The 57,671-nt window shown below is 35.9% G+C and carries 61 protein-coding genes and 1 riboswitch (2 of these 62 cut by a window edge); of the genes, 44 read left to right on the top strand and 17 right to left on the bottom strand.

Features of this window, described 5'->3' with window-relative positions:
- Nucleotides 1-613, bottom strand: partial view of an AEC family transporter gene (locus AC3RV6_RS13565; RefSeq protein WP_489746564.1) — the 5' portion only. 293 nt of this gene lie to the left of the window's left edge; 613 of the gene's 906 nt are visible here — the first part of the coding sequence; its start codon is at nucleotides 611-613; the stop codon falls past the left edge of the window.
- A gap of 236 nt (nucleotides 614-849) precedes the next feature.
- Nucleotides 850-1,362, bottom strand: a complete 513-nt coding sequence (locus AC3RV6_RS13560; RefSeq protein ID WP_489746563.1) for a gamma carbonic anhydrase — start codon at nucleotides 1,360-1,362, stop codon at nucleotides 850-852.
- Nucleotides 1,363-1,468: 106 nt separating this feature from the next.
- Here AC3RV6_RS13560 and AC3RV6_RS13555 point away from each other — a divergent pair, with 106 nt between their 5' ends.
- Complete coding sequence (locus AC3RV6_RS13555; RefSeq protein ID WP_489746562.1) at nucleotides 1,469-2,257, top strand: alpha/beta hydrolase; 789 nt, start codon at nucleotides 1,469-1,471, stop codon at nucleotides 2,255-2,257.
- An 805-nt stretch (nucleotides 2,258-3,062) separates the two neighbouring features.
- Here the strand turns inward: AC3RV6_RS13555 and AC3RV6_RS13550 are convergent.
- On the bottom strand, nucleotides 3,063-3,386 hold the full coding sequence (locus AC3RV6_RS13550; RefSeq protein WP_489746561.1) for a transposase: 324 nt from the start codon (nucleotides 3,384-3,386) through the stop codon (nucleotides 3,063-3,065).
- A gap of 331 nt (nucleotides 3,387-3,717) precedes the next feature.
- On the opposite strand from AC3RV6_RS13550, the gene AC3RV6_RS13545 reads away from it, so the two are divergent.
- The 11 genes from AC3RV6_RS13545 to AC3RV6_RS13495 all read left to right on the top strand — a co-directional run bounded on the left by AC3RV6_RS13545 (nucleotide 3,718) and on the right by AC3RV6_RS13495 (nucleotide 14,918).
- Nucleotides 3,718-5,871: an ATP-dependent helicase gene (locus AC3RV6_RS13545; RefSeq protein WP_489746560.1), complete on the top strand. Its 2,154-nt coding sequence runs from the start codon at nucleotides 3,718-3,720 to the stop codon at nucleotides 5,869-5,871.
- A complete protein-coding gene (locus AC3RV6_RS13540) occupies nucleotides 5,868-6,248 on the top strand; it encodes a fluoride efflux transporter FluC (RefSeq protein WP_489746559.1) in 381 nt (126 codons plus the stop codon). The genes AC3RV6_RS13545 and AC3RV6_RS13540 overlap by 4 nt, the downstream gene beginning before the upstream one ends.
- On the top strand, nucleotides 6,245-6,601 hold the full coding sequence (locus AC3RV6_RS13535; RefSeq protein WP_489746558.1) for a fluoride efflux transporter FluC: 357 nt from the start codon (nucleotides 6,245-6,247) through the stop codon (nucleotides 6,599-6,601). The genes AC3RV6_RS13540 and AC3RV6_RS13535 overlap by 4 nt, the downstream gene beginning before the upstream one ends.
- A gap of 12 nt (nucleotides 6,602-6,613) precedes the next feature.
- Nucleotides 6,614-7,162 carry a thermonuclease family protein gene (locus tag AC3RV6_RS13530; RefSeq protein ID WP_489746557.1) on the top strand — a complete coding sequence of 183 codons (549 nt, stop codon included), beginning with the start codon at nucleotides 6,614-6,616 and terminating at the stop codon, nucleotides 7,160-7,162.
- Nucleotides 7,163-7,763: 601 nt separating this feature from the next.
- Entirely contained in the window at nucleotides 7,764-8,780 is a 1,017-nt protein-coding gene (locus tag AC3RV6_RS13525; protein WP_489746556.1) for an ABC transporter permease, read from the top strand.
- Nucleotides 8,750-9,655 (top strand): ABC transporter permease, encoded by a 906-nt coding sequence (locus AC3RV6_RS13520; RefSeq protein WP_489746555.1) that lies wholly within the window; start codon nucleotides 8,750-8,752, stop codon nucleotides 9,653-9,655. Before AC3RV6_RS13525 ends, AC3RV6_RS13520 begins: the two co-directional genes overlap by 31 nt.
- Before the next feature lie 54 nt (nucleotides 9,656-9,709).
- Entirely contained in the window at nucleotides 9,710-11,320 is a 1,611-nt protein-coding gene (locus AC3RV6_RS13515) for an ABC transporter substrate-binding protein (RefSeq protein WP_489746554.1), read from the top strand.
- Nucleotides 11,321-11,402: 82 nt separating this feature from the next.
- Nucleotides 11,403-12,410 carry an ABC transporter ATP-binding protein gene (locus AC3RV6_RS13510; RefSeq protein ID WP_489749259.1) on the top strand — a complete coding sequence of 336 codons (1,008 nt, stop codon included), beginning with the start codon at nucleotides 11,403-11,405 and terminating at the stop codon, nucleotides 12,408-12,410.
- A gap of 7 nt (nucleotides 12,411-12,417) precedes the next feature.
- The gene (locus tag AC3RV6_RS13505; RefSeq protein ID WP_489746553.1) at nucleotides 12,418-13,326 is read left to right on the top strand and encodes an ATP-binding cassette domain-containing protein; all 909 of its coding nucleotides are present in this window, start codon (nucleotides 12,418-12,420) and stop codon (nucleotides 13,324-13,326) included.
- An 81-nt stretch (nucleotides 13,327-13,407) separates the two neighbouring features.
- Nucleotides 13,408-13,827 (top strand): nickel-responsive transcriptional regulator NikR, encoded by a 420-nt coding sequence (gene nikR / locus AC3RV6_RS13500; RefSeq protein ID WP_489746552.1) that lies wholly within the window; start codon nucleotides 13,408-13,410, stop codon nucleotides 13,825-13,827.
- 191 nt (nucleotides 13,828-14,018) lie between these two features.
- Nucleotides 14,019-14,918, top strand: coding sequence for a cation diffusion facilitator family transporter (locus tag AC3RV6_RS13495; RefSeq protein ID WP_489746551.1), 900 nt, complete (start codon nucleotides 14,019-14,021; stop codon nucleotides 14,916-14,918).
- 70 nt (nucleotides 14,919-14,988) lie between these two features.
- On the opposite strand, the gene AC3RV6_RS13490 is transcribed toward AC3RV6_RS13495, so the two are convergent.
- Both AC3RV6_RS13490 and AC3RV6_RS13485 read right to left on the bottom strand, forming a co-directional pair.
- Nucleotides 14,989-15,519 carry an isoprenylcysteine carboxyl methyltransferase family protein gene (locus AC3RV6_RS13490; RefSeq protein ID WP_489746550.1) on the bottom strand — a complete coding sequence of 177 codons (531 nt, stop codon included), beginning with the start codon at nucleotides 15,517-15,519 and terminating at the stop codon, nucleotides 14,989-14,991.
- Nucleotides 15,519-16,601 carry a type III polyketide synthase gene (locus AC3RV6_RS13485; protein ID WP_489746549.1) on the bottom strand — a complete coding sequence of 361 codons (1,083 nt, stop codon included), beginning with the start codon at nucleotides 16,599-16,601 and terminating at the stop codon, nucleotides 15,519-15,521. Before AC3RV6_RS13485 ends, AC3RV6_RS13490 begins: the two co-directional genes overlap by 1 nt.
- 137 nt (nucleotides 16,602-16,738) lie before the next feature.
- Here AC3RV6_RS13485 and AC3RV6_RS13480 point away from each other — a divergent pair, with 137 nt between their 5' ends.
- On the top strand, nucleotides 16,739-17,038 hold the full coding sequence (locus tag AC3RV6_RS13480) for a cupin domain-containing protein (protein WP_489746548.1): 300 nt from the start codon (nucleotides 16,739-16,741) through the stop codon (nucleotides 17,036-17,038).
- Nucleotides 17,039-17,088: 50 nt separating this feature from the next.
- Here the strand turns inward: AC3RV6_RS13480 and AC3RV6_RS13475 are convergent, their stop codons facing one another.
- Nucleotides 17,089-17,538 carry a YaiI/YqxD family protein gene (locus AC3RV6_RS13475; protein ID WP_489746547.1) on the bottom strand — a complete coding sequence of 150 codons (450 nt, stop codon included), beginning with the start codon at nucleotides 17,536-17,538 and terminating at the stop codon, nucleotides 17,089-17,091.
- 169 nt (nucleotides 17,539-17,707) lie between these two features.
- Here AC3RV6_RS13475 and AC3RV6_RS13470 point away from each other — a divergent pair, with 169 nt between their 5' ends.
- Together AC3RV6_RS13470 and AC3RV6_RS13465 are read left to right on the top strand one after the other, a co-directional pair.
- Nucleotides 17,708-18,223: a hypothetical protein gene (locus AC3RV6_RS13470; RefSeq protein ID WP_489746546.1), complete on the top strand. Its 516-nt coding sequence runs from the start codon at nucleotides 17,708-17,710 to the stop codon at nucleotides 18,221-18,223.
- Between the two features lie 463 nt (nucleotides 18,224-18,686).
- Complete coding sequence (locus AC3RV6_RS13465; RefSeq protein WP_489746545.1) at nucleotides 18,687-20,072, top strand: leucyl aminopeptidase family protein; 1,386 nt, start codon at nucleotides 18,687-18,689, stop codon at nucleotides 20,070-20,072.
- Between the two features lie 517 nt (nucleotides 20,073-20,589).
- Here AC3RV6_RS13465 and AC3RV6_RS13460 read toward each other — a convergent pair.
- From AC3RV6_RS13460 to AC3RV6_RS13440, 5 genes are read right to left on the bottom strand one after another with little or no spacing between them, the layout of a single operon-like run.
- Nucleotides 20,590-21,543: a TRM11 family SAM-dependent methyltransferase gene (locus AC3RV6_RS13460; RefSeq protein ID WP_489746544.1), complete on the bottom strand. Its 954-nt coding sequence runs from the start codon at nucleotides 21,541-21,543 to the stop codon at nucleotides 20,590-20,592.
- Entirely contained in the window at nucleotides 21,540-22,139 is a 600-nt protein-coding gene (locus AC3RV6_RS13455; protein WP_489746543.1) for a branched-chain amino acid aminotransferase, read from the bottom strand. Before AC3RV6_RS13455 ends, AC3RV6_RS13460 begins: the two co-directional genes overlap by 4 nt.
- 54 nt (nucleotides 22,140-22,193) lie before the next feature.
- The gene (locus AC3RV6_RS13450; RefSeq protein ID WP_489746542.1) at nucleotides 22,194-23,801 is read right to left on the bottom strand and encodes a YndJ family protein; all 1,608 of its coding nucleotides are present in this window, start codon (nucleotides 23,799-23,801) and stop codon (nucleotides 22,194-22,196) included.
- A complete protein-coding gene (locus tag AC3RV6_RS13445; protein WP_489746541.1) occupies nucleotides 23,794-24,402 on the bottom strand; it encodes a DUF4166 domain-containing protein in 609 nt (202 codons plus the stop codon). Before AC3RV6_RS13445 ends, AC3RV6_RS13450 begins: the two co-directional genes overlap by 8 nt.
- Before the next feature lie 9 nt (nucleotides 24,403-24,411).
- The gene (locus AC3RV6_RS13440; RefSeq protein ID WP_489746540.1) at nucleotides 24,412-25,314 is read right to left on the bottom strand and encodes a DoxX-like family protein; all 903 of its coding nucleotides are present in this window, start codon (nucleotides 25,312-25,314) and stop codon (nucleotides 24,412-24,414) included.
- Between the two features lie 124 nt (nucleotides 25,315-25,438).
- On the opposite strand from AC3RV6_RS13440, the gene argH reads away from it, so the two are divergent.
- The 6 genes from argH (at nucleotide 25,439) to AC3RV6_RS13410 (ending at nucleotide 32,181) form a co-directional block, all read left to right on the top strand.
- Entirely contained in the window at nucleotides 25,439-26,767 is a 1,329-nt protein-coding gene (gene argH, locus AC3RV6_RS13435; protein WP_489746539.1) for an argininosuccinate lyase, read from the top strand.
- A gap of 623 nt (nucleotides 26,768-27,390) precedes the next feature.
- The gene (gene ytaF, locus AC3RV6_RS13430; protein ID WP_489746538.1) at nucleotides 27,391-28,011 is read left to right on the top strand and encodes a sporulation membrane protein YtaF; all 621 of its coding nucleotides are present in this window, start codon (nucleotides 27,391-27,393) and stop codon (nucleotides 28,009-28,011) included.
- A 130-nt stretch (nucleotides 28,012-28,141) separates the two neighbouring features.
- Nucleotides 28,142-28,804: a DUF1232 domain-containing protein gene (locus AC3RV6_RS13425; protein ID WP_489746537.1), complete on the top strand. Its 663-nt coding sequence runs from the start codon at nucleotides 28,142-28,144 to the stop codon at nucleotides 28,802-28,804.
- Nucleotides 28,805-28,833: 29 nt separating this feature from the next.
- Nucleotides 28,834-29,808 (top strand): LCP family protein, encoded by a 975-nt coding sequence (locus tag AC3RV6_RS13420; RefSeq protein ID WP_489746536.1) that lies wholly within the window; start codon nucleotides 28,834-28,836, stop codon nucleotides 29,806-29,808.
- A gap of 369 nt (nucleotides 29,809-30,177) precedes the next feature.
- The gene (locus AC3RV6_RS13415; RefSeq protein WP_489746535.1) at nucleotides 30,178-31,443 is read left to right on the top strand and encodes a serine hydrolase domain-containing protein; all 1,266 of its coding nucleotides are present in this window, start codon (nucleotides 30,178-30,180) and stop codon (nucleotides 31,441-31,443) included.
- 12 nt (nucleotides 31,444-31,455) lie between these two features.
- Nucleotides 31,456-32,181 (top strand): gamma-glutamyl-gamma-aminobutyrate hydrolase family protein, encoded by a 726-nt coding sequence (locus tag AC3RV6_RS13410; protein ID WP_489746534.1) that lies wholly within the window; start codon nucleotides 31,456-31,458, stop codon nucleotides 32,179-32,181.
- 48 nt (nucleotides 32,182-32,229) lie between these two features.
- On the opposite strand, the gene AC3RV6_RS13405 is transcribed toward AC3RV6_RS13410, so the two are convergent.
- Both AC3RV6_RS13405 and AC3RV6_RS13400 read right to left on the bottom strand, forming a co-directional pair.
- On the bottom strand, nucleotides 32,230-32,493 hold the full coding sequence (locus tag AC3RV6_RS13405; protein WP_489746533.1) for a DUF3006 domain-containing protein: 264 nt from the start codon (nucleotides 32,491-32,493) through the stop codon (nucleotides 32,230-32,232).
- 3 nt (nucleotides 32,494-32,496) lie between these two features.
- The gene (locus AC3RV6_RS13400) at nucleotides 32,497-33,753 is read right to left on the bottom strand and encodes an MBL fold metallo-hydrolase (RefSeq protein ID WP_489746532.1); all 1,257 of its coding nucleotides are present in this window, start codon (nucleotides 33,751-33,753) and stop codon (nucleotides 32,497-32,499) included.
- A 214-nt stretch (nucleotides 33,754-33,967) separates the two neighbouring features.
- Nucleotides 33,968-34,069, top strand: a riboswitch (purine riboswitch).
- 160 nt (nucleotides 34,070-34,229) lie between these two features.
- Between AC3RV6_RS13400 and AC3RV6_RS13395 the strand changes: the two genes are divergently transcribed.
- Both AC3RV6_RS13395 and AC3RV6_RS13390 read left to right on the top strand, forming a co-directional pair.
- Nucleotides 34,230-34,817, top strand: coding sequence for a xanthine phosphoribosyltransferase (locus tag AC3RV6_RS13395; protein ID WP_489746531.1), 588 nt, complete (start codon nucleotides 34,230-34,232; stop codon nucleotides 34,815-34,817).
- 8 nt (nucleotides 34,818-34,825) lie between these two features.
- The gene (locus AC3RV6_RS13390) at nucleotides 34,826-36,115 is read left to right on the top strand and encodes a nucleobase:cation symporter-2 family protein (RefSeq protein WP_489749258.1); all 1,290 of its coding nucleotides are present in this window, start codon (nucleotides 34,826-34,828) and stop codon (nucleotides 36,113-36,115) included.
- A gap of 42 nt (nucleotides 36,116-36,157) precedes the next feature.
- Here AC3RV6_RS13390 and AC3RV6_RS13385 read toward each other — a convergent pair whose 3' ends face one another.
- The gene (locus AC3RV6_RS13385; protein WP_489746530.1) at nucleotides 36,158-37,147 is read right to left on the bottom strand and encodes a M23 family metallopeptidase; all 990 of its coding nucleotides are present in this window, start codon (nucleotides 37,145-37,147) and stop codon (nucleotides 36,158-36,160) included.
- Nucleotides 37,148-37,281: 134 nt separating this feature from the next.
- Here AC3RV6_RS13385 and AC3RV6_RS13380 point away from each other — a divergent pair, with 134 nt between their 5' ends.
- Nucleotides 37,282-37,809, top strand: a complete 528-nt coding sequence (locus AC3RV6_RS13380; protein WP_489746529.1) for a YhcN/YlaJ family sporulation lipoprotein — start codon at nucleotides 37,282-37,284, stop codon at nucleotides 37,807-37,809.
- A gap of 48 nt (nucleotides 37,810-37,857) precedes the next feature.
- Here the strand turns inward: AC3RV6_RS13380 and AC3RV6_RS13375 are convergent, their stop codons facing one another.
- The 3 genes from AC3RV6_RS13375 to modA are packed head-to-tail and all read right to left on the bottom strand — an operon-like array spanning nucleotide 37,858 to nucleotide 40,083.
- Entirely contained in the window at nucleotides 37,858-38,514 is a 657-nt protein-coding gene (locus AC3RV6_RS13375) for an ATP-binding cassette domain-containing protein (protein WP_489746528.1), read from the bottom strand.
- Nucleotides 38,515-38,531: 17 nt separating this feature from the next.
- Nucleotides 38,532-39,224 carry a molybdate ABC transporter permease subunit gene (gene modB, locus AC3RV6_RS13370; protein ID WP_489746527.1) on the bottom strand — a complete coding sequence of 231 codons (693 nt, stop codon included), beginning with the start codon at nucleotides 39,222-39,224 and terminating at the stop codon, nucleotides 38,532-38,534.
- Between the two features lie 16 nt (nucleotides 39,225-39,240).
- Nucleotides 39,241-40,083 (bottom strand): molybdate ABC transporter substrate-binding protein, encoded by an 843-nt coding sequence (modA, locus tag AC3RV6_RS13365; RefSeq protein WP_489746526.1) that lies wholly within the window; start codon nucleotides 40,081-40,083, stop codon nucleotides 39,241-39,243.
- A gap of 127 nt (nucleotides 40,084-40,210) precedes the next feature.
- Between modA and AC3RV6_RS13360 the strand changes: the two genes are divergently transcribed.
- From AC3RV6_RS13360 to AC3RV6_RS13265, 20 genes are all read left to right on the top strand, one after another.
- Nucleotides 40,211-41,137, top strand: a complete 927-nt coding sequence (locus AC3RV6_RS13360; protein ID WP_489746525.1) for a substrate-binding domain-containing protein — start codon at nucleotides 40,211-40,213, stop codon at nucleotides 41,135-41,137.
- 469 nt (nucleotides 41,138-41,606) lie between these two features.
- Nucleotides 41,607-42,419 carry an adenosylmethionine decarboxylase gene (gene speD, locus AC3RV6_RS13355; RefSeq protein ID WP_489746524.1) on the top strand — a complete coding sequence of 271 codons (813 nt, stop codon included), beginning with the start codon at nucleotides 41,607-41,609 and terminating at the stop codon, nucleotides 42,417-42,419.
- Nucleotides 42,420-42,433: 14 nt separating this feature from the next.
- On the top strand, nucleotides 42,434-43,891 hold the full coding sequence (locus AC3RV6_RS13350; RefSeq protein WP_489749257.1) for an aminotransferase class I/II-fold pyridoxal phosphate-dependent enzyme: 1,458 nt from the start codon (nucleotides 42,434-42,436) through the stop codon (nucleotides 43,889-43,891).
- Nucleotides 43,888-44,739, top strand: a complete 852-nt coding sequence (gene speE, locus AC3RV6_RS13345) for a polyamine aminopropyltransferase (protein ID WP_489746523.1) — start codon at nucleotides 43,888-43,890, stop codon at nucleotides 44,737-44,739. Before AC3RV6_RS13350 ends, speE begins: the two co-directional genes overlap by 4 nt.
- Nucleotides 44,729-45,586: an agmatinase gene (speB, locus tag AC3RV6_RS13340; RefSeq protein WP_489746522.1), complete on the top strand. Its 858-nt coding sequence runs from the start codon at nucleotides 44,729-44,731 to the stop codon at nucleotides 45,584-45,586. Before speE ends, speB begins: the two co-directional genes overlap by 11 nt.
- A 63-nt stretch (nucleotides 45,587-45,649) precedes the next feature.
- Complete coding sequence (locus tag AC3RV6_RS13335) at nucleotides 45,650-46,849, top strand: saccharopine dehydrogenase family protein (protein WP_489746521.1); 1,200 nt, start codon at nucleotides 45,650-45,652, stop codon at nucleotides 46,847-46,849.
- Nucleotides 46,850-46,861: 12 nt separating this feature from the next.
- On the top strand, nucleotides 46,862-47,998 hold the full coding sequence (nspC, locus tag AC3RV6_RS13330; RefSeq protein WP_489746520.1) for a carboxynorspermidine decarboxylase: 1,137 nt from the start codon (nucleotides 46,862-46,864) through the stop codon (nucleotides 47,996-47,998).
- A gap of 263 nt (nucleotides 47,999-48,261) precedes the next feature.
- Nucleotides 48,262-49,047, top strand: coding sequence for a tryptophan-rich sensory protein (locus AC3RV6_RS13325; RefSeq protein WP_489746519.1), 786 nt, complete (start codon nucleotides 48,262-48,264; stop codon nucleotides 49,045-49,047).
- 91 nt (nucleotides 49,048-49,138) lie between these two features.
- Nucleotides 49,139-49,594, top strand: a complete 456-nt coding sequence (locus tag AC3RV6_RS13320; protein WP_489746518.1) for a hypothetical protein — start codon at nucleotides 49,139-49,141, stop codon at nucleotides 49,592-49,594.
- A 234-nt stretch (nucleotides 49,595-49,828) separates the two neighbouring features.
- A complete protein-coding gene (locus AC3RV6_RS13315) occupies nucleotides 49,829-50,485 on the top strand; it encodes an ankyrin repeat domain-containing protein (protein ID WP_489749256.1) in 657 nt (218 codons plus the stop codon).
- A 130-nt stretch (nucleotides 50,486-50,615) separates the two neighbouring features.
- Nucleotides 50,616-51,104, top strand: a complete 489-nt coding sequence (locus AC3RV6_RS13310) for a hypothetical protein (RefSeq protein WP_489746517.1) — start codon at nucleotides 50,616-50,618, stop codon at nucleotides 51,102-51,104.
- A gap of 722 nt (nucleotides 51,105-51,826) precedes the next feature.
- Nucleotides 51,827-52,525 carry a SurA N-terminal domain-containing protein gene (locus AC3RV6_RS13305; protein WP_489746516.1) on the top strand — a complete coding sequence of 233 codons (699 nt, stop codon included), beginning with the start codon at nucleotides 51,827-51,829 and terminating at the stop codon, nucleotides 52,523-52,525.
- 136 nt (nucleotides 52,526-52,661) lie between these two features.
- Nucleotides 52,662-53,675, top strand: coding sequence for an acyltransferase family protein (locus AC3RV6_RS13300; protein WP_489746515.1), 1,014 nt, complete (start codon nucleotides 52,662-52,664; stop codon nucleotides 53,673-53,675).
- 66 nt (nucleotides 53,676-53,741) lie between these two features.
- The gene (locus tag AC3RV6_RS13295) at nucleotides 53,742-54,077 is read left to right on the top strand and encodes a GRAM domain-containing protein (protein ID WP_489746514.1); all 336 of its coding nucleotides are present in this window, start codon (nucleotides 53,742-53,744) and stop codon (nucleotides 54,075-54,077) included.
- Between the two features lie 340 nt (nucleotides 54,078-54,417).
- Nucleotides 54,418-54,654, top strand: coding sequence for a hypothetical protein (locus AC3RV6_RS13290; protein WP_489746513.1), 237 nt, complete (start codon nucleotides 54,418-54,420; stop codon nucleotides 54,652-54,654).
- A 105-nt stretch (nucleotides 54,655-54,759) separates the two neighbouring features.
- Nucleotides 54,760-55,473: a hypothetical protein gene (locus AC3RV6_RS13285; RefSeq protein ID WP_489746512.1), complete on the top strand. Its 714-nt coding sequence runs from the start codon at nucleotides 54,760-54,762 to the stop codon at nucleotides 55,471-55,473.
- A 376-nt stretch (nucleotides 55,474-55,849) separates the two neighbouring features.
- Complete coding sequence (locus tag AC3RV6_RS13280) at nucleotides 55,850-56,050, top strand: DUF6366 family protein (protein WP_489746511.1); 201 nt, start codon at nucleotides 55,850-55,852, stop codon at nucleotides 56,048-56,050.
- A 109-nt stretch (nucleotides 56,051-56,159) separates the two neighbouring features.
- The gene (locus AC3RV6_RS13275; protein WP_489746510.1) at nucleotides 56,160-56,327 is read left to right on the top strand and encodes a hypothetical protein; all 168 of its coding nucleotides are present in this window, start codon (nucleotides 56,160-56,162) and stop codon (nucleotides 56,325-56,327) included.
- A gap of 350 nt (nucleotides 56,328-56,677) precedes the next feature.
- Nucleotides 56,678-57,187 (top strand): MepB family protein, encoded by a 510-nt coding sequence (locus tag AC3RV6_RS13270; RefSeq protein WP_489746509.1) that lies wholly within the window; start codon nucleotides 56,678-56,680, stop codon nucleotides 57,185-57,187.
- 208 nt (nucleotides 57,188-57,395) lie between these two features.
- Nucleotides 57,396-57,671, top strand: the 5' portion of a protein-coding gene (locus AC3RV6_RS13265) for a hypothetical protein (RefSeq protein WP_489746508.1). 36 nt of this gene lie beyond the right edge of the window; 276 of the gene's 312 nt are visible here — the first part of the coding sequence; it begins with the start codon at nucleotides 57,396-57,398; its stop codon lies beyond the right edge, outside the window.

Genomic DNA, 57,671 nt, shown 5'->3' with positions numbered 1-57,671 from the left:
GCATGCCGAGAACGAGCATGACAGTCGGTATAGATGCATCTGCTATCAAGCTAATGCCCTCCGTTAACGTTTTCGGTACTGTAACACCTATTAATTGAAGTATGACTCCAAGAACTGCTGCATGAATGAGGGGCATTCGAATAACGCGTTGAAGTGACTCGCGAAGTGTAGCGTTTTGCTCGCCTCCCATAGAAGCGAAAAAGATTCCAACTGTATTCATTAACAAGGATTGAAAGACCATCATAACAACCGCATAATCAAACCCGATTGAACCAAATGCGAAGAGGACAACCGGTGCACCGTAATTGCCACTATTCATAAAAACGCCACCTAGAATCATAGCTGATCGTTCCGATTTGGTAGCTTTCATAAAGTGTGATGTAATCCAAACAATAATGAGTAGAATAAGTGTAAGTGCTAAACTGAAAAGGACGATATAAAAATAATCCATTGTCAATTCGTTTGAATAAAATGTTCTAAATGCTAAAAAAGGAGACATCAAATAAAGGGCTGCAGTTGAAATAGATTTGATGTCAAAACTAAATATTTTTTGTCCTATGTAACCAATAAAAAAGATTAGGAAAACGGGTAAAATAATCATTATTAAGTCCAAAATGAAATCATCTCCAACTAACTTATCTTTTAATATCATAGCAGAAATCGTAAAGATGAAAACAACAATCTAGAAATGAGATACTTAGCTAAATTGTTGTTTCGGTATTTGTGAATTATAAATAGTAATTATTACTTGTTTCAGCATATTCCATAGCTAAGTCTAGCAATTTTGAAGTGTAAGTAAAAATGATTGAATAGACAACTAATTTTATGAAAGGAACATATAACAATAGATTATTTTTGTAAACTTTTATAGTATTGACCCTTTTCTGCATACTCTTTTACGATACGCTTCATATCTGCTATATCATTAATGGTGAGTTCTCGTACGATCTTTACTGGATTGCCAAATGCCAGTGTGTTTGGTGGAATCTTTTTACCTGGTGGAACGAGACTACCTGCACCTATAAAAGAGCCTTCACCAATTACAGCGCCATCTAGAATAATTGTACCCATACCGATAAGCGCACCCTTTTTAATTGTGCAACTATGTAGTGTGACTTGATGTCCGATAGTCACTTCGTCCTCTAAAACGAGTGGGAGATTGGGACTTTGATGTAGACAGCTCAAGTCCTGGATATTTACTTTTTTACCTATTACTACTGGCGCGACATCCCCTCGAATGACCGCGTTGAACCAAACAGATGACTCTTCGCCAATTGTTACATCACCTGTAATTGTCGCATAATCGGCGATGAAAGCGGAAGGATCAATTGCCGGTACTTTATCTTGATAAGGATAGATCATGACTTCTCCTCTTTTCTTTCAATAGTGTATAATAATCATACCAAAGCTTAAGGTAAAAAGAATTTAAATTAATTATAGCCAAAATATATTTAAGGGGGAATATGCCATGTGGAAATGGGAAGCGGAAGGTCAACCAAAGGCAGTTGTAGCAATTGTACATAGTGCTTATGAACATAATAGCCGTTATGCATGGTTTATCCAGCGTTTACGTAATAGCAATTTTCATGTTGTAATGGGTGATTTACCGGGACATGGGTCAAAATCATCTGGAAAAGTTCATGACGAACATTTTGAATCATATCTCCAATATGTAAAAGATTTGATTAACATCGGAATAGATGATGGATTACCGTTATTTATAGTCGGACATGGTCTTGGCGCTACGCTAGTCATGAGGATTTTACAAATAGAGAAAATTGAATGTGCAGGAGTTATCCTGAGCTCCCCGTGGTTACATCTGCAACATCAGCCACCAAAATATTCAAGTATGCTCACGAAATTAACTTCATCAATGAAAGTGGAACATGAGGTTAAAATTGAACAATTAACTCGTAACTATGACCTTTATATAGAAGCGCGTGAAGATGTACTTTATAATCCAGTAGTTACTGCAGGTTGGTTCAAAGAATTACTAAATATGATGAAATTAGTAAGCCAAAGTGAAAAAACAATTCAAAATGTACCGGTATTACTTCATGTGGCTAGTGAAGATAAGATTACTTCAATTGCCTATGCAAGAGAATGGCTAGTAAAGCAAAATTTGTCGGAATTTCATTTTAAAGAATGGAATCGTTTATACCATGATGTTTATCAAGAACCCGAGCGTGAAGAAGTATTTTCGTATACCGAATCATTTATGCATACAGCTTTAAAATCATTGGGTTATATTATTTAGGGAATAGATAAGTTTACAAATCTAATAACGATTTAGTGTTAAAATACCCAATGGAGAAAAGTGCCACTGTAAATATATTAACTGCTAGTGAATTATCATCAAATGAGATGAATTACTCTATACATAACTTCCGAATGTGGGAGTGAATCAACTGTCGAACAACTTAACGCGATTCATGATGTAGCAAGTGCAGCTGACAAAATATCTAGCCTAAGCGACAATTTTCATGAAACAATCAGTCATTTTAAAGTTTATTGTAATTGTCGGGAGCAAAGAAAATATATAAGAGGAAAAGAACTTGTTTCTTGGATAAATTCCAAAATAATTAAAGTACTTCCCCTTACATTTTTGGGTTCTTTGTCAAAAATCACTTGACTATACGTAGGAAATGGCGTTGGTGAAGAATAATAGCCAACCATAACTTAGTTATTGTAGGGCTACCCAAGAAGTCAGTAAAGCTGATTTTTTAGGATAGTCCTTTTTCATATAGTCTTCCATGTATTCCGTTGTTTTCCGTTCCAGATGGACGCTTTCCGCGGGCGCGGCTTCAGCCTCCTCGTCGCGAAAAGCACGCTCCTGTGGGGTCTTCAGCTCGCGCTGTTCCCGCTGGAGTCGCCATCTTGCACTACAAACAACTAGTATTGCACTTGAGAATTATATAAAAATAGACAAAAGACTTTCAAGCCTATTAAATTCTCATAAATGTTGCGCAGCGTCAAAATGGGATTGTCCTTGTTCCTGCTGTTTAACCGATGGTTTTAACTTGAAGTGTAATAGAATCCGTTTTCTATAGTTCTGGAAGTTTCTATATCCATTGGCGACGGTATTTCTTCATATTATCCCCATTAGACGTTCTTAGCTGATTCATGACCTGAATACGACATTTATTTATAGAGCGATTAATCAGTTGAACCAGATGGAATCGGTCAATGATAATTTTCGCCCGTGGAAATAATTCTTTAATCATACTTACATAACCCGCATTCATATCAATTGTTACGGTTTCCACATGTTGACGGTCAGTCAAATTGTAGTTCACAATAAAGTGATTCTTAATCGTAAGATTATCTCGTCTATCTAGGATATCCAATATGTCGCCTGATTCCGCATTTATATATTCGAAGGCCATTTCACTTTTTTTCTCTCTATATATAAAGGGAATTTATCTTACCCAGACCCTCCAGCTGCTTGAAGTGGGAAGCGGCTGAAGCCGTGCCCGCGGAAAGCGTCCGCTTGGAACGGAAACCAGCGGGTAGTAGGATTACCTTATCCAATATATTTATTAAAAAAGACGTTAGTGAAGATCCTCCTCATCACCCTTTAAAGGGATGGGGATTTTCTTTCACCAACGTCATTTATTGTACAACCGATTTTTGTAGGGGTTTTTTATTATTCAATCTCTACTTTATGCTGTCTGTATGGTAAATTAGATATATTGTTAGTTAAAGGAGAACCAATTTATGAGTGAATTTTTTGAACGAAAAAAAACGACATATGGTATTGAATTAAATGATGTACAGAAAAAAGCTGTATTGCAAACGGAAGGACCTTTATTACTGTTAGCGTGTCCTGGTTCTGGTAAAACGACGACGATGATTATGCGAATCGGTTATTTAATTGAAGAAAAAAAAGTTAATCCAAAAAAAATTAAAGCAATTACATTTAGTAGGGCTTCTGCACAAGATATGTTGGCACGATTTAAAAAGTTTTTCCCGGAAAGTGCGCTGGTTGATTTCTCGACGATTCATAGTTTGGCCTTTCAAATTACACGTTCTTATATGGAAAAAAGAGGGCTTACATATGAATTAATAGAAGGAGGCGGCAGTGGGAAACCATCTGTTAATAAATCATTTTTATTAAAAGGCATTTACAAAGAAGTTTTAAAAGACGAATGCACAGATGATGAACTTTCCACACTTTCGACTTTTATTAGTTCGATTAAAAATAAAATGTTACTTCCAGAAATGTGGGAGAAATTAAAAGGTCCAATTGACAAAGCAGGTTTAATTGCTAAGAAGTATGAGGCATATAAGTCTCGTCAAGAGGGACATTTACTGTTGGATTTCGATGATATGTTAACCATCGCAGAGGAGGCACTTAGAGTAGACGAGGCCCTTTGTGAACAGTATCGTAGCCGCTATGATTATTTGTTGACGGATGAAAGTCAAGATACTTCCTTTGTGCAGCATAAAATTGTTGAGCATTTGGCAAGCCATCATGGGAATCTCTGTGTTGTGGCTGATGATGATCAATCAATCTATACATGGCGAGGGGCGGAGCCGGATTATCTATTAAACTTTAAGCGCGTTTATCCAGATGCAGAAGTGATGCAAATGGAACGAAATTATCGTTCATCGAAAGAAATTGTAGAAGTCTCTGCTAAGTTTATTAAACGTAATAAGAAACGCTTTCCGAAGGAGATGTTTACAAAAAATCCTTCTGTAGAACAGGTTAAACTTAAGCAATTGGATGATCCGAAAAGACAGCTTGAGTATGTAACATATGAATTATTAAGTGAAAAGAAATTAGATGACGTCGCTATTTTATTCCGCAATAATGCATCTTCCACTTTGTATGTAAGTGAACTTCATCGTCGAGGAATACCATTTTATATGAAGGATGCTGATGATAAGTTTTTCACGCATTGGATTGTTGAGGATATTTTAAACTTTATGCGACTAAGCTTTAATAATGAGCGAAAAGATATTTTTGGCAAGATTTGCATGAAGATGAATTTGTTTATTTCTAGGGATATGTTGACAAAGTTTAATAATGCAACAACGACTGGTAATGTGTTTGATGCGTTCACGCGTTCAGTTGAATTAAGAGATAGTCAAATTAAAAATTTAGCAACTTATAAAAAGATTTATGATACCATTTCTGTTAAAAGACCGGCTGAAGTGATTCGACTTATTCGAAAAGAGCTTGGTTATGAAGCTGCTTTAAAAAGTCGATCTGAAAAGTTTGGATTTCGTTATGACCATTTAAACGGCATATTGGATACGCTGGAAGGCATTGCCGAACAATTGAAATCGATGGTGGAGTTTGCAACTCGTTTAAAAGAACTTGAAGAAGCGGTACAAAATGCTAAATTTAACCCATCGGATAATGCAGTTACTTTGTCCACTTTTCATAGTGCAAAAGGTCTTGAGTTTAGGCGTGTATTTATGATTGATCTTCAACAAGGCATTATTCCTTCTGAAGAGGATGAAGGCGATGAAGCGATGTTAGAAGAATCAAGACGGCTTTTTTATGTCGGAATGACACGTGCAAAAGAGCGTCTGGAACTACTTTCTTATCGACAAGATGAAGGGAAGAAGAAGGATGATTCTCGGTTTATCAATGAAGTGCGTAGTATTTTAATAAAACCGATAAAGAGTGAAAAAGAAACGAAATCAGTCGTTTCTAAAGTGAATGGCATTCCTGAAAATCCAAACGGTATTCAATTCAGTGAGGATTTGTCAGTTGGTATGTCTGTCATCCACCGTGTCTTTGGACAAGGTGAAATCATATCCTTTGAAGGGAAACGATTAACAATTCAATTTGCGAAAATGCAGAAAGAGTTGGACATAGATACTGTATTAAATTATCGGTTGTTGGAGTTGGTGCCGTGAAAAAAACCATATGGGTAGGGCTTGCGGGTGCGCTTGGTGCTATACTTCGAACGGTTATTGGAATTGCGGTGGGAACAAGTAGTTTTGGGTTTCCGATGGCGACCTTAATAGTAAATTTAGTAGGTACATTTTTTTTATGTTTTCTAGTAACAGGTGTGGTGAAATTGTTACACCGCAATGAAACAGTTGAAAAGGCTGTGATGACAGGATTTCTTGGTTCATTTACAACATTCTCCGCATTAAGCATGGAAACAGTGTTATTAATTGAAAACCAGCAAATAGGATTAGCAGTTTTGTATGTAAGCTTGAGTATTTTCGGTGGAGTTAGTGCTGGATTACTTGGCTTTGCACTCGGTAGAAAGCGGTTGAGCGTATGAGTTTACTTGAATTAATAATTATTGGATTTGGTGGTTTCATAGGTGCGGTAATTCGTTACTTACTGTCTTCAAAAATGAATGACTCACGGAATATGCCTGTTGGAACGCTAGTCGTTAATTTAGCGGGTGCATTCTTAATAGGTTTAATATTGGGAATGGAATTAACACGGGTTTGGACTTTATTTTATATATCTGGTCTGGCTGGCGCCTTGACAACTTTTTCTACGATGAATAAAGAAATTATACAATTATGGACTGTCTCGAAAAAAAATGCATTCTACTATATAGTGGCAACTTACTTTTTTGGACTGGCACTTACATCAATCGGCTATATCATTATGTCTACAAGGTAAAGGAATGGGTTTATGAAGAAAAAACAATCACGTATCGTTACATTACTCGCCGTAATCGCAGTTGCGGTTTATGCTTATTTTTCATTAGAAGAAGCACCTGATAATGAAAAATCATCTGGATATATACCTGTACAACTTGTTAAAACAATTGATGGTGACACAATTAAAATTATTTATGAAGGAAAGGAACAAAATCTACGTTATTTGCTCGTTGATACACCCGAAACAAATCATCCTCGACTTGGTAAACAACCTTTTGGAGAAAAAGCGAAAGAGCGTAATCGCGAGTTGTTGAATCAGGGTCAAGTAGAAATTGAATTTGATATTGGTGAGCGTACAGACAAATACGGCAGGCTTCTAGCTTATGTATATGTAGATGGTGAAAGTGTTCAGGAAAAATTAGTTGAGGAAGGATTGGCACGTGTTGGGTATATTTATCCTCCAAACACACGTCATTTGGATATTTTTGAAAAAGCACAGGAACGTGCCAAGAAATCGGGAATTGGAATTTGGACATTGGAGGATTATGTGACAGATCGAGGTTTTGTTGAGAAGCAGTAAGGTAATGGTATTTTAGTGGACTAGGATGGTATATCGTATGGTCTTAGTCCTTTTACGTGCGCGTTTTATTTCGCAAAGTAAATTACAGTACATCTTAAAGCAGATAACTCGTTTTGCACAATCAAATTAATTGAATTTATTAAGCATAAATTTAATTGAACCATAATAAAGTTGTCATAGTAGGGGATACTGACGAATTTATTATTGTTAGATGATTGATTATATTATTAGGGAAATTGGCGAGATCAAGGTTAGATATAAGAAGTTAGGAAAGCCTAGTCATGCCGATATTTTTTTTGTGAATGGGTGTTACGAAAGATTATATATGTAGCACATTGAACATATGATTGTTTAGGTTGGAGAGTAGGCTGTTTTGTATATCGACATATTTTTACGACTATAAGTGTTACGAAAATACTTAAACGTGTTATTTTGATGAAATCATAGTAGAATAATTTAGTTGAATGTTATACATTCAAAGAAAGCCTTGTAATATCACTGCGGCTATCGTCTAGACGTCAGAGGGATGAAGTAGATATGTCAGTAAGAATGGCATAATTATTACATTGCGAGCTGGTTGAATGTAAAGGTGGTTTTAAAATTGAAGAGAAAAAATATTTTCATTAAAAAAATGTCTAAAAAAATAATCGGATTCATTGTTGCAATGATGCTGTTATCCGTAGTTGTATTTTACTTTGCACGCCTAGCACCTGGAGATCCACTTCAATCATTTTACGGGGATGCTGTTGAATCAATGTCTTCGCAAGAATTGCAGGCAGCAAGAGAAAGATTAGGTCTTGATGCACCAATCCATGTTCAGTATGTTAAATGGGTTGCACATGCGTTTCAAGGAGATTTTGGAATATCGTTAAAATATAAACAACCTGTATTAGATGTTGTATCACCTTTAATTGGTAATACGTTAATCTTGGGTGGTATAGCATATATTTTAGTTTTTTTCCTTGCGATTTTACTAGCGGTAATTTGTGCAATAAGTGAGGATTCACTATTTGATCGCTTCATTTGTAAAGTAGGAACGGCAGCTTATTATATTCCCGCATTTTGGTTAGGTGTTGTTTTGGTTCTCATATTTAGTATTAACCTTAACTGGTTTCCGAGTAGTGGCGCATATGATTTTGGGAAATCACAGGACATTTTAAATCGCTCACAACATTTGGTTTTACCGCTAATCGTTATGGTTCTAAGTCATCTATGGTATTACGCTTATATGTTCCGCAACAAGCTTTTGGATGAATTTAGAAAAGATTATATCCTCTTGGCAAAAACAAAAGGTCTGAAAAAAATTGAAATTATATTGAAGCATTGTCTTCGCAATATATCACCAACAATCATTAGTATCATGGCCATTTCTACCCCTCATATATTAAGTGGAACTTATATAGCGGAGGCCGTGTTTAATTACCCTGGTATTGGTGCGTTATCAATTGAAAGCGCAAAATATCATGATTATAATCTATTACTACTTCTCGTTTTATTCACGGGTGCATTGGTCATTTTAAGCAGTATGATTGCGCAATCTATTAATGAAGTGATTGATCCGAGAATGAAGGAACAGGAGGCAGAGACATGGCGGAACGAAACGAAGAACAATTTGTAATGGTTCATGCAAATTATAAGTTGCATGAACCAAAGGAAAAGGCGCCAACCTTTTACGAGAAAATAAAAGGGAAGCCGATTATTTCTATGACTGTTCTGGCCGCTATTGTTTTATGTAGTATTTTTGCAGGATATTTATCTAATCATGATCCAAGTGGTTTCTATTTAAAGCATCTTAATGAAGCGCCAAATGCAGCTTTCTACTTCGGTACGGACTCATTGGGAAGAGATATTTATTCAATGATTTGGTACGGCGGTAGAGCATCTATCATGATTGGAATTCTGAGTATGGTCATTATAACAGTAATTGGCGTGACTTATGGCTGTATCAGCGGAATAGCAAATGCCAAAATTGACGCTGTTATGATGCGAGCAGTTGAGATTGTTAATAGTATTCCTTCATTATTACTCATATTACTGCTTGTATCTATTATGGGTAAGCAAGACGTATGGAAGATTTCTTTTGTAATAGGTGTGACTGGATGGTTTGCGTTAGCAAGAATTGTGCGGAGCGAGGTTAGACAGATACGAAATAATGAATACGTATTAGCAGCACGTTGCATGGGTGCTAAATTTCCACATTTAATGTTGAAACATTTAGTTCCAAACTTCGTATCGGCCATTCTATTCATAGTGATATCAAGTATTAGTACGAGTATGACAATGGAGTCTACTTTAAGTTTTCTCGGTTTGGGTCTCCCAGTTGATGTTATTTCATGGGGGAGTATGCTTTCTCTAGCAAATAGGGCGTTATTATCTAATACATGGTGGGTCATTATTATTCCTGGTTTAATTCTGGTCATTACATTACTCGTCATTACCAATATCGGAAATTATTTTAGAAAAGAAACAAACAGAAAGGCGAGTAATCTTTAAATACAGATTTCTGAGTCTAGGCTCTTTAAATAAAAATATTGGAGGAATTTATTGATGAATATGAAGAAAATCACGACTAAAAGTACAGCAATCTTACTTCTCGTTTTATTATGTATTAGCTTGAGTGCTTGTTTAGGGGGTAAAGAAGATAAAAACGAGACTAAAAAAGGCGACACAAAAACAACAAAAGAAACTGATACATCCAACACATTGGTATACGCAGGAGAAAGTGAAGATACGATTAATCCTATTCTCAACAATCATGATGAATTACCGGATATTATTTACTCTGGTCTTATGAAGTACGATGCAAACGGTCAGCCAATTAATGATTTAGCTGAAAGTGTTGAATACGACGAATCAACATTTACGTATACTTTTAAAATTAAAGAAGGCGTTAAGTGGCATGATGGCGAAAAATTTACGGCAGAAGATGTTGTTTTCACCTATGATACTTTGGCTAATGATGAAACATTGGCAGCTAGTATCACAAGTAATTATGAAGATATCAGCTCTGTGACAACTCCAGATGAGCATACAGTCATTATTCAGCTTTCCAAATACAATACCGCGATATTAAATTATTTTACAATGGGTATTCTTCCGAAGCACTTATTTGAAGGGGAAGACATTAATACAACATCTGTTAACCAACATCCAATAGGCACAGGTCGTTATAAATTCGTAGAATGGGATACTGCTGGTGGTATGATTATTCTTGAAAGAAACGATGATTATTATGATAAGGTTCCTACTATTGAAAGAATTATTTATAAAACAGTATCTGTTGAAAGTACGAAAGCAACGATGCTACAGTCTGGTGAAGCAGATCTAGCATGGTTGAATGCGAATTATGCTGAAAACTTCCGTGGCAATGATAAATTCATAAACTTTGACTATAAGACGGCAGATTATCGCGGCATGTCAATGGATTTCAAAACGGATTTTTGGAAAGTAAATAAAGATTCCATTGGCGTTCTCAACTATGCGATTAACAAGCAAGATATCGTAGACAGTGTGCTAAAAGGAAATGGATTTATTGCATATAGTCCGCTTCAATTAAACACATTTGCTGGAAATAAGGATGCAGATATATATCCTTATGATATAAATGAATTCGATAAGAAAATGACAGATCTTGGTTGGATTAAGAATTCAGAAGGTATTTATGAGCGAAATGGAGAAAAGTTCCACTTCACGATTCAAGTTCGTGACTACGAAGAAGAACGTGTAGATATTGCGAATATCGTTTCAAATATGTTAAAAGAAGTGGGCGTCGACATGGAAGTTGTACTTGTTACAAAGTTTGATTGGGATGCAGGCTATAATGGTTTCCTTTATGGTAACGCAGCGCAGTTCGATCCTGATATGACTTATGTAAGTTTTGTTACAGGTGCTAGTGGAAATACGATGAACTATTCAAATTCAAAAGTAGATGAGTTATTAAAGACTGGTAGGTATACTGCTGATGAGAATGAAAGAAAAAGTATTTATGGTCAGTTTGAAATAGCCTATGCAGAACAACCAGGAATTGTTTTAGTTGCTTATCTTGATGGGAATTATGTAGGTATTTCAGGACTTGAGGGTCTTGATACGAAAAGAGTTCTTGGTCACCATGCAGTTGGTGTCATGTGGAATATTGAAGATTGGAAGCTAAATAAATAACTATAATAAAGTAAAATATCACCAGGCGTACAAGTGAAAACCTGATGACTTCTTAAACTAAAGTGGGGTAAAGTTAATGGAAATGGAACCGATTTTAGAACTGAAAAATTTATCTATAAGTTTTGAGACTTCTAAAGGTGAGGTTGAAGCTGTCAGAAACGTAAATTTAACACTTCAAAAAGGTGAAATTTTGGCTCTTGTAGGCGAATCTGGATGTGGAAAAACTGTCCTGAGTCAATCCGTTTTAAAGTTACTACCAAAAACGTCTAGGATTAAAAGCGGGGAAATTATTCTTGAAGGTGAAGCTATTACAAATTACAAAGAGAAGAAAATGCGCAATCTAAGGGGTTCAGTTTTGTCGATGGTGTTTCAAGACCCAATGACGACATTGAATCCAACGATTCCAATTGGAAAACAAATTACAGAATCTATTCTAAAACATAATAAAGTTAGTAAAGAAGAAGCTAAGAGAAGAGCAATTGAAATGTTGGATTTAGTAGGTATTGATGATGCTATTTACAGATTTGATTTGCAGCCCCATTTTTTCTCTGGTGGTATGAGACAAAGATGTGTGTTAGCGATTGCGTTGGCATCAAATCCTAAAGTGCTATTTGCTGATGAGCCTACAACTTCACTCGATGTAACTGTACAAGCGAAAATATTGGATCTGCTTTTGGCTATTAGAGATAAGACTGGTATATCTATTGTGTTGATATCTCATGATTTAGGCGTTGTTGCGCGTATTGCGGACCGCGTCGCAGTTATGTATGCTGGAAAAATCGTTGAAATTGGAACTGCTGAAGAAGTGTTTTATGACCCACGTCATCCTTATACATGGGGGTTACTTGGCGCCTTGCCTTCTAATACAAAAGAGGGGGAGAGTCTCATAAGCATACCGGGGATGCCGCCTGTTATGTTAGATCCTCCACCGGGTGATGCCTTTGCTGTTAGAAATGAATACGCTTTGAAAGTTGATTATGAAGAGATGCCTCCCATGTTTCAAATTAGCCCAACCCATTTTGCCGCAACTTGGCTTCTTGACGAAAGGGCGCCAGCTGTGGAAAGACCCACTTTTCTAAAAAGGAGGTAATAAATAATTGAACTCGAATACAATTCTGGATGTGCGGCATTTAAAACAGGAATTTTTTATTAATAAAGATTTAACAATTAAGGCTGTTGACGATGTTAGTTTCACGATTGAAAAGGGAAAAGTATTTGGATTAGTAGGCGAAACTGGTTCTGGTAAATCAACGATAGCAAGAACAATTATGGGGATTTATTCGCCTTCTGAAGGAGAAGTGCATTTTAAAGGAAATATGATTTCAAATAAAAAGATATTTCAAGAAAATAAAAAAGATATTCAAATGAATGTCCAATTTATATTTCAGGATTCCGCTGCGGCACTAAATCCAAGAATGACAGTAGAACAAATAATTGCTGAACCGTTAAAAATCCACCGACTCATAAAAGGAAAAAAAGAATTGGTAAAAAGAATAGATAGCTTACTTTCACAAGTTGGTCTTGATAGTAGTTTTAAATCAAAGTATCCTGATGAAATTTCTGGAGGACAACGCCAACGTGTGGCGATAGCTAGATGTATTGGCATGAGACCAGATTTGATAATCGCAGATGAACCTATCGCTTCACTAGATATTTCCATTCAGGCACAAATTATTACGCTGTTTCAAGAGTTACAAATGAAATACGGATTTACTTTTCTTTTTATAGCGCATGATCTATCAATTATTCGTTTTATCAGCGATAAAGTCGGTGTTATGCTTCATGGTAAATTAGTGGAAATGGCCCCGACAAAAGAATTGTATGAATTTCCACTTCATCCATATACAAAGGCACTTTTATCAGCAGTTCCCGTACCAGACCCGATTTATGAGAGGAATAAAAAGATATTGTCCTATGCTTCAACTGAATTACCAACAGATGGTAAAATGGTTGAGGTGTCTCCTGAACACTTTGTTTATCAATCAATATCTGATAGTAAGTTTTAACTAAACGGAGTATGATTAGGTCTATAATCAAAAAGGCTTTTTATGATATTAGAATCTAGATAAATTGAAGGTGGTTTAAGTATGGATGATTCAACTTTGAAACGATTTGGTGTTTCGATGGACGGGAATTTACTTAAAAAGTTTAATCATTATGTTAAACTTAGAGGCTATGAAAATCGCTCAGAAGCAATAAGGGATCTTGTCCGAGAAGCGATAATAAAACAATCCTGGGAAGATAATGAACAAATGATAGCTGGCAGTATTCTTTTGTTCTATGATCATCATCAACGAAACTTACTCGAGGAAATGTCGAATATTCAGCATGGCGTGCATGATATAATACTTGCTACAACTCATCTTCATCTGAATCATAATAGTTGTCTTGAGCTGATTATTGTAAAAGGTAAAGCAAAAGATATTCAAGAGTTAAGTCACAAGCTTACAAGCTTAAAAGGCGTATCATATGGTAATTTTACAGTTGCTCCAGTAGAGCAAATTTGACCATGCTAATTACTTGCTTAGTATTTTTAATTATGTTAAAATAATGGAACGCCAAAAAACGAATGAGTGATAATAATGATTAAAAACCTAAATCGAACTAAATATAATTTTGCAAAACGAAAACCCTTGACTGGAACCAGTCAAGGGTTTTTGTTGTCTGAGGGAAAGATTATTTTGGGAGGTGGTAGAATATGAAGCAAGTTCATCATACAAGTAAAGCTATTTTTGCAGTTTGGATCAGTTTGATTAGTAATATTGTGCTTACGGTTTTAAAAATTATTGTCGGTACACTTTTTAACAGTCCGGTTCTTTTAGCAGATGGATATCATAACGCTGGCGATGTTATTGCATCCGGGGCAGCACTCACATCAATGCGTATTTCAAAAAGGCCTGCCGATGAAGATCATCCTTATGGTCATGGGAAAGCTGAAGTGATTAGTTCCGCAATTGTAGCAATGATTTTGGGCTTAGCCGCTATATATATCGCTTATGAATCAATATCTGCATTTTTCGAAACGCCAGTAAAAGCGAGTTTTCTTGCATTTTTGACAGCAATTCTTTCTATGGCTTGGAAGCAGGGATTGTATATATACACCATTCGAATCGGTAAAAAGGAGAATAGTAAAGGGTTAATTGCGACAGCTTATGATCATTTAGCTGACGTCTATGCTTCACTTGCTGCAGTTATAGGGATAGGACTTGCTCTTTTAGGAGATATTTATCACATATCTTACCTCGCTTACGGTGATCCAATCGCGGGAATCATTGTTACGATATTGGTATTTAAACTTGCTATTCATATTGGGAGAGAATCGATTGATACATTGATGGAGAAAAGTGTTAGTCCGAAAAGGTTAAAAGAATTTACTAATCTTATCCTATCCGTGCCAGAAGTAAAGCGAATTGATCGTTTACGTGCAAGAGAACACGGGCACTATGTATTAATTGATTTGCGAATTGGCATAGCAGGAGAATTGTCCATACAAGAGGGGCATGACATTCTGAAAGTTATAAAGCAAACTATTATGATAGACCACCCTGATGTAGATGAGGTGCTTATTCACATAAATCCGTGGTATGAAGAGGACTGAAAAAAATATAGTGAAAATCCATCAAAAAAGCCTCCCACTTAACAGTTGCTAAAAGGGAGGAGGAAAGTAATTATTTTAAATTAAATTGTTCTTTGTAATTTGTTTCTTCTTTTAACGCTCTTTCTTCTGTAGGAATTCGCACTGATAGCATCCAGATATTGAGTAATGTAAAAATGATTGCGGTAAAATATGCATTAAATAAGAGCGGAAGAACGAGAAGTTCAATTGTGACAATTAAATAATTAGGGTGGCGAATAAATCGATAAGGTCCTTTCATTACAACGTCTGCACCGGGTAGTATAAGTATTTTTGTATTCCAAAAATTACCGAGAGAGACTAGACACCATACGCGTAAAAATTGTGCGATTATAAATAGTGTTAATAAAGCGAGCCAATAAGATGAAAGAGGCTGATTGGCTATCGTCACTTCGATGAGTAATGAAATGAAAAATGACATATGCATGAGAACCATGAACGGATAATGCCGGGCGCCTACTTCATATGCACCTTGACCGCGCATCCATGATTCATTTCTTTTCGCGATAATTAATTCGACTAGACGTTGAATAATGACGATAATAAAAATTAGTGTAAACATCATTAATCATCCCATCTTAATAAAAGGAGTTCACCGCAAAATCCTGGTCCAAGAGCTGCCATTAAACCGTATTCCCCCTTAGCGGGCGCCTGCTTAATAAATTCTTCTAAGACATAAAGAACTGTCGGTGAAGACATATTGCCATTCTCCCTTAAAATTTTCCTCGAGTAATCAGTTTTAATTGAATCGAAATTCAGTGAAGTTTCGTAGGCCTCTAATATTTTCTTTCCTCCAGGATGGGCAACGAAATTTGTCATCTCCTCTGTTGTCAATCCATTTCGATCTAAAAATGAATGAACGAAAGGTCCAAGCCACGTTGAAATGATTCCTGGAATACTTTTTGAGAATACAACGTGAAGACCGCTATTTTTCACATCCCAGCCCATTACATCTTCAGAATCAGGCATGAATTTTGAAGCGGTAGAAAGGATAGATGGCATCGGTTTTACTGCCGATACAACTGATTCGTCCCCGACAACTAAAGCACAGGCTACCCCGTCTGAAAACAGGGAAGTACCGACAAGATTACTTTTTGTATAATCTTCTTTTTGGAAAGTTAGACTGCATAATTCAATCGACAGAACGAGAACATTGGCTGTAGGATATGCAAGGCAATAATCATGTGCTCTACTTATTCCAACAGCACCCCCAGCGCAGCCGAGTCCCCAAATTGGAATGCGTTTTGTATCTTCACGAAAAGGTAGTAAATTCATAATTCGCGCTTCAATACTAGGCGTTGCAATACCGCTACTTGAAATATAAAAAATCGCATCAATTTTAGATGCATCGAGGGGTTGCTCAAGCATATCTCGTCCTTCAAGACATTTTTGCACGGCTCGTTCTCCTAGCGCGACAGCATGTTTAAGATATAAGTTATTACGTTCTTCGAAATCATGTTCTTTTTCAAACCATTCAAGTGGCATGCATAGATTGCGAGTCTGAATATCCCCGTTTTCGAAGACCTTCAATAAACGCTCAATGTTATCAAACTTTGTTTTAAATAGTGCTCTTGTTAAATTGACCGCTTGTTGCTGTTTAATTTCATGAGGTGGTTTAATTGAAGTGACAGATATTATTTTTGGCATGGCTACCTCCCTAATTTTAACATTTAATTCCCTATAAATAAAAAAGTAAACTATATTTTATGAGCGTAAGTACTGAGATCCTTGTATAGCTTGTGTAAACTGAAAGTATTAGATAAACGATAATAGGAGGATTGACAATGAAAATAATACCTACACCTTACAAACTTGATCAGAAAAGTAAACACATCGAAAAAGTAATTTCGCTTCAAAATGCAAACATTGTTAATATACAATTGAAAAAAGGTGAATCAATTGCTGAACATGATTCTAAGAAAGATGTGATGATTATTGTGAAAAGCGGTGCAGTAACTTTTAATGTTGAAGGAATAGATGCACTTGTCACAAAAGATAATACCTTATATATTTCCCCATTTGAAAAACATAGCTTGATTGCAGCTGAAGATGCAGACATCCTCGTATTCCAGATTATGCCCTAACCTATTAAAATATGAAAAGCCTGCAATCAGTTTGCAGGCTTTTAGTGTTTTTACTTATTTTTTTTTACTGTTTCACATAATTTTTTTAAGCTTTCGATAAACTTTAAATTATTTTCCTTTAAGCGTTTTTTGGGCCCCTTTAAACGTCCGCCACCCATACGGATTTTCTGAGCGGTATGTCTAGCGTACAAGAGTTGGTCGATATTATCATTGGTATACCAACGGCCATTTTGATCAATTGGATGTCCTTGTTTAGCGATGACCATTGCAGCTAAACCATAATCTTGTGTGACAACGATATCCTCTTTTTTTACGCGATTAACGAGCACGAAATCGACTGCATCAGCACCTTTTGAAACAATTATCGTTTCAGCACCTTCCCGATGCATTTCATGTGCAGTGTCGCAAATTAAAATACACTTGAATCCATATTGTTTGGCAATCACAATGGTTTCTTTTACAACAGGACATGCATCCGCATCAATTAGAATTGTTGGCAATTAAGAGCCTCCTCTAGCTATATCTAATTTGAGTATACCAAACTTTTCCCATTGTTGTTCTCGTTGAAAGTTACCTTCAAATATGAGATAATTAATATTCCCCAACGACTAATCCACGCAAAAACCTTACTTGTAATTAATCCCCAATACTATAATAGGAGATGAACTTATGGAAGTATTATTGCAAAAGATATTTGAAGAATTAAAAGGTGTTAAAACAGATATACAGGAAATGAAAACAGATATACAAGAAATGAAAATAGATATACAAGAAATGAAAATAGATATACAAGAAGTAAAAACAGATATACAAGAATTGAAGATAGATGTACATGAACTTAAAGTAGACATGATTGTTGTGAAGTCAGATATCGCAACAATGAAAGGTGAAATTAATACGATTCAGGAGACAATGGCAACGAAAGAAGACATTGCAATTTTACCAATGATCCAACAAGCTGTTTTAGAAAGTGCTGACAGAATTACTGTAGTAAAAGAAACATTAATAAATACAAATAAAGATGCAGTGCTATTAAAAGAGAATGTAGATGGCTTAATAGTAGGTCAAGTTGAACAAACGAAATTATTAAGAAGACAGGCTAATACACTTGATGTATTGAAAGTAAAGTCTTTTGATAATGAATTACTATTAAAGCAAGTTGAAATTGAAGTATTTGACATGTAATTTTAAAGATAAGAATAAGCATTTTTAAGACAGTATATTAGTTTGAATAAGTTGAAGGCTTTTACTAATTCGGGAAGTTCGAAGAGGTGATAGCCTTCTTTTATTTTGGTTGATAATCGTGTTTTTTATTCGGAAAATCAGTCAGATTTAAAATAAGGTTAATTTGAATTACAATTTAAGAATAAATAATTTATTAGAACAGAAAAATAAATAAAAAATATGTTGAGTAGAAATAATGAGAGAAGTGATTATAGTATGGATAATGCTTATTTTGTTGGATGGGGTACAATTACTTTAATTAATTCAGGTTTGGCAGAAGTTTAAAATAGAAGTGGGTTAAATTGGTTTCTTTTTTCTTTGATTCTCGGCTCTTTTGCGACATTGCTTATCGTCGTTTTAAATAGCAGATAATAATGCTAAGTGTTACACTATCAGTAGTTTAACTAAATGGAGGAATCAGTCAATGTCTAAAGAAGTGGAAATTATATTTGAAAGCAATCCATTAGTTTCTGAAAATGAAACTGTAAAAGAATTTGTTAAAAATGGTCCAACAGGAAACTTTTCAATTTTACTTAATGATAAACATTATGTAATCATTAAAGAAGATGATAAAGGAGTCCATACTTTGGAACAGGTTCGCGCAACTGCTGGAAATATCGCACGTGAATTAAGTGCTCGAAAAGCAACTTCTGCACAGATTAAAGCAGTTGTACTAACTTCAGGGTTCAAAGACTTAGAAAAAAATGCTGTAGTCACGGCTTTTGTAGAAGGTTGGGAATTAGGAGCTTATCAATTTTTAAAATATAAGTCGAGTGTTCAGCCTTTTTATACGACCTTAGAGGTGAGTGGGACAGATGCAGCCGCCGCTGTCACTGAAGGAAAGATTCGCGCGGAAGCAACATCCTTTTCACGAGATTTAATGAATGAAGTATCAAATGTATTAAATCCAGAGACTTTTCCTGAAATCCTAATTGAAAACTTCAAAGGCACAGATGTAGAGGTAAATGTGTTAGATAAGGAAAAAATTGAACAGTTAGATATGCAGGGTGTTCTTACAGTTGGACGAGGCAGTACATATAAACCTTCGTTTGTTGAACTTGTTTATAAAGGTGATGACACGAAGCCACTAATCGCACTTGTTGGAAAAGGCGTTACATTTGATACGGGTGGTATCAGTTTAAAAGATGGTAAAGATTTAAGCGATATGCGTATGGATATGGGCGGTGCTGCAGCTGTTTCAGGTGCACTAACATTGCTTGCAAAAACGAAAGCAAAAGTAAACGTCGTTGGTTTAATTCCAATCGTAGAAAACATGCCTGACAATACAGCAGTTTTACCAGGAGAAGTTATTCATTACAAAAATGGATTAACTGTTCAGGTTGGTAATACTGATGCAGAAGGGCGCCTGATTTTAGCGGACGGATTAATTCGTGCTGGAGAATGGAAAGCAGAATATATTGTAGATATTGCCACTCTAACGGGTTCGATTATGGCTGCACTAGGTACTGAAATAGGGGGCGTGTTTGGAGACGAAGCTCTAAGTACAGAAATGAAAAAACTTGGCGATCAAAATGGTGATTTCATTTGGCCAATGCCGCTAATTGACGCATACGAAAGCTCATTAGATAGTGCTTATGCGGATATGAATAATATTAGTTCATTGGATGGTGCGGGGTCAATCACTGCAGGATTATTCCTTCGTAGATTTGTACCTAAAGAGAGTAAATGGTTACATGTTGATATGGCCGGTGTTATGGATAAAACTGCAGCTGAGGGCTATTATACAAAATCTGCAACAGGTTACGGTGCGCGATTACTTGCGGATTTTGCAACCCATATTTCAAAGTAATTTGTTATTAACATAAAAAAAGTAAAAGTGCTATAACCCATGTGGATTATAGCACTTTTTCTATAATTAATTTTTAGTGAAAACCTTTTTAAATCTTTTCTTGAAACGATCGCGGTCTATGTGGGATAAGTGAGATGCGGTTATTTTCATATCTTTTCCGTTTTGTAGACTTAATAAGAATTGATTTCCAACTAGTCGAATACTTTTAATATCGACAGTGTTAATTACTTTCCTTGGCAATACTAAACCTTTATGTAGGGAAAGTGTAGAATCAGTTATAAGTAAGTAGTCTGTTGTTTTTAGCTTAAAATAATAGTAAGCTAGACGGAAATTAATAAAAATAGTAATAATAATAAACGGTCCAATGATTGAACCAAATGCTCTTAGATAGCTATTAAATAAAAATAATACAATTACTGCGTTGGCTAGTCCAACAACAAGCCAGATTATCCCGGAAACTTTCCATAATGGATTTTCCGCATATTTAAATTCCAGTCTAATCTCTCCCTAAAACCAATTATTCACAAACCACAACTTGTCTAATAAACAATCCTTTTTTCGCTTCACAACGGTCTACAATCATAAAGCCAACTTCTTCAATCATATGATCAATCGTATCAATCGTTACGATGATAACGCGATCTGCAATTCTACGCGCATTTTTCACTATATCTAGCTGATCTTCGGGTGTGGCGTCAGAGAAAATATTGTAAGGCATATCAATAATAGCCACATCATAGTGCTCTTCAACTTCAGCAATCGGACCTTTACATACATCGCCTTCAAAACCGAAATGTTTAATATTAACTCGAGCAGGTTGAATGACAAGTGGATTTATGTCACGACCGACAATATCAATGCCCATAGAAAGTGCTTCTACCAATACGTTCCCGATTCCACAGCAAGGATCAATGACTTTCAAACCCAATGGATTGGGTACCGCAATATTAGCCACGGCTCTTGCGACACGTGTACTGAGTGCGGTTGAATAACTATGCGGTTTGTTCTGGTGTCGAAACCAAATTGATTCACTCTCAGATAAATCACCAAAAAACCATTTATCCTCATAAAAAAGTAGGCCTAAAACACGTTCGGGTTCCAATAAATCGGGTATCCCGTCAATCTTATAAGCGATTTCAAGTTCAAGTTTACGTCGTTTCTTAAAGCCAATCTTCGCTGTCACACCTAAATCCATTGTATTTAAAGAAGCAACTTTAAATGTCGTGCCACTCACATCTAAATGTTCAACAAGCTTACAAATGTCTTCCCAACTATCTGCTTCGTATAAGACATCGAGACGCTCTTTCATAAAAGGACTGCGACTCGGATGTACTAATACGGTGCTTTGCACAATATTTTCCGTTGAATGAAAACCGAAGAATGAACGCATTTCCAAACGACATAAATCGAACTCGTCGGTATGACGTACATAGGTGTAAATATGTGTCTGTTGAGTGATTTCAACGTTCATTCGACGTCCTCAACTGTAGTAACAAGTGTAAAGATAAAGCGGTAAACAAGTTGCAACGCCTCTAAAATTGTCATGTCTTCATTAAAGCCATCTGCATAACTTAGGGCGAAATTAAAGTCCCATAAGCCGTCCTTCATTGAGAAGGCAATGCTATATTTTCCTTCATCGCCAGTTAAATTTGCTTCTAAATAGGATTTCATAGCTTCTTCATATTTCTTTTGTAATTTTAATCCAAGCATCGCAGTATAAGTACCAAACACATCGTCGAGTTCCAAAGAAATTGCGTCGACTCCGATCATGTCTAAAGAAGCAGCTTCAACATAAATAAATTCACGTGGATACTTTTTCAAGTGATTGATTTTATCTTCAAATAACTTTGGTGTCTCAACTAAAATAAGTGCGACTGTATCCTTTTCAGTACGTTCAATATATGCATCATCAAAAAGATCAGCTGATGATTTTAAAGTAACTTCTAAACCTTCTGGAATTAAATTATGTTGCTCTGAAAAAACTAACTCTTCTTTAAATAAAGAAACCTTTTCACTATCTGTCTTTAAGGCTTCTTCTATATACTTTTCTAATCTTTTTTTAATCAAAATATCCAACTCCTCTTCCTATAACAGTATAGCCCATATGTTTTATTAAATAAATCATTCGTTTTTCTGAATGTCATATTGAATCGTTAGAAACGGAATGCCGATAATCTTCATGCGATGCTTAGCAGTAAGTTTGCCTTCTTTAGTTTGACTGACATGAAATATTTCTTCAAGTGGTAATTTGAATAAGTGATTTGACTTAGTTGATAAGTAAACACCAGCGTCCGAAAGAAATGAAGAGTTACGTTTACTCGTTAATTCCAAATCAAAGCCAACTTGATTTAACTCTAGAATACCAATCATTGATGAAAAAGGGAGTGGAAGAGCGATATTCATATAAGCACGATCATCACGAATATGTGCTGAATAAAGCGCGACAAAAGCTGGCTTGCCATTAATTTTCCGCATCCAGGCGCGTACACTATCTCTGCCATCGACTTCATCACGGAGTGGGTAAATATTTCCCGTCATTTCAATTTGCTCATCTGTTAAAGGTAAATTAATTTGTTCCACTTTCTTACTGAAAAAAGAATAAAAATAGGCAAGTGGTTTAAACCATGTATGCCATTTCACTGAAGCGAAAAGAATATAGTCACTAGTGTTTTCATAAAAATCAATAATACAAGGCGATAATGTCCTGCAGCTAATATGCGGTTCATAAATATGCATCGAATCAATTAATCCACGTATTAAAGGTTTGTTATCATGTTTTAAATTCTCCAATACTTTTTCGCCAATTACACCGTTTCCCCTTATCTGACTAAGCGGGAATTTAGGGTGAACATATACAGATGGTGGTAGAGCCAATGCCCAGCCAATAATTCCAAGTAGGGCAAAAGCAATACAATTTAGCAGTCCGTGGAAACGCAGCATAAAATCAATTGAAACAGAGATAAGTCCAAAGCCATTACCAAGTGCATATAGAAATGAGAAAATAATTGTCACGCATAAAGATAAAAAAGAGGCTATGATGAACATTTTTTGAAACTTGTTTTTGATAGGTGTTTTTATTATTAAATAAATTAAACTATACAATCCGATTATGTATAAAATAACTGACAGCAGTTCAACCCATCTTGAAAAAGTTATTCCAATTGCAACGATCATTGGTGAAATCAATAAAATTGAACAAATGACAGTATATGATGGATGTTTTTTAATTCTCCCAAGCAGTCCTAAGAATATGGGGAGTAAAAACGCAGAGTAATGAAAATGAATCGCAGTTAACCACGTTAGAAGAGGACTAAACCCTGTGTTAATACCTGCTTCAAATGCGAAGTACCATGCACCGCCTAATGCTAAATAAATGAGCCCACAATCAATAGCGAATTCCTCAAAATTCGTAAATCCTCTTTGGAAAAAACGAGTAATCCCGTAAAACGCGATGGCGATTGTAAAGACTAGATAAATCCCTGCTAATAACACATCCCATTTTGTCGTAGATGTCATTTGCAATATAGCAATTGCGAAGTAAGCAGGTACGGCAAAATAATAATAATTTGATGCAAACCAATCATCTTTTATTACAATCATTCGAAGAACGAATGGCACATATAAAAGTTGAGCAATTGTTAATAGTAAAAAAGGCCATGCATTCAAGCTGAGAAAAGCCACAAATGTAAATAAAACAAAATGCACGATTATAAAAAGTATATTAGTCATCAGCGATAAACGTCCCTTCATAAGCAAAGAGTATTCCGATAAGTGGATTTCGTACGGTGACAGAAATTTCATATTCGGCGGTTTCAGTATTATAGAATTCTGTGACAGTAGCCAATCCTTGAAAGATTTTGGGAAGGGGAATTTCAATTTTTCCAAGAACAAGCCTTTGACTTAAGGAAGTGATCATAAGTAAGCCTTCATTAGATACTGAAAAAGCCAAATCAGAATAAATAGGAGCGGGCTCACCTAGATAGTCTTCAATTACAAGTCGCTTGGCATCAAGACTCATCAGTGCATTGAAATATCTTTTCTTCTTTCCAAAATGAAATATTCTTTCCCAGTGAACTTGTTGTTCACCATTCTTACCGAAAAAAGCAGTGTTTTTTATTGTAAATGGAATATCTTTTCCGGATTCTGGGAAGAGCAGTTTGAACGGTATTCCTATAAAGAAAATAGGAGCAAGCCACTTTGGACCACATTTTATTTCAGTCATTACTCCAGAAGCTTTGAAGTTAGTCCCTCCTTTTAAATCATATCTTTTTTGAAGCATAGGATGGAGACGATTAAAGTTATCCCCCAAAACCATTTTGTATATAGACATAGTTTTGCATCACCTTTCACGTTTACAACTTTGCGCTGAAGGTATTTCTTTGCACTGCATCCGTCCAATAGCTGAGAGAACAAAGAGTACTATATTAAATGTTACAGGGTTAAACGGATGTAGTGCAGTTGCTGGAGCCGTGAGCACAGCAGCAATCGTAAGTAGTGGAAATACAATGAGCTGAAATGTGAAAAGATGTTGTTTTCGACGATAAAATAGCCACAATAAACCGAATAGTACTTCCAACGTACCAATGGTAAAAACGACAAGGGTAATATTACTTTCAGAAAGTGAAAAGGCATTTCCTACCATCAAACGTTCTTCTGGATGCATGGCAATTATTTTTGGAATTAAACCTTGATAAATCCAAATGAAAGCAAATAAAAAAGTACTCATCATTGTACTGAAAAATCGTAAGTATTGTGACCGCGGTGCTTCTCCTTTTTCAAGCCACCTTTTGAGTACATCAAAACTAAGTGCAGTAGTCCAGCCAATCGCTGGTCGGAAAATAAGTTTATCCACAATTTGACCGATTCTTCCATGATTCACGTCGTAATTATATTGTGTTAAAAATTTAACATGGTTCTCCTGCGGTTCATATTTCCAATAACCTCTACCTTCTCGAATGGGTGAAAGTCTCTGACTCGTACCGAATTGAAGAGAGGATGACCTATTACCATCGTCTTTATTATGAACACCAAGACTTTTCCCCCATCCTTGAACTTTGTAAAAAGGGCCAACAGTTCTTGTGTAAGTAAATTGTTGAGCATCGCCCGCTTCTTTTGGTAAGTATGTAATAGAAGAAAACCTAAGATCCCATTGTTCATGCAGTTTTGGATTTTGAGTTGCTTCCCAGATTTTTTCAATGGAAGCCTCTATAGGAATTTCTACATAAATTGGTTTTTGCTTCATTTTAAACACCTCACAGTCCCTTCATTATACAACGAATATGACCTCTAAATGTTGCAATGACTATACTTTATTATTACAATGCAGTTATATGTATATTAATTCGGATTAGGAGTTGGGTTAATAAATGAAACTCTGGGGCGGAAGATTTAAAAAAAGTGAAGACCAAATAATGGAGCAATTTAACACATCCTTACCTGTAGATTACCGTTTATATCGTGAAGATATCGCTGGAAGTTTGGCGCATGTCACAATGCTCGTTCACTGTGATTTAGTCACACCTGATGAAGGTGAACTACTTGTTGAAGGACTAAGATCAATTTTAGCCGATATTGATAGTGGCAAGTTGAATGTGGAAGGCGATTATGAAGATATTCATTCATTTATAGAAGTGAATTTAACTTTACGAATTGGCGAGACGGGCAAGAAATTACATACTGCAAGAAGTCGGAATGACCAAGTTGCAGTGGATATGAGGCTATATGCGAAAAATCAAGCGGATGAAGTAAGTGATTCACTTCAAATGTTGATTGAATCATTGGTCAAAAAAGCTGCTGCGAATAATGTTATTATGCCAGGCTATACACATTTGCAACGTGCACAGGTCGTAACGTTCGGGCATCATCTGGAAGCTTATGCAAAAATGTTCGGTCGGGATAAAACACGAATTGAAAATGCAAAGGAAATATTAGATGAAAACCCACTTGGTTGCGGCGCACTTGCTGGAACGACGCATAATATTGATCGTGAAGTAACAACAACGCTTCTTGGATTTGCGAAGCCTGTAGATAATTTCTTAGATGGTGTAAGTGATCGCGATTATTTATTGGAATTAATGTCCGATTTCTCGATTATTATGATGCACTTAAGTCGCTTAAGTGAAGAACTCATATTATGGAGCAGTCAAGAGTTTCAATTTATTCAAATCGACGATGCATATTCTACTGGAAGTAGCATCATGCCTCAAAAGAAAAATCCAGATGCCGCAGAATTAATTCGTGGTAAAACGGGCCGCGTATACGGATCGTTATTTTCTTTATTAACGACACTTAAAGGACTACCGTTAACTTATAACAAAGATATGCAAGAAGATAAAGAACAATTTTTCGATGCATTAGATACGGTGATGGATTGTCTTGAAATTATGTCTAAAATGATCGACACTTTACATGTAAACGCTGATAATATGAAAGCTGCAATAAAAGCTGGATTCTTAAACGCAACTGAAGTGGCAGATTACTTGGTTAGTAAAGGGACGCCTTTCCGCGATGCGCATACAATCGTTGGGACTTTAATCATTTATTGTGAAGAGCAAGGTAAAGCTATTGAAGACCTAACCATCGAAGAATTAACGAAGTTTAGTGAGCAAATCACGGATGATATATATGCATACATCGACTATGATAACTTACTTACAAAAGGGAATAAGACTTTGATGAAGAATAATATAAAATAAATTCAGGAAGAGCCAATCATCTATTGATTGGCTCTTTTAACATCTATGTAAAATAGTTTTGTGTATTTAGTTACAATGCAACGTATTGTTGAAACCTCGCAACGTTTCTGTACGAGTACACAACGAATCGTGGAAACCTAGCAACGTTCCTGGAACAATGCAACGTATTGTTGAAACCTCGCAACGTTTCTGTACGAGTATACAACGAATCGTGGAAACCTAGCAACGTTATTGGAACAATGCAACGTATTGTTGAAACCACGCAACGTTTCTGTACGAGTATGCAACGAATCGTGGAAACCTAGCAACGTTCCTGGAACAATGCAATGTATTGTTGAAACCTCGCAACGTTTCTATACGAGTACACAACGAATCGTGGAAACCTAGCAACGTTCCTGGAACAATGCAACGTATTGTTGAAACCTCGCAACGTTTCTGTACGAGTATGCAACGAATCGTGGAAACCTTGCAACGTTCCCGGAACAATGCAACGTATTGATGAAACCTCGCAACGTTTCTGTACGAGTATGCACGTATCGAGCAAACCTAGCAACGTCATATATGCCCGAACCTTTTTCTGTCTTTTAAAATAAGATGGAATATAAAGTAGGGAGTGTGTTCGGATGGCCTGGATTATAATTCTAGCATTTGCAATTTCATCGAGTATCGATAATTTAGCAGTGGGAATTACTTATGGCGTACGGGATATTGTTATTGGAAAACGTGAAAATATTTTGATTGCGGTAATTTGTTTTCTAATGAGCATCGCAAGTATTACATTAGGGATTTGGCTTACTACTATTCTTCCGGGGAAAGTACCTATAATTATGGGTGCGTTTTTATTGTTTGTAATTGGTATTCGAGTTATTCTTTTGGCGAATCCGAAAAAGAAAGAGAATAGTGTTCAAAGTGAGCAACTTAATAGTAATAAAGAGATATTGTATAATCCGGAAATGGCGGATGTTGATAAATCAGGTGATATTGGTTGGAAGGAATCTATTTTTCTAGGCGTTGCTTTATCTGCAAACGCATTGACGAACGGACTTGGTGCAGGATTACTTGGTTTTTCGCCCCTAGCTATTTCATTAGCAGCAGCGATTGGCAGTTATTTTAGTATATGGGCTGGCGTCAGACTAGGAACTAGACTAGCTACAATTCGGATAGGTAAATTTACTGTTGGTCAATTCGGAACATTACTTAGTGGTCTAATCATCGTTGTAATTGCAATCACTGCATTTTTCTAAAAGTACCGGTGTTGACATTTTGTCAATATATATGTAGCATACAAACTTATATCGTTCAATTATTTAGTTAATTATGCAATGATTAAAGCTGACTACTAAAAAGTGATTCATTTGGGAAGGATACTACTAAATGTTGAAAATAAAAAACAATCATCAACTTGGACTTTTATTAAAGGAAACCATTCAGAAAAAAGCTTTGTCCATGCGAATGTTAAGTGAACTGACTGGCATAGATACTGCGACAATATCACGCATAATTAACGGAAAGCGTAATGCTAATTTAAATCATATTAAATGTTTATCTGAACATTTAGGTATCCCTATAGTTCAACTATTGGATGCAGCGGGTTACCCAATAGAGGAACCACTTAATAAACAACAAATAGATATTCATACTTCCGTTGATATGATCGAGGATTTTCTAAAGGCTTCAGATGTATATGACCAACCATTTTCTATCAAACATGTCAAATCGTCGTTAGCGGATTATGAAAAGTATGCACAAACAGAGGAAGGCAGCGATGTCATTATAAATAGCTTTGATGAAAAACTTGAAAATGTAGGAAGTGATGGGCCATTTATTACCCAATTGAAAGGGCTTTTTCGTAGTTTTCATTCAAAGAATCTGTCACGTTATGAATTTGCCTTAGTAGGCAGTGCGCTTTTATATTTTATAATACCGCTAGATGTCATTCCTGATACGATGTTTCCAATAGGTTATTTAGACGATGCAATTGCGGTGAAGCTAGTTGTGACTACACTGGCGAATAAAGGAATGACAATTGATTTGTAACAAACATTTTAGTATAGGTGGTTCAGTGGATGAATAGAACTGAGAGAAACAAGTCGAAGCGAAAGCGAAAATGGTATCTGCTCTTAATCGTTCCAGTCGTTTTAGTTGGAATAAGCATCTATTGGGTCACGCAATATAACAGCGGATTATTAGCTGCAGATGACGGTTTATATAAGGAAGACGGTGCGGAATTTGAACCATTTGAAGGAGTAGAACCACAATTCGGTGAAATCAATATTGTATTAATTGGCAGTGATGCAAGGGGTGAGGAAAGTGGTCTGTCAGATACGTTATTAATTGGCCATTATAACCAAAAGACGAATCAGGTGAAGCTTGCTTCAATTATGCGAGACATTTATGTAGATATACCAGACCATGGCAAACAAAAGATAAATGCAGCTTTTTCTAAGGGGGGTCCAGAATTAGTGCGAAGAACTATTAAGGAAAATTTCGACGTGGATGTACATTATTACGCGGTTGTAGATTTTCAAGGTTTCCCTAAGATTGTCGACCTAATTGCGCCTACGGGGATAGAAGTAGAAATACCTTATGAGATGTCACACGGAATTGGCATGACTCTAAATCCTGGTATCCAAACTTTACATGGTGATCAGTTATTAGGATATGTTCGTTTTCGACATGATCGCAAGAGTGACTTTGGACGAGTAGAACGTCAGCAGGAAGTGTTATCAAAAGTGAAAGACAAAGCCGTAAGCGTTAATAATCTGGTCAATCTGCCTAAAATACTTGGCCTGACAGATCCTTATGTGGATACTAATGTCGATAAACGAACCATTCTATCGATAGGTAAGGGATTGTTGGTCGGCAAGTCTGGAAAAGTGGAAACATTACGCATTCCGATAGAAGGCTCGTTTGAGGATGATCGAGTTGCTGCGGGTGCTGTGTTACGCATAAATTTTGAAAAAAATAAAGCTGCACTTAAGCAATTTTTATCGGATGAAATGATTGAGAGTGAGACGGATTCGGAAGAAGTAACACCTTAGGAGCATAAAATACAGCAACGGATCATCAAATTTAAAAATATTCACCAGTTTGCTGGAAGAAATAGTTTGGTAGCTAATTATTAATAGTAGCTTTTTCATGACATTATCCACTTGATGTGAGAGAAAGGGCGATCATCACATTATGTGTAACGTTATATTTATTGGGCAACAGATTCACGTGGTTTATTAATTTGTTTACAAGGTCTACATATAAAAAACATATTAATTTATGCTGAACCAACTCGTTATAACATGAGTTGGTTTTGTTCTGTTATGTCAATTAACCAAAAGACTGTTTTCACAAAATAGTCTATTAACGTGTATGATAGATAGACAGTTAAAACTTAATAAATGAAGGGAATGCTGCACATGAAAAAGTGGGAACGGTTTGAAGAATTTGTTCATAAAATCATGATTGAAGAAAAAATTCCAGGTGTTGCCGTTGCGCTTTCTGAAAATGGTCAAACAATCTATGAACGTGGTTTTGGAACAAAAAATATCGGAACGAATGAACCTATTACAACGGATACAATATTTGGGACGGCATCTATTACGAAATCATTTACTGCGTTAGCAATCATCAAGCTCGTTGAAAAAGGTAAGTTACAACTAAATGATCCAGTTAACAAGCATCTTCCAGGGTTTCACGTGAACGACAACATACAAATTCACCATTTACTGTCACATACAACAGGGTTACCAACGATAGCACGGAAAGAAGAGCTTCCAGATTTATACGCACATATCGCTTACTTAAATGAAATCGATTGGAAACCTTTAGGTAAACCAGGTGACTATTTTTGCTATCATAATGACAGTTTTATACTTCTAGGTGCAATTATTGAAGCGGTAACAGGTGAAGATTATAAAAAACTCATAACTGAATTAGTCTTTACGCCACAAGGTATGAGCCGAACTACTTTTGAATTAAATGAACTTGAAAGACTTGGGAATGTCACGACACCATATGTTATTGAAAATAAGCAACCTACAGAATGCCCTTGGCCATCACTTGGAAATTATGCGGTTGGTGGTGGTATTCGTTCGACAGTCACTGATTTATTAAAATACGGTAAAATTTATGTTGATCCAACAAATAGGTATACTGAACATATGACGAAACCTATTCACCGAACACATGGAAATAGTTCCTATGGTTATGCTTTTCAAATAACACCGAATTATGAAGGCGTTACACTGGTGGAGCATGGTGGGGGTCAGGCTGGCGTTTCATCTAACTTTGGGTTTATTCCAGAGAAGGGGATTGTCGCAGTCGTTTTGACGAATATTAGACAAGTGAGCGCGGATGCGATTTGGTTAGCCGCGATTAACACGGCACTTGGAATACCGCTTACTCGGAAAAAGTTTATTGCACCTCACTATGAACTAAATCAATTCCAATTGGCAACATTTCTTGGTACGTATGAAACAGGAGATGGTTCTAAAGTGATTATTTCATTTTGGAATGGCTCTTTACAAGCGGAGGTCGATGGTGAAATATTTGTGCTTAGGGCTAGTAATCGTGAAATACTTATTATAATACCAAATGAAAAACCAATCCGGTTCTTTTTTTACGGAACAAGTGAAGCGTGGGCATTATTACTTGGTCTAAGAATGTTTGTGAAAAAGATATAAAGGAGAGCGTATATGAAGCCAACGATTGGTATTCCAATTGATATTGGTAATGAAAATAAATATCAAGTAAATGAGTCATATGTCAATGCGGTTATTCGTGCTGGAGGTATACCTGTTTTAGTACCGGTGGGTGTTCAAGAAGATATCTCACGAATTCTTATGATTATTGATGGTTTATTGCTTACAGGTGGTGGTGATATTGACCCGTATTTATTTGGCGAAGAGCCTCATCCACTGCTAGGTAAAGTATCTCCGAGGCGTGATGCTGTCGAGATTGCATTATTACGGGAAATGCTACATCAAGATAAACCTGTTCTTGGCATATGCCGTGGTCTTCAAATCTTAAATATCGCATGTAACGGAAGTGTTTATCAGGATATTCAAGCCCTTCATCCAACTCCTGTCAACCAACACCTTCAAAAAGGTATGCAAAATCAAGTATCACATAAAGTTCAAGTAGAAAAAGGCTCTTTGCTGGAATCAATTACAAATGCTGCATCTATAAAAGTAAATACCTTACATCATCAAGCTGTGAAAGCTATTTTTGACCCTCTTGTAATTTCAGGGTATGCAAGCGATCGGATTGTCGAAGCGATAGAAAGTAATATTCACCAATTTGTTTTGGGTGTACAATGGCATCCAGAGGAGCTCGCTATAAATGGTGATGAGGTCTCACTAAGAATTTTTGAAGCATTTATAGAAGCATGTCTACTGAAAAAAAACGAGCAGTCTAATTAAATTAGACTGCTCGTTTTCACCAAAATCAATTAGCATGTAAATACTAAATTATCTTCTTTTAAACTTACTCTTTCGATTTGATTGAAGGCGTTGCATTCGATTTTCTATTTCGCTTTTCATATCATTTGTCTTATTTTCATCTATGACGAGTGAGTAAATTTCATCTTCTTGGATTGAAGCGAGAAACCATGTTCCTGCCGAGCTCCCATTAGGAAGGTCGGTTTTCTGTACATAAAATTCCTTTTTCAGCTCTTCAACAATTAAAAGTGCCATTTCGTTATCTGTAAATCGGTCTAGATAAGCTGTATACATTTGTTATCCTCCTATACAGGCGACACCTTGCGCTTTAATATCTTCAATACGTGCAGGGCCAATGCCTTTTATTTTGGATAAATCATCAAGCGTAAGAAAAGGTCTTGCATCAATTAACATTTTAGAACGATCAGGTCCGATATGGATAATATGCTGAATTACGCTTTCGTCGTCTTCGTTAATATTTACGCAGTGGTTATCTGTAACAGCTTCTGTTTCTTTAATTTCTTCAGTTGGTACTGGTTTTTCAGGAAGCGTACCATGTTTCATTGTTTGAATTGTATAGGCGACACCGTCCGTTTCGACTCGGATTGTTCCGTGTATGTCAGTTCCATAAAGGAGCGTGTTATTCGCTTCAATGCGGTCAACGACTTCTTGGTCAGGATGTCTGTATTGATTGTCTACACCTGCAGAATAAATAGCGACTTCAGGATTCACAAGTTTAAAAAATGATTCTGTTGTAGATGTCTTAGACCCATGGTGACCTACATGAAGAAAATTGGCTTTTAAATTAACACCAAGTTGTACCATTTCAAGTTCAGCCTGTGTTTCACCATCACCAGTAAAAAGGAAAGAAACAGCGCCGTATTCCATACGCATGGCAAGCGAATTGTCATTTGTACCCCCGGACAAGGAACTAGGGTGCAGAATCTCGACTTCAAGTGGTCCAATGTCAAAAACTTCACCTACTAAAGGTTCATAATAATCGACCCCATTATGTTCAATAGCGGCTAAGGATCTATTAAATATGTCGGAATTTGAAGTATCCCCGTTCATCCAAACTTCATCTACATTAAATGTTTCAATTATTTTATCTAGTTGACCAATATGATCAGCATGTGGGTGAGTTATTGCAATAATATCAATCGCTGTAATATTTTCAGACTGTAGATATTGAACAACGTCCGTTGTACCCCAATTTCCTGTATCGATGAGCATAGTGTAATCGTTATTTTTGTCGCTGAATTGAAGTAATGTTGCATCAGCTTGGCCAACGTCTATATAATGCACAACCATATTTGATAATGGTTTGTCTAGTTGTTTAACAGCCTCAGAAACATCTAGCTTTTCTTCAAGTTCCACTTTAATATCTTCTAAATTAGAAGTTTCCTCGTGCAAATTATCCTGGTCAATTTGGACATTTGTGGTAGGGACCTTTTCTTTGTTAACGGTCGTTTGATTGGTATTATCAGGTGTACAAGCTATTAAAACGAGTAAGGTAATCACTAGATATAAATAGGCGACTATTCTTTTAGGCATTTTATTCCTCCTAGTCTTTCTCAAAATCCCCTATTAATCCAGTATATCAGATGATTTTAATTTAAACCTATATCTTATTAATTTGGTGAAGTGGGAATGTTCTATCAAATGAAAAATGTCGAAAAATGTCGTATTATAAGTTAGGGAGGAATCTTAAGAATAATTATTCTTTTTAAATCCACATTGTAAAACTGCATTCCCGTGCTATACTAAAAACAATATAATAGCATTTACTCATATAATCGCAGGAATATGGCCTGCAAGTTTCTACCGATTTGCCGTAAACAAATTGACTATGGGAAGCAGCGAGATGATGGACCCTTACCCTCTTAATTAAAAGTGGATTGGTTCTCTTTTCGATTCCATTCGGTTGATAAGCGCGAATGATTTTGCTCCACTCATAGATTGAGCGGTAGCTGAATCATAGGCTTATTTTTTTCTTTTTAAAAAGCATAATTATAAAGGGGAATAATAAAATGAAAATGTTGAAAGATAAAATTATACAAGATGGAAAGGTATTATCTGATACCGTTTTAAAAGTAGATACATTTTTAAACCATCAAATCGATCCACCACTTATGCAAGCAATAGGGGAAGAATTTGCTGCTCGATTTAAAAATGATGGTATTACGAAAATATTAACGATTGAGTCATCAGGAATTGCGCCTTCTATGATGGCAGGACTTATTTTAGAAGTGCCTGTAATTTTTGCTCGGAAAAGAAAGTCATTAACCCTTATCAATGATCTTTACACAGCAAGTGTTCACTCATTTACAAAGAATGAAACGAATGATATTTCTGTGTCCAAAGATTTTATCAAAACTGGAGATACGGTTATGATTATCGATGATTTTTTAGCAAATGGCCAAGCGGTTCTGGGTTTATTAGATATAATTGAACAAGCGGGTGCTACACTTGCTGGTGTTGGAATTGTCATTGAAAAAGGTTTTCAAACAGGTGGCGCTGAAATTCGTGAGCAAGGTATTAGAGTAGAATCCCTTGCGAATATTTCATCAATGAAAGATGGTCAAGTTACTTTTTTTGAGGAGGTCCTCCCAGAGTGAAGGACAATTTGAGAGCGTCCGCGTTAGGGTTTCAACACGTCCTTGCAATGTATGCAGGTGCAGTTCTTGTCCCATTAATTGTAGGGGGAGCAATTGGGCTTACACCTACACAATTGACATATCTCGTTTCGATCGACATATTAATGTGTGGTGTTGCGACACTTCTTCAAATCATGAATACTCGATTTTTTGGAATCGGTTTACCCGTAGTGCTAGGTTGTACATTTACTGCTGTGGGTCCAATGATTGCGATTGGTGGAGAATATGGAATCTCAGCCATATACGGTTCAATTATTGTGTCTGGATTATTCGTTGTCGTCATTAGCCGTTTCTTCGGTAGCCTAGTTAGATTTTTCCCGCCGGTTGTGACGGGTTCAGTTGTTACGATTATTGGAATTACACTTATTCCGGTTGCGATTACAAATGTAGGCGGCGGGCAAGGTGCTAGTGATTTTGGGTCTTTGGCAAATATTGGTCTTGGATTTGGAACATTACTTTTAATTATTTTAATTTATAAATTCTTCACTGGTTTCGTTCGTGCCATTTCAATCTTAATTGGTTTAGTTGTAGGAACGATTGTAGCTTCATTTATGAATATGGTTGATTTTTCAGCGGTATCGGATGCATCGTTTGTACATATGGTTGTACCTTTTTACTTTGGCCCACCGACATTTGTCGCACCGGCAATTATTACGATGATTCTTGTTGCGATGGTGTCTCTTGTAGAATCAACAGGTGTTTACTTTGCATTAGGGGATATATGTGAAAAGGATATAAAGCAAAAAGATTTAGAAAAAGGCTATCGTGCAGAAGGTATTGCAATTGTACTAGGCGGTATTTTTAACTCACTACCTTACACAACGTTCTCGCAAAATGTTGGATTGCTTCAAATGTCCGGAGTACGCTCAAGAAAAGTTATTGCGATTGCCGGCGTTATGTTAATTATGCTTGGTTTTATTCCTAAAATTGCGGCGATTATGACCGTTATTCCACCTGCGGTATTGGGCGGCGCGATGGTTGCAATGTTCGGCATGGTTATTTCTCAGGGGATAAAAATGTTGAGTAAAGTAATAGCTGAATCTGAAGAAAATGCGATGATTATAGCTTGTTCTGTCGGAATTGGTTTAGGTGTGACAGTTGTACCGGATTTATTTGCAAAACTTCCGACTAGTTTGCAAATTTTGACGAGTAATGGCATTGTCGCTGGTAGTGTTACGGCAATTGCACTAAATATTGTTTTTCATATGATTCCACAACGTAAAGCAACACCTACTCAATTAGCTAAACAAAAAGTATGAAAAAATGGCTTCACTCAATTTAAATTTGAGCGGAGCCATTTTTTATTTTGCGGTACGATCTTGTTGTTCCCATCGTCTTAAAGATGGAAAAGGATCAAATGCCCATTCGGTTCGCCCGTTAAACTTATACATACCATAGTGTAGATGTGGTGGAAATCGCCCAGAAGTTCCTTCTTTACCATATCCAGAACTTCCAACATAGCCGATAACATTTCCTGGCTCAACGATGTCTCCTTCTTTAAGCCCTTCATTAAAATAAGCCAAATGTGCGAAATAATGGTATGTATTTTTAGCGTCGCGAATACCTACACGCCAACCTCCATATTCATTCCAGCCCATTACTTCAATAATTCCATAAGAAGTTGCTTGTACAGGAACACCGTAGGATGCAAATAAATCCGTTCCTTCATGAATTCGCCGTCCTCCCCATCCGCGCGAAGCGCCCCAAGTACCCTTATAACTATAATTATGTTGAATAGGTAGGGGAAATGCGTTTTTACTTAAGTCAATTGTTTCAAATTCCTTATAAAGCTTTGCTATGGTCAAAATTTGATTCACAATTTCTTCAAGTTCATAGTGATTGGTTAAAGCAGTTTTAAATTCCTCTTCAGTTCCGCCGTATTCACTAAAATAAGTTGCAATTGTGTGTAATAAATCTTCATCATTATTTAAGTCGGCAAGACCATCACCATTGCCATCAAGTCCTTCACCGCCAAAAAATGCAATTGCTTCTGGCGATGTTTCTTCCTTATTTGGATTAAGTGTACCGACCCATTCATCTATAGGATAGTGAAAAGCAAGACTTCCTTTTCTTTTAGGAATATCATTTCTTACTTGCTGTATATTACGTTCATATTGATCAACTGCAGCTAAAAAGTGCCATGGAATAAACAATTCTTCGGAATTTACGTATAAATTCATTCGTGCATCTAAAATTTCCTCTTGTGTCGGATCATCCTTCGCATAAACAACATTGAAGAATAAGAAGAATAAAGTCATTAAATAAATTGGCATAAAAAACCAATGACGCAAAAATAAAACCTCCTCAAATGCTTTATATATATATTTCCCTGAATTACGAAGTTCATCCTAATAAAAATTTGGTACATAAAAATATTAGTATGGTTCATACTATTCTCGATCAGTAATTTAGAGGAGGAAATAAAATGAAAAGAATATCACTATTTGCCACAGCTTTTCTCTTGTCAATTTTATTAGTTGGTTGTGGTGGAAGTAAAGAGAAAAAGGTAGAAGAAAATGCAACTGATATGGGAACTGATAATAATGCTGTAGAAGAAAGTAATGGGAGCAATGAAACAGGAGATACTGATATTAATAACGATCCAGGTGATGTAGAAAATAACCTCGAAGTGGCTGATGATGCTGCAGATAAAGTGACTAGTTTGGAGAACGTGGAGAGTGCTACTGTCATTGTTACAGATAATAATGCTTATGTAGCAGCTGTATTAAAAGACACGACAGGCGGAGAGGGAACTGATGAGTTAGAAATGCAAATTGCAGATGAAGTTAAAACGACCAATAGCGATATTCAAAATGTATATGTATCCGTTAATCCGGACTTTGCCCAGCGATTCACTGATTATGGTGAAAAAATTAGAGCAGGTGAACCGGTAGAAGGTTTTTTTGAAGAATTTACAGCAGCTGTAAAAGACATATTCCCAGACGCAAAATAGTTAGAATAAATTATGGTGAATAATTACAGAAAACAATTAAAAACAGGATCAAGTAGATAATACTTGTTCCTGTTTTTCTAATCGATTATATTTTAGTCTACCTTCATCTAGATACAATATCCTAGTTCCTAGTTTTTCTGCTTCTAAATGACTATGGGTTACGAGTATAATTGGGATTTCCCATAACTTATGAAGGCGTAATAGTTCTTCGTGACTCGCTTCTCTAGTCGTATCATCTAAGGCTGAGAATGGTTCATCAAGCAATAGTAGATCAGGCTCCGTTGCGAGTGCTCTTGCGATAGCAACACGTTGTTTTTCTCCACCTGAGATCTCGTGTGGATACTGGTCTTTCAAATGGTCAATTCGAAGCTCTTTCATTAATTGAAACGCGAAGGATTCTGTTTTCATGCCGTATGCAATATTTTTCCAAGCCGTTAAATGGGGGAATAAAGCATAGTCCTGAAAGAGATAAGCAATTTTGCGCTTCTGTATCGGTAAATTTATTTTTTTTGATTCAAATAAAGAACGATCATTCAACTGAATAAATCCATCCGTCGCTTTAGCAAGACCTGCAATACAGTTCAATATTGTAGTTTTTCCTGAACCTGAGGGTCCGAAAAGTACAACAATTTCATCTTTATCAACTGTAAATGCAGTTTTTAAGTCAAAGTGATTTAATGATTTGTTTATATCTACCGTAAGCATCATTTACCTCCTCAAGACTAAGATTTTCTCCGTTCTGAATAGCGCATCATATGTCTTTTACTCCACCAATTTAACCAAAGAATTGCGGTGAACCCAAGTGAAACAATGATTACAACCCAAAATGTTGCCATCTCCATATTTCCTGATTCAACGGCGAAGTATATCGCGAGCGGAATCGTGTCTGTTACATTAGGGATATAACCCGCAAGCATAAGCGTAGCACCGAATTCTCCAAGTGCGCGGGCGAATGAAAGGACCAAACCTGCTAATAAACCCGGCCATGCAAGTGGAAAGGATATCGTCCAAAATACTTTCCATTTAGAAGCACCCATCGTATATGCCGCATTTTCGACATTCGGCTCATATTTTTGAAAAGCGGCAGCTGCACTTTGGTACATTAGTGGAAAGGACACAACGACTGCGGCAATGATAACTGCGTACCAAGAAAATACAACTTGGAAATTAAATACATCAATAAGGAATCGTCCTAAAAATCCGTTTTTACCGAATAAATACAACAGCCCAAATCCGACAACTGTGGGTGGGAGGACAAGAGGCAAAAGAATAATTGCTTCAATAACACTTTTCCCGTAAAAAGAATTTCGCGCAATTAAACGCGCCACAAACACACCGACAATAAAGACGATAACAGTAGCTATCGCTGCAGTCTTAAAAGATAACCATAATGGAGATAGATTTACATCAGTCATTGGCAATCACCTAACTTTACATTCTGAATCCGTATTTCACTAGTATCCCCTGTACTTCATCCGTCGCCATAAAGTTTAAAAAATCAGTTGCTACTTTTTCCTGTTTCGAGTCTTTTAGGACAGCTCCAGGATAAATTACGGGATCATGTGAATCTTCAGTTGCGGTTGCTAACACTTTAATCTTATCCGAAGATAGCGCATCACTTTCATAAACAAAACCGATGTCGACATTTCCGGTTTCAACATATGTAAGAACTTGTCGAACGTCTTTACCTAGAACGACTTTACTTTCTAAATCGTCCCAAAGATTGAAGTGTTTGAGAACTTGTTCAGTATACTTTCCAGCTGGAACACTCTCTGGATTCCCGATAGCGAATTGATCAATTTCAGAAGCATCAATGCTTTCAACTGAATCATAATTAATCTCTGAGTCTTTACCTACAATAAGTACTAATTTGTTACCAGTAATATCTTTTCGCGTATCTTTAATAATCATGTCTTCATTTTGGAGTGTGTCCATCCACTCTTGATTTGCGGAAATGAATACATCCACTGGTGCGCCTTGCTGAATTTGTTGTGCAAGACTTCCAGAACCACCTAAGTTAAAAGTCAGTTCAACATTTTGATTTTCTTCATATAGCGCTTTAATTTCTTCAAGTGCATCCGTTAAACTAACCGCTGCGGATACCATTATCTCTACAGTTTCATCTGCTTCATCTGACTTCTGTTCTTCTGTAGAATCAACTTCATCTTGCTTCGGTTCTTCTGCAGGTTCTACTGCATCTTTTTCTTTGTTGCCACAACCTACCATAACTAGTAATAAAATAAGGGTTGATAGAAGAAACTTTACATTTTTCATTCTCAAATCACCTCTTAATATACTTAGTTATACTTAGGTATAACTAGATATAGCTAAGTATAGTTCGCCTTGTTCTATATGTAAATGGTAAACTAGTACGTATATAAGAAATTTCGGAGGTGTTAGTGTGTCACAAAATGAATCATATACGACAGATGATATTGCGAGGTTATTAAAAGTTTCAAAGTTAACCGTCTATGATTTAATTAAAAAAGGGGAACTAAAGGCTTATCGCGTAGGTAGACAAATGCGAATCGATGAGCGTGAACTTGAGAATTACAAGATTCGTGGGCAAGAAGTTAAAACACCGGTTATAGAAGAGGTCCTTAAAGCAGAGGAGCTTAGTTCTTCTGTTCGTTCAATTGTAATATGCGGACAAGACACTTGTTTAGATATTTTAGCTAGGAAGCTTGAAGGTAAATCAGCTGAATTTCGTCCACTTAGATCTTATGTGGGAAGTCTGGACAGTTTGATTGCGATGTATAAAGGGAAAGCGGATATTGTAAGTACACATTTATTTGATGGGGATACGCTTGAGTATAATGTGCCTTATGTTCGAAAGTTATTAGTCAGTAAGTCTTTTAAAATTATTCAGTTTATTAAAAGGACAGCGGGTTTCTATGTAGCCAAAGGGAATCCTAAGAAAATCACTTCATGGCATGATTTATCAAATGAACAAATTACAATCGTAAATCGCGAATCAGGTGCTGGAGCGCGTGTCCTCTTAGATGAGCAGCTGAGATTAAATGATATCAAAAAATCTCGAATTACTGGTTATGACAATGAATATTCAAGCCATCTAGCTATTGCGTCGGTAATAGCAGGCGGAGCCGCAGATGTCGGTGTTGGTATTGAACAAACGGCGAAATTGGCAAATATTGATTTTGTGCCGATGATTGAAGAGAGTTATGACCTAGTCATATTAAATGCGCCGCATAATAAGAAATTAATAGCTGATATTTTGGCCATATTAAAAGAACCTAAGTTCAAAGAAGAACTTCATTCGCTAGGCTACGGGGTAGAGGGGATTGGAGATGTTATATGGGAGCAATAACCATAAATAAAGTTTACTTTCTGTCTACAAGTGATGTTAAAATCATGTTATACTAAAATCAACTTGTTTGCAGATTTTAAATCTCCATAAATAGTTAGTTAAACCGTATTTTTGGACACGCCATTCCCGATAATCCTGGAATTGGCGTTTATTTTTTCTGTTTTAGGTTATTGACTAAGATGCAGTCCAGATTAACCACTTCTACAAATTTACTTGAAACGGTGTAAATCATCTAAAGAGAATTCGGTTTTTAGACATGAGTTTAACAATGTATAATTACTTTAAAATTACAGGAAAGCTAGTCATATATAGACTTTTTAAAATAAAAATGAATGTATTTTGGCTATTATTATAGTTAGAAAACTATTTATGTAATAAGAAACTTTTTTAGACATAAAATTGTATTGACTAGGGTAACTTATGCATTATAATTATTATTATTTTCATATTGAATGGAGTGATTTTAGGGTTGGAAAATAAGCTGAAGTTATACGGCTTTAACAACCTCACAAAAACACTTAGCTTTAACATTTATGATGTTAGCTATGCGAAAAGTGAGCGGGAGCAAAAAGATTATATTGCCTATATAGATGAACAATATAATTCTGAAAGATTGACGAATATTCTTTATGAAGTGACGGAAATTATAGGCGCGCATGTATTGAATGTTAGTAAACAGGATTATGAACCACAAGGTGCAAGCGTAACTATTCTTATTTCGGAAGAATCTATACCGGTTGCTCTGATTGACGAGTCTTGTAATCAGGGAGTAGTGGATATTTTAAAAACAAGGGATTCAGTCGTCGGTCATTTAGATAAAAGTCATGTTACCGTTCACACTTATCCTGAATATCATCCAGATAATTCGATAGCTACTTTTCGAGTTGATATAGAAGTTTCAACATGTGGTGAAGTCTCGCCACTTAATGCGTTAGACTACTTAATAGGCAGTTTTGATTCGGATATTATTACAACTGATTATCGTGTTCGTGGTTTTACGCGCAACGAAACAGGGAAGAAGTTTTTTATAGATCATAAAATGACTTCCATCCAGGATTATATTGACAGTAATACGTTGCAAAAATATGACGCCATCGACGTAAATGTGTATCAGTCCAATATATTTCATACTAAATTGCTGATTAAAGATATTAATCTTCAAGATTATCTGTTTAACACAGATGTATACGAAATACCGCCCAAAGAAAGACTTCGTATTACAAACAACTTGAGGAAAGAAATGATTGAAATTTTCAGTGGGACGAATATATACGACGAGTGAAAGGTTGTTAAATGATGCATCGTTCTCAGCAAAGTGCCCCAATTGTGGAGGCACTAAACCGATACAAATCAATGCGTGTCGTGCCTTTTGACGTTCCTGGTCATAAGCGTGGTAGAGGGAACAAAGAGCTGGCCGGTTTTCTTGGTGAGCAATGTTTAACGATGGATGTAAACTCCATGAAACCGTTAGATAATCTTTGTCATCCTGTTTCAGTTATAAAGGAAGCAGAAGAAATAGCAGCGGATGCATTTCAGGCCAAACATGCCTTTTTTATGGTTAACGGAACGACATCCGCAGTTCAGGCGATGGTTATGACTGCTTGTAAAGCAGGAGAAAAAATTATTATGCCGCGTAATGTACATCGAAGTGCCATTAATGCGCTAATTTTAAGTGGAGCAGTTCCTGTATACGTTAATCCAGGTGTTCATGATGAATTAGGCATACCTTTAGGAATGGCTTTAAAAGATGTTGAGCAAGCAATTATTGATCATCCAGATGCAAAGGCCATATTGATTAATAATCCTACTTATTACGGGATTTGTTCAAATCTACAGGCATTAACTGATTTGGCTCATCAGCACGGCATACTCGTGCTCGTCGATGAAGCTCACGGGACCCACTTTTACTTCGGTGATGATTTACCTGCTTCTGCTATGTCAGTAGGCGCTGACATGGCATCTGTTAGTATGCACAAATCAGGTGGTTCTTTGACACAGAGCTCATTTCTCTTAATTAATAATGAAGTGAGCGAAGGTTATACGCGCCAAATTATTAACTTAACGCAAACAACGAGTGGATCCTATTTGCTTCTTTCTTCATTAGATATATCGAGAAGGAACTTAGCCCTTCATGGAAAAGAAATCTTTCAAAAGGTTACTGATATGGCACATTATACAAGGGAAGAAATTAATAAAATAGGTGGCTATTATGCCTATTCAAAAGAGCTATTGAATGGTGATACGATTTTTGATTTTGATGTCACTAAACTCTCTATAGATACGCGGGATACAGGTTTGGCGGGTATTGAAGTATACGATATTCTAAGGGATGAGTACGATATCCAAATTGAGTTCGGCGATATTGGTAATATTCTAGCTTATATTTCAGTCGGGGACAGGCATTTAGATTTAGAACGTTTAGTTGCGGCCCTTGCGGAAATAAAACGCAGATATTCGGGTAATCAAAGTAGAATATTTGATCATGAATATATCAGCCCTGAAGTCGTTCTGACGCCACAAAAAGCATTTTATGCACAAAAGGAAAAACTGCCACTTGCAGAAAGTGCTGGTCATATTGCGAGTGAATTTATTATGTGCTATCCGCCTGGAATTCCAATTATTGCGCCAGGTGAACGTATTACTGAAAAGATATTATCCTATATAGACTATTGCAAAGAAAAAGGATGTTTTTTAACAGGGACAGAAGATAGTGATATCTCGAATATTAATGTGGTGAAGGAGAATGAGCTATGAATTTATGGTATACAGAGCAGCATTCACCCAATGTTCGTTTTTCGATGAAAGTTGAAGAGCAGCTTTATTCAGGACAAAGTGAATTTCAAAAAATTGATATTTTGCAAACAACTGAATTCGGAAGAGTGCTCACACTTGATGGGCTTGTCATGTTGACTGAAAAGGATGAGTTTATTTACCACGAGATGATTACGCATGTCGCAATGGCAACGAATCCATTGATCAAAAAAGTGCTTGTCATTGGTGCAGGAGACGGCGGCACAGTGAGAGAGTTAACTAGTTATAAATCGTTGGAACAAATTGATATGGTCGAAATTGATGAACAAGTTGTGGATGTATGCAAAGAATTTTTACCGCAAACAGCCTCAAAACTTGATGACCCTAGAGTGAATCTTTATTTTGAAGATGGCCTTAAATTTGTTCGAAGAAAAGAAAATGAATATGATTTAATTATCGTAGATTCGACAGATCCATTCGGTCCTGGTGAAGGGCTATTTACAAAGGAATTTTACGGAAATTGTCATAAGGCATTGACTGCGGAAGGTATTTTAGTGAATCAACATGAAAGTCCCTTTTACGAGGAAGATGCAATTGGCATGCAAACTGCACATCGACGTATTATAGGATTCTTCCCGATTTGTGACGTTTATCAATTGCATATTCCTACTTATCCATCAGGGCATTGGTTATTTGGTTTTGCTTCTAAAAAATATGATCCAGTTCAAGATTTAAATGCGGCGGCATGGAATGCACTTGGCTTGAAAACGAAATATTATAATACCGAAATCCATGTCGGTTCATTTGCACTTCCGAACTATGTAAAGGAGCAATTAAAAGATGTTGAATAAGAATATAGAAATGTTTATTGGCTGTGACAATGAGTACGTAGAATCCGACATCGTCATTTTTGGTGCTCCTTTTGATTCAACGACTTCTTTCCGACCTGGAACACGTTTTGCGAGTAAAGTGATGCGTAGCGAATCTTTTGGAATAGAAACGTATAGTCCTTACCAAGATAAAGATTTAGAGGACATCTCTGTATTTGACGGTGGCGATTTGGAGCTAAGCTTTGGCAATACATCTAGAGCATTGTCACAAATTGAAGCATTCACAGCGCAAGTACTTGAAGACGATAAACTTCCTTGTATGATTGGTGGGGAACATCTAGTTACATTGGGCGCTGTTCGTGCAGTTGCGAAAAAGTATCCGGATTTACATGTAATACAATTTGATGCACATGCTGACTTGCGTGACGATTATTTAGAGGAAACACTTTCACATGCAACTGTCATTCACAGAGTATGGGATATATTGGGCGATGATAAAATCTTTCAATTCGGTATACGCTCAGGAGATCGTAGCGAATTTGCTTGGGGAAAAGATCATGTTTTTACTAATAAATTTAATTTCAACGGCTTAGAAGATATCGTCGAAAAGTTAAAGGGGAAACCTGTTTATTTAACAATTGACTTAGATGTTCTAGATCCTTCTGTATTTCCTGGAACGGGTACACCGGAAGCTGGCGGTGTCAGTTTTATGGAACTACTCGGAGCAATGTTAAAAGCAAGTGAGCTCAATATTGTTGGCTGTGATATAAACGAGCTATCACCGATTTATGATCAAAGTGGTGTTTCTACAGCTGTAGCTTGTAAAGTTTTACGGGAGTTATTATTAGCAATAAAGTCAAATTCATAATTACATAAATCGTATTATGAAATTGACTGAGTCAAGACAAAATAATAATAGGTGGTGCTTTTAATGGGAAAAGCTTTAATTATTGGTGCTGGCGGTGTCGCTGGTGTTGTTGTTCATAAATGTTGTCAGGTTCCTGACGTGTTCGAAGAAATATGTATCGCAAGTCGTACTGTATCTAAATGTGACGCGTTAAAAGAAAAATTAGATGGTGGACGCACTAAAATCCAAACAGCACAAGTGGATGCAGACAATGTGCCTGAACTTGTTGAACTAATCAACCGTTTCCAACCAGATATCGTCATTAACGTAGCACTTCCATACCAAGACTTAACAATTATGGATGCTTGTCTTGAAACAGGCGTGCATTATATGGATACTGCAAACTATGAGCCACTTGACGAAGCGAAATTTGAATACAAATGGCAATGGGCTTATAGAGAAAAGTTTGAAAAAGCAGGTCTAACAGCACTTCTTGGAAGTGGATTTGACCCAGGTGTAACGGGCGTATTTTCTGCTCATGCACAAAAACACCATTTTGATGAAATTCATACAATTGATATCGTTGATGCGAACGCTGGAGATCACGGTTATCCATTCGCAACAAACTTCAATCCTGAAATTAATATTCGTGAAATTACAGCAAACGGTAGCTATTTCGAAAACGGTGAGTTTATTGAAACTGAACCTCTGTCAATTAAACGCGTTTACGATTTACCGGAAATCGGAGAGAAAGACGTCTATTTACTTCATCATGAAGAATTAGAATCACTTGCACTTAATATTAAAGGCATCCAAAAGATTCGTTTTTGGATGACTTTCTCAGAAAATTATTTGAATCACTTAAAAGTACTTGAAAACGTTGGGATGACTTCTATTGAACCAATTCTTATTGAAGGCATTGAAATTTCACCTTTACAATTTTTAAAGGAAGTTTTACCAGATCCGGCTTCACTAGGACCTAGAACAGTTGGGAAAACGAATATCGGTTGTATCTTCCAAGGTGTCAAAGATGGTAAGCCGAAAACGTATTATGTTTATAATGTCTGTGATCATCAAGAATGTTATAGAGAAGTTGGTTCACAAGCCATTTCTTACACAACGGGCGTACCAGCTATGATTGGTGCGATGATGATTTTAACAGGTAAATGGCTTAAGCCGGGTGTTCATAATATTGAAGAGTTTGATCCAGATCCATTTATGGAAGCACTTAATAAATACGGCTTACCATGGCAAGAAAGTTTCAATCCAGATTTAATTGACTAAGGGGGAATTGCTTTGAATTTAGATTTACAAAAACTACCGTCCCCATGCTATGTTGTAGATGAAGCTTTACTTGTCAAAAACTTAGAAAAGATGAAGTCGGTTATAGATCAAACAGGTTGTAAAATTTTACTCGCACAAAAAGGATTTTCGATGTTCTCTGTTTACTCATTAATAGGCAAGTATTTAGATGGTGTAACGTCTAGCTCGTTATTTGAAGCGCGCCTTGGACATGAAGAAATGGGTAAAGAAGTTCATACGTATTCTCCTGCGTTTTCAGATGCAGAGTTTGATGAAATACTTTCCTACTCAGATCACATCGTTTTTAATTCATTTAGTCAATATCGTAAGTTTAAAGACCAAGTTAAAAACCATTCAAAAGATATTGAAGTCGGTATTCGAATTAACCCGGAATACTCGGAAATTGAAGTTGATATGTACAACCCATGTTTTACACATTCTCGTTTTGGAGTAACACTTGAGAATTTTGAAGCAGACCAACTTGAAGGCATTGATGGTATCCATTTCCATACGATGTGTGAGCAAAATGCTGATACATTGGAGCGTACGATTCAAATCATTGACGAGGAATTCGGACCTTATCTTAAACAGATGAAGTGGATTAACTTCGGCGGCGGACATCATATTACGCGACCAGATTATGATATTGAAACGCTCGTACGTACAATTTTATTTGTGAAAAATAAATATGATATAGAAGTCTATTTAGAGCCAGGAGAAGCAGTTGCTTTAAATACGGGGTATCTCGTTGCAACTGTTTTGGACACGCTAGAAAATGGCATGCCGATTGCAATTTTGGATACGTCGGCAGCATGTCATATGCCAGATGTATTGGAAATGCCGTACCGACCTGAAATTCTCGATGCAGGGAAGCCTAATGAAAAAGCATTTACGTACAGATTAGGCGGAGCAACTTGCTTAGCGGGTGACGTCATTGGAGATTATTCTTTCGATAATGAATTAAAACCCGGCGACAAGTTAGTCTTTTGTGATATGGCGCATTATTCTATGGTGAAGAATAATACATTCAACGGGGTTAATTTACCTTCTATTGTATTAAACACAGTAGAGGATGGCGTGAAAGTCATTCAACAATTTGGTTATGAAGATTTTAAAAACCGATTATCTTAAGCTGATAGAATAATATAATAGTGAAAATGCCAAGGGGATGAGGTTTATCCGCTTGGCATTTTTATGTAAATTGCTTGTCATATATCAACTTATATTAAAAACCTTTAATTTGTCCTACTTGGACAGCCTGTAGCATAGAATGCACTAATAGTATGCGGTAATGTTTTAAAAGTTTAAGCTTATTGTCTAGTAAAAGAGATGGTATAGTTTTTTCGAGAAAGGGTATGGGTACAAACAGGGCTATTGTTAAAGGGGGATTTAGAATGAAAGAGAATGGGACGAATCGTTTTATTCAAATAACTGTCGCTTTAACTTATTTGCTTATGATTGTCGCAAATGCACTAGCTAATACTCTTCCGATAAATGGTCAGACGACGGGAGAAATATCTGATAAGTATGCTAATCTATTTGCGCCGGCAGGCTATACTTTTTCTATTTGGGGCTTGATATATCTATTATTAGCTGGATATGTACTGTACCAATTCGGGATTTTCAGGAAAAGTAATAAACATAATGGATTGCTAAATACGATTGGTGTTTATTTTTCTATATCATCTATTGCGAACACGTTATGGATACTTACTTGGCATTATGAAAAGTTAGGGTTATCTGTATTCCTAATGATTATCATTTTGTTTTGTTTAATTAAAATTAACCGATTAACTTCCAATACTAAGTTATCACTGAGAGAGAAACTCTTTATTCGTCTTCCTTTTAGTGTCTATTTCGGCTGGATTACAGTTGCGACAATCGCAAATATAACGGCATATTTAGTAAGTATTAATTGGGATGGTTTTGGGGTGACTGAGGTTGTATGGACAATCGTTATTTTATTTGTCGGTCTCATAATCGGAATTAAGACGACGGTTAATAATAAAGATATAGCTTATGGGCTTGTCATTGTCTGGGCTTATGTAGGAATTTTAGTAAAACATGTATCTGATAAAGGTTTTAATTGGGAATATCCGATTATAATTATAACGCTTATTATTTGTTTAGCCATATTAGTTGGTGTATTAGGACTTATGAAAAAAGATGACAAGCATTAATGAATTTCATGATTTTGCAAGAGGTGTCAGTTACCTAGTAATCCACATACAATGAAAACACTATCAAATTGTAAAGGTGGAAAAGTATTTCGTGCAAAAATCACCCATTCAGTTAACTTTTGATCAGATATATAGTCAATTGGTGAATTTCAGCGAAAAGATTCAAGAGATTCAAAATACCTCTTATCATATTACAGAGAAATTGACAGCTCCTTTACCCGTAGCTTGGAATGCCTTTAATCGTTCATTTAATGATGGGACTTATTATCATTACAGATGTCAGGGGTATGTAGAGTGTCTTCTCGTAACAAATGCATACTCGAGCTATAGTATTAATGTCTGGTTTAATGAATTGGTTTATCCAGTTGCGAAGAATTTCATGCAAGCGATGATGTATTTTAATCAATGTAAATCCGTTAATGATATCGCGAAGTTACGAGAATTTAAGGAATTAGAGCGACAGTTGAAAGAATTTCAACAAATCGCTATGGTCATTATCCAATATGCAAATCAGCTAAATACGACAACAGCACCGTTGAAAATGTAGTAAAAGAATGAAATTGAATGAACGTTACGAAAGTAATTTATGACTAATCATAATACAGTGCTAGACCTTTCATTATTTCATGGAACATTTGAAAGGTCTTTTTGATGTAATGAGTTGAGGACTATATAATAGCTAAGGTCATAATATGATAAACTGAAAGTAAAGTTGCTAAACCCGTTGGAGGTGTGATGGTTGAAAAAATATTTAGCTGTCCTCTTTGGCAGCATAATTTTGATGCAAGGCTGTGTTTCAGATACAAAAATTGTGACGGACAAGCAGTTAAAGGAGGAAATAAGTATGGATGAAAAACTTCTCCAAGCAGCAGAAAATGCAGAAACAGATACTGTTATTAGGCTGATTAAAGAAAATGTGAATATTGATGCACAAGACGCAAAGGGACGAACTGCCACAATGATTGCAGCTTATAATAATGATATCGCAACAGCAAAAGTTCTAATAGAAGCAGGCGCAGATGTTAACTTACAAGATAATATGAAGAATAATCCATTCCTATATGCAGGTGCAGAAGGATACTTAGAAATAGTAAGGCTCACGATAGATGCAGGTGCAGACCCGTCGATTAAGAACCGATACGGGGGAACTGCACTTATACCGGCGGCAGAACATGGTTATGTAGATGTTATTCAAGAACTTCTAACTCGAACAGAAATAGATATTAATCATATTAATCGTCTAGGGTGGACAGCTTTAATGGAAGCTATCATTCTTAACGATGGTAATGAAAAACAGCAACAAACCGTACAAATTCTTATAGATCATGGTGCCGATGTAAATATACCAGATCATGACAATGTAACGCCTTTGGAACATGCACGGAAAAAAGGATTTAAAGAGATTCAAGAAATCTTGATGCAAGCAGGCGCAAAATAGAAAGTATGAATTTTCTTTCATATTAAAAAATCACAGTACTTATCAAAACTATCATAAAAAAAGCACATTACCCTCTGGCATTACATAATCTAACTAGGCATGAATTTAAAATATAATGGAGGTAAAAGTTATGAATTATTTATCATTCAGTGGGACTGTAATGACAATAACTGATTTTGGGATAGGGACAAATAATGATGGTGGTGGCTGTTATAAATTATTTTCTTTGGATAATGGAAATGGAGCAGTGGTTAACTTCGTAGTAGAACCTAAAACTTATTTCGTTGACCATGTGATGATACGTGAAGGCGACAGGGTAACCGGGTTTTACGATGCGAACGTACCTGTTCCATTAATATATCCACCGCAATATCAAGCTGTCGTTATGACAAAAGATTCACCTACTCAAAATGTGAAAGTCGATTATTTTAATGAACAATTTGAAAGCAGTGACGGCATGTTGAAATTAAATGTTTCCAGGCAAACGCCAATGTTTTTAGAAAATGGTCAGTACTATAATAGAAATCCTGCAAATCGAAATCTAATTGTTATTTACGGCGCAACAACTAGAAGTATCCCAGCACAGACGACACCTGATAAAATAATTGTGATGTGTTAAAAGGTTTGAAAAAATTATAAATTATTTTTGTGAAAAGTGAACTGGAAATGCCTTCAGTTCCGTTTATATGGTGAAGATAGGTGGCGAATGTGATGGATATTGAACAAATCGTACAGGATGTAGGTGCTGATGTCAGTATTCAAATCATTGATGGTCGCAGTAACTTTTGCAGCATTAGTTGTAGCGATATTGTCATTTAACCAAAAAAAATAACCCATCCTTGAGTTGATAGCTCAGATGGGTTATCACTACCATGAATAGCCGACTCCCTTTGTGGGGACTTGCTATTAATTTGACTGCTGATTTTGCACATCGGTGGTCTTTTTTAGTCTATTCAATTTCTACATATATTATAAAATTAATGGTTTTTATTGTAAAAGGAACAGATTCTAGTAGTGACTGTGTTCAACTTCTAGGGGAATGAGTATCCTTTAAAGAATTCCGAATCCCACCACGTCTTTTTACAATACGTACTAATGTGTTTTTTAAATAAAAAAATTGAATAAGCAACACAGAAATGTCTACTTTCCCTTGTAATGCTGCTGTAACTCTATTCCAATTGAAGCGCAACTAGTCTGGGATCACGAAAATTATCATATGACAGCTAGATAACAATATGATGACGTTGAGGGGTTTAGGTTTAATTGTGAAGAAGTTAACGGTAAGATGCGTTGTAAGCTCAAGAAACAAAGGGCGATGGATTTGAAAGGGGTTTCCACGAGATGAAGGTAAAAAAAGTTCTACTACCGTTTATAGCGGGCGCACTTGCAATTAGTCTAGCGGCTTGTAGTGGTGGTGGAGAAGATAAAGCAAAATCTGAATCAGTTGAACAACAAGTGGAGCCAAATGAGATTGTGGCGATTGTAAATGATGAAGAACTTAAAGGCGCAGAATATAACGCTCTATCGATGTCCATCCAAGATCAAATGGAACAAATCGGAGAAGACTCATCTAGTAAAGAATCTGCTGAACAAGTAAAAACAGAAGCACTTGATACGCTTGTTAATCAGGCATTGATTCTTCAACAGGCAAAAGAATCGGAAATAAAAGCGGAGAAATCAGAAATAGATGAAAAATATTCAGAATTTGTAAAGCAATTTGACGATGAAAAAGCAATGAAAGAAATGCTCAAAAGTCAAAATGTGGATGTAGAGACTTTGAAAGCACAAATTGCCGAGTCGATCATTTTTGAAAAGTACCAAAATAAAGTAGCACCAGTAGGAAAAATTACTGAGAAAGAAATTAAAGAGTACTATGATCAAATTGCAGCTCAATCAAAGGATACTGAACAAGAATTGCCGCCGCTTGAAGAAGTGCGTGATGAAATTAAAGGTAGTATTGAACAAGAACATCAGCAAAAGCAGCTTGCTGCGCATGTTGAAGAGTTAAAAGAAAATGCTGAAATTGAGTTGGAAATATAAAAAACAACCCTCATTTATCTCCTATCGGAAGGTGATGAGGGTTGTTTTAATTAAAGTGAACCTTCAATCGGTGGGAGGATCACCCGCTAATTTGGGACTATAACAACTATGATCTAAAAGTTAAGAGGATGAGGATTTGAAGAGAAATGCCTATTTTGATAACGCAAAACTAGTTTTAATTTTTCTAGTTGTGTTTGGTCACATGATCCAACCTTTCAGTAGTGGGTCAAGTGGAATAAACACTTTATATACATGGATTTATACGTTTCATATGCCCGCTTTTATATTTTTAGCAGGTTTGTACGCAAAGGGTTCGGGGAATCGAGTGTACATTATTAACTTAGCAAAAAAGTTATTGATACCGTACCTGATTTTTCAACTTTTATATACAGTCTATTATTTATTTATCGGAAAAAGTGGATGGCAGACAGGTATATTTTATCCACATTGGTCTCTCTGGTTTTTGTGTAGCTTGTTTAGCTGGCATATATTATTAGCCTTTTTTAAAAAGGTACCCGCTATGTTGGGTGTGGCACTCGCTGTATTTGTTGGATTAATTGTGGGATATTTTGGTGAAATTGGACATACATTTAGTTTGTCACGAACATTCGTCTTTTTCCCATTTTTCCTTCTTGGGTATTGGGTTACTGAAGAACAAGTTATGCGTCTGAAGCGTAGAAGTGTAAAGCTAGCTTCGTTGATCGTCCTATTTGTTGTTGGGGTCGCAATCTATTTTGCACCTGACTTAAATTCGGGATGGTTAGTGGCATCGAAGTCCTATGGGGATTTAGGAATGCCAGCGTTTGGAGGGCTCGCTCGATTACTTGTTTATGTCACTTCTGCATTAATGGCAATGTGCATTTTTGCTTGGATTCCGCAAAAGAACAGTAGACTAACACATTTGGGCACAAGGACGTTATATGTATATTTGCTGCATGGGTTTATCATCCAACTTTTACGAGAGGTTGATATTTTAAAAGTAACTGGATTTATTGATGTCATTGGTATTGCAATATTATCGGCAGTTATTGTGCTTCTGTTATCTACTAAACCAGTCCTAGGTATATGGCAGCCGTTTATTGAAGGGAAAAGCACTATTATTAAAAATGCATTTAAAAGAACAGTCGCAAGAATACGGCAGAGACTTTAGATGATTGGAATAAGTAGGGGATTCAAAACGCGCTATTAATCTAAAAAAGTGATGGGGGTAGTGGTAATGACAGAGACGAAACAAGAAGTGGGTTTTACTACACGGGCCAATTTACTTGAAGGGATTGAAGGGGTCGGTGGGAGAATAAATATTACAAATGCAGAAGTATTTTTTAATGCTCATAAATTAAATATACAGAGTGAATCATTGGTGATAAAAATCGAAGACATTAAGGAAGTTGAAAAACGAAGCACACTTTTCATCGTCCCTAACGGATTAAAAATTAAATTAAATAGTGGAGAAGAATATAAATTTGTCGTAAGTAAACGTACAGCGTTAATTACACACATTAAAAGTCAAATGCGGAGAATAAGCCAAGGTAAATCAATAAATACTGAATAATTATAGCGAGGACAACATAATTCAGAATCATATATAAAATTTGCTTATTCAATCAACGAGCGCATTTCTGAAGTGAGAAATGCGCTACACTTTTTAAAAATTAGTCCAACATATTTAAAAATTTTGGTAGCAGCTTTTAACACGACTCAGAATTTAACAAAATCCTAATTCAAATTCCTCGAAAGGAGGCGCAATTAGGATTTTTAGTTTTTTAAAATTAAAGCTGATGTAGATTTTATGTTTAAAACTTCTGTCAAAAAACCTTTTTTCACTACATAGTATCCTTTCCCAAAAAAACCTTCTATATGTATAAGGTTTCTATCGTCATCGGTCTATGCAAATGTTAAAGTTCAGTATTCACGAAAATAAAGGCGAGCTTTTTGAAGATTTAGCACTACAAGTATTACGAATCGCTGTGCAAGCTACAAAAAATAAAATGATAAATAATTTACCAGGTTATTACGCTGGTGTACTCAGCGCACTCATTGAAAAGGCTTTATTTGGTGATGTGTTTATGGAGTATGATAGTCAAGTTGATATTCAAAAGGTGCCAGTCACCAATTACTATGTCCAGTAAACAGGAACTTTTTTGTAAGAATGTATAGATTTAGAACACGTAATATTTGGTAAATATTTGTAACTTATAATTGCGGTAAGAGTCTAATAATTAGGAGGTATTATGATGAGAACTTTAAAAAACATAATTTTTATTTCAGCCTTTTTTTTATTATTATCTTCTTGTAGTAATTTAACTTCTCTTATAGGATGTCCTGATGGAGAAATAGAATGGGTAGATATGTTGATGATTGATGATATTAAATACGAGCATCATTTTCCAGAGCCGGCGAATGAAAATCATACTATAACGATTGAAAAAGGTAAAGAAATTGGTAAAGTAACATTCAAAATGGCTGATAATGCATGTAGTAATCACAAAATGAAAAACGGCGATGCGGCATTTTTAGAAAAAGAAACAGTCATTTATGAAGTGAAAGGATATCCAACATCCTTAATTGTTGTCGCAAATGATGTCGTCTATATAGCTAACTCAAATAAAAAGGCGAAAACTACAGGAGAACTTTACCCTGTGGATAAGTTGGTGAAGAATATTTATATTGAGAGCACCGAGGATGGAAAGAGATTGCATACATTCTCACAGTCTTCTAAGGATAAGTTCTTAGCCGCATTTTATGAATTAAAATTAGAAGATGTCCAGTCATTAATTGATAAAGATAAGTTAGATGGAACGCGTATATTTTTAGAAATTGAACTTAATAATGGCGTTTCGTTTAGGCAACTTTATTGGAGCGATTCTAATACATTTAATTGTGGCGCCATCGGAAACGATGAAATAAAAGAAGTTATTAATTATGAAGTATCAAAACTAAAGAAATAATACGAGTAAATATGCTACGATAAAGAGTTGAAGAACTGACTTTAACAAAAGATGAGCAAGTAGAAGAAATAAAAATAAGAAACGATACAGATACAAACTTTGAAGAAGAAATGTCGAATAAGCAAACCGTTGGGGCAAAGGTTTTTTCGACTATCGAAAAAGAAGGTCCTATTTTACTTGTAGAAACAGAAGGAGAAATCTTAAAATATTATGCATTGGTAGAAGGTTAATGAACTTTCCAATATTCATCAAATTGTGGAATTACTGTATAAGAGATTGTGTCTAGATCACGTTATTGGGCGATTATATGTAAGAAGGTATTTACAATAAATTATAGAGTTTTCACAGCAGAAATTATTTACAGGGGGGGAGTAGTTTGAATAATCACCTTGAAACGCCTGAAGAAAAAAGAGAACGATTAAGACAAAGTGAATTAAAAAATAATCCCACTGGTTCTCTAAACGATGGATTAAATAGAGGAATTGGTGGAAATTTAACTGCTATGGGTTTTAAAGAAACACTGATATTAATTGTTGTTTTAGTAGTTGGTTATGTTTTATACAAATTGCTTTTTTAGATTTTACTTAATCTTCTTCAAGTAATTAGGGTGCGTTTAATGTGTAATATATGAGCTTCAATTGCACGAATTTAAAGTAATTAATTTTGAGTAATCAAAAATATAAGAGGTGAAAAATGGAGGAAACGTATACAGTAGACAAAAAAACATAGAAATAACTAAAGAGGACGAATGGATTGATGTTGAGCTAACAGCTTTTACATTAACTATTGGTGACGTGCCTGACATTGCTTTATTTAATTACTCAAAAGAAGATTATGACTTATTGGACTTATGAGAAGGAGAGCGATGCTGATTTAACACTGCTGTTCCTCTTTGTTTTTCTAAGAGTACTTTTACGAACGTCCTAGACAAAAATAGTCCTTACAAGATAACCGGCAGTTAATTAAGTATTGTTGATCAGTTGGAAACTATATTTTGTACACGAATTATTAATGCATTGATATACTGAAATCTAGAAGCCGAGGTGGAAATTAGGGTGAAATCTCCCCGAAATCTTTATTAAGGTTATAATTCAAGAAAAGTGATTTTTAAAACTGAACGACCTATAAATTAATGACGGCAGTTTTCTCTTATTAAGGCAATAGCCTTCGTTACTTTATAGTTGGAAGTGTGAGGAGTGAGGATATGAATAATTTTTATACAGCATTAACATATGTAAATAAAGTTGTTTATGAGCCTAATCAGCTAACAGTAAAATCAATCCAAGAAGAAAAACAAAATTCCAAGTATGGTGCTGGTACATTTCAAATATCTTCTAGAACAGTTCGATTCAGAGTTGCAAATATAACCCCTAACAAAGTAGGGCAGTTTGTTGCGTTTTGGGAAAAAGATGAAAACAATAAAAATCAATCCTATTCATATGAGGAAGCACCTGATTTATTAGTTATAACTACTTTTAAAAATGATAATGAGTTTGGACAATTTATTTTTCCAAAAGAAATTATTTTCAAACAGAATATTCTTAGGTCCAGTTCAATAAAGGGGAAAATGGCAATAAGAGTTTATCCTGGTTGGGATAGTCCGACTAGTCAACAAGCGATGAAAACACAAGAATGGCAGTTGCCCTATTTTGTAGATATGAGTAACGCAAATAAATTATCCACAAAAAAATTGTTAGAACTTTATTCTCTATAATCCTTTGCGATCGATTGCAGCAAAGGGATAAAAGTATATCCATGAAGTTCCTATTCAAAAATATTTAAGCTATAAGACTATATTGCAGGATTTATAATATTTAAGAAATTATCTATTTTGTAATAGGGCCATTGTTCAATAGATTTTTCAACTTAATTCCAATTGGTTGTATAATGAAATAAAATACATAAAAAAGGGAGTTAGGATTATGAAGTTATTCCTTATTATTATATTGGGCTTATTGTTAGTTGCTTGTACAAATGATGAATTTTTATATTCGGATACTTCTGAAAAGGCAATAAAGTTATTGGAATCCAAAATTGGCTTTGTTGAAAATATGAACATCATAGAGGCAATAGATGTAAGTGTTGATAGGAAAATATATGCTTTTGAAGAGGAGGTAGCAATTACCGATAATAGTGAGAGTAAAGCTCAATATTTTGTAGCACTTGTTGAAAATCAAGAAAAAGGTTGGATTACCATA

The sequence above is a fragment of the Sporosarcina sp. So3-204 genome, from assembly GCF_058068165.1.
The sequence above is the reverse complement of the archived record's forward strand: the minus strand, read 5'-3'. Positions and strand labels throughout refer to the sequence as shown.

Bases quoted from the DNA above. Each gene is read 5' to 3' on its own strand.
- AC3RV6_RS13560 (WP_489746563.1), bottom strand. From the start codon at position 1,362: ATGATCTATCCTTATCAAGATAAAGTACCGGCAATTGATCCTTCCGCT.
- AC3RV6_RS13555 (WP_489746562.1), top strand. From the start codon at position 1,469: ATGTGGAAATGGGAAGCGGAAGGTCAACCAAAGGCAGTTGTAGCAATT.
- AC3RV6_RS13550 (WP_489746561.1), bottom strand. From the start codon at position 3,386: ATGGCCTTCGAATATATAAATGCGGAATCAGGCGACATATTGGATATC.
- AC3RV6_RS13545 (WP_489746560.1), top strand. From the start codon at position 3,718: ATGAGTGAATTTTTTGAACGAAAAAAAACGACATATGGTATTGAATTA.
- AC3RV6_RS13535 (WP_489746558.1), top strand. From the start codon at position 6,245: ATGAGTTTACTTGAATTAATAATTATTGGATTTGGTGGTTTCATAGGT.
- AC3RV6_RS13530 (WP_489746557.1), top strand. From the start codon at position 6,614: ATGAAGAAAAAACAATCACGTATCGTTACATTACTCGCCGTAATCGCA.
- AC3RV6_RS13520 (WP_489746555.1), top strand. From the start codon at position 8,750: ATGGCGGAACGAAACGAAGAACAATTTGTAATGGTTCATGCAAATTAT.
- AC3RV6_RS13515 (WP_489746554.1), top strand. From the start codon at position 9,710: ATGAATATGAAGAAAATCACGACTAAAAGTACAGCAATCTTACTTCTC.
- AC3RV6_RS13510 (WP_489749259.1), top strand. From the start codon at position 11,403: ATGGAACCGATTTTAGAACTGAAAAATTTATCTATAAGTTTTGAGACT.
- nikR (WP_489746552.1), top strand. From the start codon at position 13,408: ATGGATGATTCAACTTTGAAACGATTTGGTGTTTCGATGGACGGGAAT.
- AC3RV6_RS13495 (WP_489746551.1), top strand. From the start codon at position 14,019: ATGAAGCAAGTTCATCATACAAGTAAAGCTATTTTTGCAGTTTGGATC.
- AC3RV6_RS13490 (WP_489746550.1), bottom strand. From the start codon at position 15,519: ATGATGTTTACACTAATTTTTATTATCGTCATTATTCAACGTCTAGTC.
- AC3RV6_RS13485 (WP_489746549.1), bottom strand. From the start codon at position 16,601: ATGCCAAAAATAATATCTGTCACTTCAATTAAACCACCTCATGAAATT.
- AC3RV6_RS13480 (WP_489746548.1), top strand. From the start codon at position 16,739: ATGAAAATAATACCTACACCTTACAAACTTGATCAGAAAAGTAAACAC.
- AC3RV6_RS13470 (WP_489746546.1), top strand. From the start codon at position 17,708: ATGGAAGTATTATTGCAAAAGATATTTGAAGAATTAAAAGGTGTTAAA.
- AC3RV6_RS13465 (WP_489746545.1), top strand. From the start codon at position 18,687: ATGTCTAAAGAAGTGGAAATTATATTTGAAAGCAATCCATTAGTTTCT.
- AC3RV6_RS13460 (WP_489746544.1), bottom strand. From the start codon at position 21,543: ATGAACGTTGAAATCACTCAACAGACACATATTTACACCTATGTACGT.
- AC3RV6_RS13450 (WP_489746542.1), bottom strand. From the start codon at position 23,801: ATGACTAATATACTTTTTATAATCGTGCATTTTGTTTTATTTACATTT.
- AC3RV6_RS13445 (WP_489746541.1), bottom strand. From the start codon at position 24,402: ATGTCTATATACAAAATGGTTTTGGGGGATAACTTTAATCGTCTCCAT.
- AC3RV6_RS13440 (WP_489746540.1), bottom strand. From the start codon at position 25,314: ATGAAGCAAAAACCAATTTATGTAGAAATTCCTATAGAGGCTTCCATT.
- argH (WP_489746539.1), top strand. From the start codon at position 25,439: ATGAAACTCTGGGGCGGAAGATTTAAAAAAAGTGAAGACCAAATAATG.
- ytaF (WP_489746538.1), top strand. From the start codon at position 27,391: ATGGCCTGGATTATAATTCTAGCATTTGCAATTTCATCGAGTATCGAT.
- AC3RV6_RS13425 (WP_489746537.1), top strand. From the start codon at position 28,142: ATGTTGAAAATAAAAAACAATCATCAACTTGGACTTTTATTAAAGGAA.
- AC3RV6_RS13420 (WP_489746536.1), top strand. From the start codon at position 28,834: ATGAATAGAACTGAGAGAAACAAGTCGAAGCGAAAGCGAAAATGGTAT.
- AC3RV6_RS13415 (WP_489746535.1), top strand. From the start codon at position 30,178: ATGAAAAAGTGGGAACGGTTTGAAGAATTTGTTCATAAAATCATGATT.
- AC3RV6_RS13410 (WP_489746534.1), top strand. From the start codon at position 31,456: ATGAAGCCAACGATTGGTATTCCAATTGATATTGGTAATGAAAATAAA.
- AC3RV6_RS13405 (WP_489746533.1), bottom strand. From the start codon at position 32,493: ATGTATACAGCTTATCTAGACCGATTTACAGATAACGAAATGGCACTT.
- AC3RV6_RS13400 (WP_489746532.1), bottom strand. From the start codon at position 33,753: ATGCCTAAAAGAATAGTCGCCTATTTATATCTAGTGATTACCTTACTC.
- AC3RV6_RS13395 (WP_489746531.1), top strand. From the start codon at position 34,230: ATGAAAATGTTGAAAGATAAAATTATACAAGATGGAAAGGTATTATCT.
- AC3RV6_RS13380 (WP_489746529.1), top strand. From the start codon at position 37,282: ATGAAAAGAATATCACTATTTGCCACAGCTTTTCTCTTGTCAATTTTA.
- AC3RV6_RS13375 (WP_489746528.1), bottom strand. From the start codon at position 38,514: ATGCTTACGGTAGATATAAACAAATCATTAAATCACTTTGACTTAAAA.
- modB (WP_489746527.1), bottom strand. From the start codon at position 39,224: ATGACTGATGTAAATCTATCTCCATTATGGTTATCTTTTAAGACTGCA.
- modA (WP_489746526.1), bottom strand. From the start codon at position 40,083: ATGAAAAATGTAAAGTTTCTTCTATCAACCCTTATTTTATTACTAGTT.
- AC3RV6_RS13350 (WP_489749257.1), top strand. From the start codon at position 42,434: ATGCATCGTTCTCAGCAAAGTGCCCCAATTGTGGAGGCACTAAACCGA.
- speE (WP_489746523.1), top strand. From the start codon at position 43,888: ATGAATTTATGGTATACAGAGCAGCATTCACCCAATGTTCGTTTTTCG.
- speB (WP_489746522.1), top strand. From the start codon at position 44,729: ATGTTGAATAAGAATATAGAAATGTTTATTGGCTGTGACAATGAGTAC.
- AC3RV6_RS13335 (WP_489746521.1), top strand. From the start codon at position 45,650: ATGGGAAAAGCTTTAATTATTGGTGCTGGCGGTGTCGCTGGTGTTGTT.
- AC3RV6_RS13325 (WP_489746519.1), top strand. From the start codon at position 48,262: ATGAAAGAGAATGGGACGAATCGTTTTATTCAAATAACTGTCGCTTTA.
- AC3RV6_RS13315 (WP_489749256.1), top strand. From the start codon at position 49,829: ATGCAAGGCTGTGTTTCAGATACAAAAATTGTGACGGACAAGCAGTTA.
- AC3RV6_RS13310 (WP_489746517.1), top strand. From the start codon at position 50,616: ATGAATTATTTATCATTCAGTGGGACTGTAATGACAATAACTGATTTT.
- AC3RV6_RS13305 (WP_489746516.1), top strand. From the start codon at position 51,827: ATGAAGGTAAAAAAAGTTCTACTACCGTTTATAGCGGGCGCACTTGCA.
- AC3RV6_RS13295 (WP_489746514.1), top strand. From the start codon at position 53,742: ATGACAGAGACGAAACAAGAAGTGGGTTTTACTACACGGGCCAATTTA.
- AC3RV6_RS13290 (WP_489746513.1), top strand. From the start codon at position 54,418: ATGTTAAAGTTCAGTATTCACGAAAATAAAGGCGAGCTTTTTGAAGAT.
- AC3RV6_RS13285 (WP_489746512.1), top strand. From the start codon at position 54,760: ATGAGAACTTTAAAAAACATAATTTTTATTTCAGCCTTTTTTTTATTA.
- AC3RV6_RS13270 (WP_489746509.1), top strand. From the start codon at position 56,678: ATGAATAATTTTTATACAGCATTAACATATGTAAATAAAGTTGTTTAT.